The sequence below is a fragment of the Flavivirga aquimarina genome (genome assembly GCF_030540835.1).
GTDB classification, from domain to species: Bacteria; Bacteroidota; Bacteroidia; order Flavobacteriales; family Flavobacteriaceae; genus Flavivirga; species Flavivirga aquimarina.
In genome coordinates this window covers 1-57,671 of sequence record NZ_JAUOEK010000142.1, presented here as the reverse complement: position 1 = coordinate 57,671, position 57,671 = coordinate 1, and the positions used below count along the sequence as shown (strand labels likewise).

Genomic DNA, 57,671 nt, shown 5'->3' with positions numbered 1-57,671 from the left:
GAAGGCCTGATTCGTTCTACAGTATTTGATCATTTTTGTGGTGGTATAAATGAAGAAGATTGCTTACCGGTGATTGATAAAATGTTTTTAAAAGGAGTGAGTTCGGTTTTAGATTATTCTGTAGAAGGAAAAGAGAGTGAAAAAGAATTTGATGCAGCCATGAAAACTGTGCTCAAAATTATTGATTTTGCTAAGGATCTGGATGCTATTCCAATTGCTGTTTTTAAACCAACAGGTTTTGGTAGATTACACTTATATGAAAAAATTGGTGATGGGGAAGAACTTACTCAAAACGAGCAGGAAGAGTGGGCAAATGTTGTAAATAGATTTGATATAGTTTGTAAAAAGGCTAAAGAAAATGATATTGCAGTTTTAATTGATTCTGAAGAAAGTTGGATGCAAGATGCAGCAGATGCTTTAATAACAAGAATGATGCAAAAGTATAATACAGAAAAACCTATTGTATATAATACATTGCAAATGTATAGGCACGATAGATTGGATTTTTTAAAGAGTGAACATCTAAAAGCAAAAAAAGGTCATTATTTTCTTGGCTATAAATTGGTTCGTGGTGCTTACCTAGAAAAAGAAAACGATAGAGCAGAGGAAAAAGGGTATGTATCCCCAATTTGTACAAGCAAATTAGCTACAGATGAAAACTTTGATAAAGGCTTACATTATATAATTGATAATTTAGATGATATATCTTTATTTGCAGGAACACATAATGAGAGCAGTTCCTATTTACTAATGCAATTAATGGCCGATAAAAATTTAAAAAATGATGACAAACGTATTTGGTTTGGTCAACTATATGGTATGAGTGACCATATTAGTTTTAACTTGGCAAATAAAGGTTATAATGTAGCTAAGTATATCCCATTTGGGCCTGTAAAAGATGTTATGCCTTATTTAATTCGAAGAGCAGAAGAAAATACTTCTGTTGCTGGGCAAACTGGTAGAGAGTTAGCACTACTTACTAAAGAAAAGAAACGTAGAAAAACGTTATAATTTAAACGTATGCCTCTAAAACAGACCTCATTTCAGAATTTGATGTGCTAGGTGTGATGAGTTCCAAATTAGAAAAATCAATCTCTTTTGTTTCCAAATTATTTTTTTGCTTAATTAACAAAATGTTTTTATTTTCGGTTGGAATCAATATTTCATTCTTTGAAACGATATCTTCATGAAGTTTTTCTCCTGGGCGTATGCCAATAATTTTGATTTTGATTTTTTTACCAAAAGTTTTGTATAGAGTTGCTAATCTTTCTGCTAGATCAATTATTTTAATAGGTTCACCCATATTAAACGTAAACGAATTACTTTCTTTATTGTTAAAAGTGGCTATTTGTAATATTAAAGTGCAAGCTTTAGTTTTACTAATGAAATAGCGGGAAATACTTTTGTTTGTAACAGTAAGAGGCATGTTTAATTCTATCTGCTTTTTAAAAAGAGGCAAAACAGAACCGTTAGACCCTAATATATTACCAAATCTGGTAATAGCAAATTGTGTTTTTGATTTAGTAGATAAAGAGTTAAGATAATTTTCTGCTATAAGTTTTGACTTTCCCATAACACTAATAGGATTCACCGCTTTGTCTGTAGAAATGAAAATGAATTTTTTAAGTCCGTATTCTATAGATAAATCAGCTAATAATTTCGTGCCCATAATATTGAGCTTAATAGCTTCATATGGATTTTTCTCCATTAAAGGGACATGCTTATATGCTGCAGCATGAAAAACAAGTGTTGGCTTATAAGTTTCAAAGAGGTGTTTTAACGGTTGATTTTCTGTGATATTTAGAATGAGAAAATTAATCTTACTAGTGTCTTCAAATTCTAAATCCTTTATAAGATTATAAAGAGGTGATTCTGCAACATCAACAAGAATAAGCTTTTTATAGTTACATGTTAGCAATTGTTTTGTAAGTTCACTACCTATAGAACCAGCTGCACCCGTAATTAAAATGATTTCATTTGAAAAATCAAAGTTATTTGAAGAAGGGCTTTGTTTTTGTTTTTTTGTAGGAAACAACCCGGAATCAATTAATAATTGATCTATATGATTAGAAGTAGAGGTATTCATTTCAGACTTCACTTGGCTTAAATGCATATTTAAAGGGGTGAATTACACGTCCAAAATATGAATAATAATGTTTAGTGACAAATAGAGCAGAAAAAATACACTTAAACTACTTTGTGATAACTTTAATTATAGTAATCGATATAAGTTTTAAATCAAAAAAGAAATTTCTCTTTTCAATATATTCTTTATTGTATTTTAATTTATCTGGGATAATGGTATTAATAAAAAAATCTTCTGGGTTTTCTGCAGCTTTTAAAAGTTCTACTTCATTTCTGTATTTTAAAGAGGCAAGACCTGTAATACCCGGTCTAACAGAGAAAATTCTCATGTCATCTTTTTTATAAAAATTCACATAATACCTTAATTCTGGTCGTGGCCCTACAAAACTCATATCACCCTTTAAAATATTTATAAGTTGAGGGAGCTCATCAATTTTATAACGTCTTAAAAAATAGCCTACTTTGGTTATCCTTGAATCATCGTTACCTAAGGTGAGCAACCCTTTTTTTTGAGATTGTACACTCATAGTACGGAACTTGAAAATATTGAAATCGATATTATTTTTTCCAACACGCCCTTGAATAAAAAGAACGGGGCCTTTTGAATCTAATTTAATCAAAATAGCAATTAATAGTAAAAATGGAGATAAAATTAGTAATCCTATTATAGACAAAACAATATCGAAAATACGTTTAGGCATAGTAAACTATTCTATTTTTAAGTTGGTTATAGTGGCAATGCTGTCACAATTTTCAACAGTTAGAATAATTTCTTTTTTTTCAAAGTTACCTTCAATCTGATATGTACCGCATGGTTCTTGTCTTGCATTACTTTTAGAAAAGTCAATGTTTCCCTTTCTTAAAATATAATTTACAGCAGTTGAATCAAAATTATTTTGCTGTAAATTAGATTGAACATGGTCATTGTAAATAATTTTTTTTAATCTAATATTTTTTAAAACTCTGGCATCTAGGCCATAGCTACATGATGTTTTTTTGCCATTTAAAAAGAAAGCTAAAAGTATTAATCCGATAGAAAACCCACCAAGATAGTAGCCAACGCGCTGTATAAATTTCATTTAATGTATTTAGTGATGTAAATCGAGGGTAGTAATCAATTAAAAAATAAGCAAATTAACATCGCTAAAATCTAAATCGAACCAATCTCCCACAGATTTACTAGTCAAAATTCCGTGGTAAAAATACAATCCATTTTTTAAACCCTTGTCAAATCTCAAAGAATTTTCTATACCGCCATCTTCGGCAATTTTTAATAGATAAGGTGTAAAAATATTACTTATGGAAACAGATGCTGTACGTGAATATCTAGCAGGAATATTAGGAACACAATAATGAACAACATTGTGTTTAATAAATGTAGGGTTTTTATGGGTTGTTACTTCACTGGTCTCAAAACAACCACCCATATCGATACTTACATCTATGATGATAGACCCTTTTTTCATAGATTGTACCATGGCCTCAGAAACTATTACAGGTGCTCTATTTGCACCCCGTATGGCTCCTATAACTACATCGCATCGTTTCAAAGCTTTTGTTAGGTTTTTTGGTGTTATAGTAGATGTAAATAATGGTCTGCCAAGATTCGTTTGTATTTGTCTCAATTTTGTAATAGAATTGTCAAATACTTTTATATCTGCTCCTAGTCCAATAGAACTTCTTGCTGCAAACTCTCCAACTGTGCCAGCTCCTAAAATAACAACTTTTACAGGTGGTACACCACTAATATTGCCAAACATTAATCCATTACCATCATTAGATGCAGATAATAACTCTGAAGCTATTAATACAGATGCTGTTCCCGCAATTTCACTTAACGACCTAACAGCCGGATATGCACCATCTGCATCACGAATAAACTCAAAAGCTAAGGCCGTAACCCGCTTTGATGCTAATGTCTCAAAATATTTTTTCGACTGTGTTTTTATCTGCAGAGCGGATATTAATATTGTTTGCGGATTAATAAGTTTGATTTGCTCTATACTTGGAGGCTCAACTTTAAGAATCATTGGGCAGGCAAATACTTTGGCTGTATCTTTTGTGATTTCTGCACCAGCTTCACTGTAATCTTTATCGCTAAAACTAGCACCATTTCCTGCACCCGATTCCAGTAGTACTTTATGACCGTTACTCACAAGAGCAAATACAGCATCTGGTGTTAAACACACCCGTTTTTCCTGAAAAGCAGTCTCTTTTGGTATCCCAATAAATAATTTCCCTTTACGCTTAAATACTTCAAGGGTTTCTTCTTGGGGTAAAAGTTGTTGCTTGGTAAAAGGCGAGAGTGATTTCGACATGGTTAGCTTAGTTAATAAAAATCAAATTACAAATAAATTTTATATTGTTAATACAAACTGAAAATAAATCTTTTATTTTTTTAATAATTACTAAAATAATACATAAATTCATTTGTGTAAGAAAAAAACTAAAATCATTATTGTTTTTTCTTAAAATGTTTTAAATTAATTATTTATAAGTTTGCATTTTTACTATAATTTATGATTAAAAATTTATTTTGTCATTTTATACTCCTGTTTTCTTTTGTATCTTTTTCTCAAGAATTCAGAGTAAATGGTAATGTAAAAGATGGAAACAATAAACCAATAGCATATGCTAATGTCGTTGTTACAAGTCTTGGAATTTCAAAAGCCGTGTATGGTACCTCTACAGATGAGGCAGGCTATTTTATAATAGAAAACTTAAACCCCGGCGATTATATTCTAAAGATTAGTTTCTTGGGGTTTAAAGCTTATTCTACAAGAGTGGAACTTGATAGAAATATTCACTTTGATACTATTATACTTGAAGAAAACCTAGAAGAGTTAGACGGAATTACTGTAGTTGCAAAAAGACCTACAGTTAACCGTATGGTAGATCGTGTCGTTTTTAATGTGGAAAACTCCACATTATCAAATGACAATATTTTAGATGTTTTAAAGCATACTCCCGGTGTTTTGGTACATGATGGCACTATAACAATAAAGCAGTCAACACCCACTATATATATAAATGATAGAAAAGTACATTTGTCTTCAAGCGAAATCCAGCAGCTTTTAGAAGGAACCTCTGCTACGAATGTAAAATCTATTGAAGTGATTACAAACCCACCTGCTAAATATGAAGCGGAAGGCGGAGCAGTTTTAAATATTGTAACTAGTAAAAACATTGTTGCCGGTTATCATGGAAGCGTCTTTGGGAATTATAAGCAAGGTTCGGAATTCCCTAAATATTCATTTGGAACGAGTCATTTTTTTAAAGCGAAAAAGCTTAATGCTTATGTAAACTATAGCATTAGTCCTAGAAAAGATTATAGACATAATAATGAATCTATAAATTTTATAGACGGAAGTAATCAAATCACTTCAAGTTGGGAAACAGATTATAAAAGAATACGAAAAACTGAGAATCAAAATATAAATGCCAATATTGATTATGATATCAATGATAATAATAGCTTGGGTTTTTCAACAAGTATGCTTATAGTTCCAAGGGCACTTACTAAAACTTATGTAAATTCCTTAACTGAAGTTTTAGATACAAATAGTCAATTAGATTCAACTTTTAATACTGTTAATCGCAAAGTGGATGAGACCTTTAATTTAGCATTTACACTAGATTATATTCATAAATTTAAAAGGGCAGGAGAGAAGTTGTCTGTTAGTACGCATCATACCAATTATGATGCTTCAAATTTTCAAAATGTTGATACAGATTATCGATTTCCTGATAATGTACTAATAAGGAATAATAGATTTCAAACATTTTCAAGCCAGGTCATAAAATTATATACTGGGCAAGTAGATTATGAATTACCAATAAGCAATTCAGTCCAACTTGAAACAGGCGCTAAGGTGTCTCATATTAACTCTGAGAGTATTTTAAATCAGTTTAATTTTATAAATGATGAAAGAATTGAAGATTTACAAAATTCGGATACTTTTTTATACGATGAAACTAATTATGCATTATACCTAAGTTATGCAAAAGATTGGGAACACTGGAGCTTTAAATCAGGAATACGAACAGAATACACCAATATTAAAGGAAATTCACTGTCAACTAATCTGATGAGTAATAATAATTATCTAAAGCTGTTTCCTTCGTTTTATTTATTGTATAAATTAAACGATAACAATCAAGTATATTTTAATTATAATAAACGTATCTATAGACCAAGGTATAATGAGCTTAACCCGTTTAAATACTTTTTAAATGACAATGCTTATGTAACTGGTGATCCTAATTTAAAACCACAAATTGATGATGTTTTTACATTTGGGTATACATTAAAAAACACATATACTTTTGAGGTTTATTACCGTAATGAAAATAATCCGACATTAGAAATAGTATTTCAAGACAATGATGACACTATCCTAAAATATATAAACACCAATATTGACAGAAGTATTTCTTACGGATTAGATTTCACTACCTACACTAGACTAACTAATCGTTGGAATTTATATGTACTATCATCATTATTTTATTATGAAAATAAATTTTTCGCTTTAGAAAGTAATAATGAAATTGCTACTAATGATAAATGGTCTCTATATGGACAAATAATTAATTATTTATCTTTCCTAAAGGATAAAAGCTTAACAGTTGATGTTTCTTTTCGATATATTTCTCCAATAGCAGATGGGCCTTCTATTATAAGTAATAGATCTGGATTAGATATTAATATAAGAAAAACATTTTGGGATAATAGAGCATCATTAAATGCCGGTGTTACAGATATTTTTAACACACAAAACTTCACAGAAACTACTAAATATTTAAATCAGGACGTGTTTTTAAATTCGAGAATGGAAAATAGATTGCTCATATTCGGATTTAATTATAAGTTTGGAAACTTTAGGTTAAATACCAACAAAAAAGAAATTGAGTTACAAGAAAGAGATAGACTAAATAATAATTAAAAATACTCTTTTATTTTCCCCCAGAAGTTTTTAGGTGATAGTTTGAATTCATCTTCTAATTCTTGCATACTTTTGTTGGCGTCATTAATCTTATTGAATATTCTTGCTCTAAGCAAATATATTGTTGGAATCACTATAGCCATTACAGGTATTAGATATAAAACCTGATTACTATCGACATACTTTAAATCGTCATTCAGTATGATTATAATTTGGTATAAATACATAGCAATTGGTACTAATAATGTATGATACCACCAATGCCGACAAGTGAAAAACCAAATAAATATTAAAACCAAAGGAATTATTTTATTCAACAAAGTCCAAACTAAAACCCTAGCACTTCCATAATATTGGCTATCATAATTAAATAAAAAAGTGTTCCAAACTTTAGTATTTGGAACACTTTCATATAAATCAAAAAAATAAGGCGTAATTGCTATAAATGTAGCAATTACACTACCAAGAACAAGGTTTTTTTTATTGGACTTGACCTGGTATTTTGATTTTATTTCTGTCAATTTTCGCTGTTTGTTCTCCATTTTGGTTATAAGCATCAGCAGCTTGAACCATAAACAACATTCCTCCGAAGATTGCTAGTGCAATCACATACTTTTTAGTTTTCATTTTAAAGGGATTTATTAATTAATATACCCAAATGTAACTAAAGGCTATTTTGAAGTATTTCTTAAAATGTTAAAAAAATGTTAAAAACAGTTGTTTTTTAAATTTACAATGTGGTTTTCCCGTAAAACTTCAAAATAAAGGAGGTTTATTTGTTATTTATTCGTATAATAAGCTGTTATTCGGTTAATTACTTGTCTCTAAATTTAATCTTAAAATTCTATTATTAGCATCTAATTCTAAATCAATTCTATCAAAAGAATCAGCTAAGATTGGTGTTATCTTTTCTGGCCATTCAATTAATTTCCAATTATTAGAATCTATATAATCTTCAATTCCAAAATTAAAGGCCTCTTCTAAATCATTTATTCTATATAAATCAAAATGATATATTCTATCATCATCTAATTGATACTCATTTACAATAGAAAATGTGGGGCTACTAACATCATCCGTACTGCCCAAAATCTTAACGATCGTTTTTATGAGTGTTGTTTTACCAACTCCCATATCTCCATAAAATAATAATGTTTTGGTTTTCACATTACTAATGAGCTGCTTTGCAACACTTTCAACATCATTCAAACAGTAGCTGATCTCCAATTGACTAAATTTTATACACAATTATAATCATTTAAAATTAGAAAAACAATAAAAAACAGCATTTTGACGGTGTTTTTTGCTTTTAATAGATTATTTAGGGTTAAATACTACAAAAGGAATAATCATTTCTTCAAGAGAAACCCCACCATGTTGATAGGTGTTTCTAAAATAGCTTACATAATGATTATAGTTATTTGGGTAGGCAAAAAACAAGTCGCTTTTTGCAAAAATGTAAGAACTACTCATATTAATAGTTGGTAGATGAGCTTCTTTTGGATTTTTAATTACCAATACATCTTTATTATCATAAGTTAAACTTCTTCCAGTTTTATAACGAAGGTTTAAGCTGGTATCTCTATCGCCAATTACTTTTGAAGGGTTTTTAACATTAATAGTTCCGTGATCTGTTGTTAAAATGAGTTTGAATCCTAATTGTTGTGCCTGTTGTATCATTTCCAGAAGCGGTGAGTTTTTAAACCAACTCAGCGCTAAAGACCTGTATGCCTTATCGTTTGAAGCTAATTCCTTAACAACTTCCATTTCTGTTTTGGCATGCGAGAGCATGTCAACAAAATTATATACTATAACTGTTAAATCATTTTTTTTAAGCGATTTAAAATTATCAGCTAGTTTTTTGCCATTTTTTAGATTTGTAATTTTGTGATAATCATAATTTAAATGGGTTAAGCCTAGTCGTTTTATTTGTGTTTCCAAAAAGGCTGCTTCGTGCAGGTTTTTACCACCGTCATCCGTATCGTTTTTCCAATATTCCGGGAATAATTTTTCCATATCACTAGGCATTAACCCAGAGAAAATGGCATTACGGGCGTATTGGGTGGCTGTTGGTAAGATGCTAAAAAAGGCATCTTCTTTAACTTTCTTGTAGTAATTGTTAATTATTGGCTCAAAAACTTTCCATTGGTCATAGCGTAAATTATCTATAACTATTAATAAAGTTGGTTGTTCTTTACTAATCTCCGGAGCAACTTTTTCTTTAAAAAGCATATGAGACATTATTGGAGACTCCGTATTTGGTTGAAACCAATCGGCATAATTTTTTTCTATAAATTTACCAAATTGAATATTAGCTTCATTTTTTTGAGACTCTAAAATCTCGAACATACCTGCGTCTTCAATGTCTTCAAGTTGGATTTCCCAATAAATAAGTTTCTGATATAAATTAACCCATTCCTCATAAGAATTCACCATAGATAAATCCATGGCTATTTTTCGAAACTCTTGCTGGTAATTAGATGTTGTTTTTTCAGAGACTAATCGCGAATGGTCTAAGTTTTTCTTTAAACTTAATAGTATTTGATTTGGATTGACCGGTTTTATAAGATAATCGGCTATTTTATTACCAATGGCTTCCTCCATAATATATTCTTCTTCACTCTTGGTAATCATAACAACTGGAAGGTTGTCTTGCTTTTCCTTTATTTCATTTAAAGTTTCAAGCCCAGTAAGTCCGGGCATATTCTCGTCTAAGAATACAATATCAAAATTTTTCTCATCTATTATATCAATAGCTTCAGAACCACTCCTGCATGTCGTAACATTATAATTGCGTTGTTCTAAAAATAAAATATGTGGTTTTAGTAAATCAATTTCATCATCTACCCAAAGTATTTGTATTGTATTCATTCAAATGTTTTTAGTAATCATTTATTTAATAATTGTGTTTTTGTAATGGCTTTATATAGACTCATATAATTATATTTGTGTCTATAAACATTAACTTTTCAAGTTTGAACAAACTTAAAATATTAAACGACCCAATTTACGGATTTATTACTATTCCAAATTCGCTTATTTTCGATTTAATTCAGCATAAATATTTTCAACGCTTACGTAGAATTACTCAAATGGGAATGTCTTATTTGGTATACCCCGGAGCGCATCACACCAGATTTCATCATGCTATAGGTTGTGTTCATTTAATGCAACAAGCTGTCAATGTACTTCGTTTTAAAGGAGTTACGATTTCTAAAGAAGAAGAAAAAGGGCTTTATGCTGCTATTTTATTGCACGATATTGGTCATGGGCCTTTCTCTCATGCTATGGAGCACAGCATTGTTAATAATGTTTCTCATGAAGATATTTCGTTGCTTTTTATGGAACGATTAAATAAAGAATTTAACGGAAGTTTAACGCTTGCCATTAAAATATTTAAAGGAGAATATCATAGAAAATTTCTGTGCCAGCTTATTTCTGGACAATTGGATATGGACAGAGCCGATTATTTAAAAAGAGATAGTTTCTACACTGGCGTAGCAGAAGGTAATATAAATAGTGAACGATTAATCACTATGCTCCATGTTGTAAATGATGAATTAGTCGTTGAGGAAAAAGGCATTTATAGCGTTGAAAAGTTTATTGTTGCCAGACGTCTTATGTATTGGCAAGTTTATTTACATAAAACAGGATTGGTGGCAGAACAATTGTTAATTAGAGTATTAAAGCGAGCTAAAGAATTACATAATAATGGAGTCGTGTTAGAAGCAAGCCAAGCGTTATTGTTTTTTTTAAAGAATAAAATAACGCTTGATAATTTTAATGACAATACTTTGGATACCTTTTCTCAATTAGATGATTACGATATTATTTCTGCCATGAAACAATGGCAGCATCACGATGACTTTGTACTTAGCAATTTAAGTAAAATGATAATAAACAGAGATTTATTAAAAATTAAATTGAAGAATAAAACCGTTAAAAAACAAAGCCTTGAAAAACATATTCAAAATCTAATTAGCTCACAAAAAGTAAGTAGGGAAGAAGCAGAATATTTTGTGTTTACCGGAAAAATATCCAATCAAGCCTATCAATTAAAACATCAAGGTATAAATATTTTACACAAGTCCGGGAAAATTGAAGATATCGTTAAAGCGTCAGATCAACTTAACCTTAAAGCATTGTCAAAACCAGTAACTAAGCATTATATATGCTATCCTAAGTGAGAAGTATAGTCAAATTTTTCAAAGTATAAATTAAGATTTGAGCTGTATAAAATGTTACGCATGTAAATAGAAAACAATAAGTATCTACTCATGAAAAAACTTTAACACATTTTCCCTATTTTTGCGTCAATCAAACAAAAAACTACAAACTTTTCAGTGTGAAATTTACAGCACAACAAATAGCAGAAATATTAGAAGGTGATATTGTAGGGGATCCGGATGTAGAAGTTTCAAAATTATCTAAAATAGAAGAAGGCACTAACAGTTCCTTAACTTTTCTATCTAATCCTAAATATACACAATACATATATTCTACAAAAGCTTCGGTGACTATAGTTAATAAAAGCTTTGTTCCCGAAAATGACATTACTACCACGTTAATTAAAGTTGAGGACGCCTATGCTTCTTTTACAAAATTACTTGAGTATTACAATATGGCAAAACTTAATAAAGTAGGGATTGAACAACCTTCCTTTATATCAGAATCTGCAAAATATGGCGATAACATTTATATTGGCGCTTTTTCGTATTTAGGCGAAAACGTTAGTATTGGAGATAATGTTAAGATATTTGCAAATACTTATATAGGAGATAATGTCGTAATTGGAGAGAATACCATTATTTTTTCAGGAGCCAAAATTTACTCAGATACAGTTATCGGAAGCACATGCGTTATAAACTCCGGAGTTATTATTGGAGCCGATGGTTTTGGCTTTGCGCCACAACAAGATGGTAGTTATAAAAAAATACCCCAGATAGGAAATGTTATTTTAGAAAACCATGTAGATGTTGGCGCAGGTACTACTATCGATAGAGCCACCATGGGGTCTACCATAATAAGAAAAGGGGTTAAATTAGATAATCAAATTCAAATTGCACATAATGTAGAGATTGGCGAGAATACTGTGATCGCTGCACAAACTGGTATAGCTGGCTCTACTAAAGTTGGCGAAAATTGTATGATAGGAGGACAAGTAGGTATAGCTGGACATATTAATATTGGTAACAATGTTAAAATACAAGCACAATCCGGAATTGCAAGAAATGTGAAAGATGATGAAGTTCTACAAGGATCTCCAGCACTACCAATAACAGATTATAACAAATCTTATGTGCATTTTAAAAACTTGCCTAAAATTGTGAAAAATATTAATGACTTAGAAAAAAATAAATGGGAATAGTTAATACCGAAATAAAACAAAAAACCATTAAAGGAGATATTTCTTTAACGGGTGTTGGATTACATACAGGAAAAGATGTTACGCTTACTTTTAAACCGGCCAGTGCTAACTCTGGATTAGCTTTTAGACGAATTGATTTAGAAGGTGCTCCGATAATCGAAGCAGATGCTAATTATGTTACCAACACACAAAGAGGCACCTGTTTAGAGAAAAATGGCGTAACCATACAAACTTCAGAACATGTGCTTGCAGCTTTAGTGGGTCTGGATATTGATAATGCCATTATTGAATTGGATGCATCAGAACCACCTATTATGGATGGGTCTTCTAAGTTTTTTGTGGATGCTATTGAAAAAGCCGGTATTATAGAACTTGATGCTTTTAGAGAAGAGTTTGTCATAACAAATATTGTTTCATATACAGACGAAGAAACCGGTAGTGAAATTTTAGTAATGCCTTCTAAAGAATACCAAATAACTACTATGGTAGATTTTGGCACTAAAGTTTTAGGTACACAAAATGCCACTTTAAATCGGATTTCAAACTTTAAAAAAGATATTGCAAATTCTCGTACATTTAGTTTCTTACATGAAATTGAAACGCTTTTAGAGCATGGGTTAATTAAAGGCGGAGATTTAAATAATGCCATTGTTTATGTAGATAAGGCATTATCTCCAGAAACCATGGAAAAACTAAGAACGGCCTTTAAAAAAGACTCCATTGCAGTAAAACCTAACGGTATTTTAGATAATTTAACTTTACACCATCCAAATGAAGCGGCACGACATAAACTGCTGGATGTTTTAGGTGATTTAGCTCTTATAGGCACTCGAATTCGCGGGAAAATAATAGCAAATAAACCAGGGCATTTTGTAAACACACAGTTTGCTAAAAAAATGTCTAAAATGATAAAAAACGAACGCCGCAATAATGTGCCAACCATAGACTTGAACCAACCGCCTTTAATGGATATTGTTCAAATTATGGCCATGCTTCCTCATAGACAACCATTTTTATTAATAGATAAAGTCTATGAACTTACAGATAATTACGTTACCGCTATGAAGAATGTGACCATGAATGAGCAGTTTTTTGCCGGTCACTTTCCTGGAGCGCCTGTAATGCCGGGTGTTTTAATTGTAGAGGCTATGGCACAAACGGGTGGTATTTTAGTGCTAAACACTGTTCCAGATCCAGAAAATTATCTGACCTTTTTTATGAAAATGGATAATGTTAAATTTAAACAAAAAGTAGTACCTGGAGATACGTTAATATTTAAATGTTCGTTAATTACTCCTATTCGTCGCGGTATATGCCATATGCAAGGTTATGCCTATTCTAACGGAAAACTTTGTGCAGAAGCAGAACTAATGGCCCAAATATCTAAAGTTAAATAAAATATGAATCAACCACTAGCATACGTTCACCCCGGTGCAAAAATTGCAAAAAATGTAGTCATTGAACCATTCACAACTATTAATAATAATGTAAAAATTGGTGAAGGCACATGGATAGGCAGTAATGTTACCATTATGGAAGGCGCTCGTATAGGTAAAAATTGCAATATTTTCCCAGGTTCAGTTATTTCGGCTGTTCCTCAGGATTTAAAATATAATGATGAAGATACCACTGTTGAAATTGGTAATAATGTAACCATAAGAGAATGTGTTACAATTAATAGAGGTACAACCGATAGGATGAAAACAGTTATAGGAAATAATTGTTTAATCATGGCATATTGCCATATAGCTCACGATTGTGTGGTTGGAGATAATTGTATTTTTTCTAACAATAGCACACTTGCCGGACATATAACCATAGGAGATCATGTTGTTTTAGCAGGAATGACGGCTGTACATCAATTTGTATCTGTAGGTAATCATGCTTTTGTTACCGGTGGGTCTCTAGTTAGAAAAGATGTACCCCCATATGTAAAAGCAGCTCGCGAACCTTTATCGTACGTAGGTATAAATTCAGTCGGACTAAGAAGGCGCGGATTTACAACAGAAAAAATAAGAGAGATTCAAAATATTTTCAGAATACTTTATCAAAAGAATTATAATAACACTCAAGCTTCAGAGATTATTGAAGCTGAAATGGAAGCCACACCAGAGCGTGATGAAATCCTTCAATTTATTAAAAATTCACATCGAGGTATTATGAAAGGATATTTTAAATCAAATTAAAACGAAACTAAAGAATTATATAAGAGAATTATGGCAACTACAAGTGACATTAGAAACGGATTATGTATTAAATACAATCATGATATTTTTAAAATTATTGAATTTTTACACGTTAAACCAGGTAAAGGCCCGGCTTTTGTAAGAACTAAATTAAAAAGTGTTACTACAGGGAAAGTAATAGATAATACTTTTTCAGCAGGTCATAAGTTAGAAGATGTCCGCGTAGAGACTCATAAATTTCAATTTTTATACAATGATGGAGAGACTTTTCATTTTATGAATACAGAAGATTATTCTCAAATAGAACTTCAAAAAAACACTTTAGACAATCCAGGCTTAATGAAAGAAGGAGAAGTCGTAACAGTCCTTATTAATTCTGAAGATAGCATGCCACTTTCAGTTGAAATGCCAGCAAGTGTTATTTTAGAAGTAACTGCAACCGAACCGGGAGTAAAAGGAAATACAGCAACTAATGCAACAAAACCGGCAACTGTCGAAACAGGAGCAACAGTTAATGTACCCTTATTTATTAATGAAGGTGATAAGATAAAAGTTGAAACTGAAAAAGGAACTTATAAAGAACGCGTTAAGGAATAGTTTATAAATGAAATTTCCTCAACCACATACCTTAAAAAATATTGCTGAATTAATAGGATGCACCTTTGTTGGTGATGATGATTTCCCAGTTCTGGGAATGAACGAAATTCATGTTGTAGAGCCAGGAGATATAGTTTTTGTCGATCATCCAAAATACTACGACAAAGCACTTAATTCTGCCGCAACAATTATACTGATTAATAAAGAAGTAGACTGCCCTTTGGGCAAAGCATTATTGATTAGCGACGATCCTTTTAGAGACTTTAATAAACTTACAGATCATTTCAAGCCGTTTCAATCTGCTAATAACCAGATATCCAACACTGCAATTATTGGTAAAAACACCGTTATACAACCCAATAGTTTTATTGGTCATAATGTCGTAATAGGAGACGATTGTATCATCCATTCTAATGTAAGCATATATGATGATGCAGTTATAGGAAACCATGTAACCATACATGCAGGTTCCGTTTTAGGAGCAAATGCCTTTTACTATAAAAATAGACCAGAAGGTTACGATCGTTTAAAATCTGGTGGCCGTGTTGTTTTAGAAGACCATGTAGACATAGGAGCAGGGTGCGCTATAGATAGAGGTGTTACAGGAGATACAACCATTAAAGCAGGAACAAAAATAGACAACTTGGTTCAAATAGGCCATGACACCGTTATTGGAAAAAAATGCCTAATCGCATCCCAAGTAGGAATTGCTGGTTGTGTGATTATTGAAGACGAAGTTACTATTTGGGGGCAAGTTGGTATTACCAGCGGTATAACCATTGGAAAAAAGGCTGTAATATCTGCGAAAGCAGGTGTTAGCAAATCGTTAGAAGGTGGTAAAAGTTATTTTGGGATTCCGGCAGATGATTTTCGTTCAAAATATAAAGAAATAGCATCAATTAAAAAGATTCCAGAAATACTTGAAAAATTTAAAGAACATGACAAAAAATAGCACTTGGGTTCGTTTAAAATAAAAGTGCGTTTTTACTTTAAAATTTTAATACAAAAAATTACATTTGCTCAATAAAATTAATAAAAGACAAAATAATCTCATATGAGTGTTTTAGTAAATAAAAATTCAAAAATTATAGTACAAGGGTTTACAGGTAGTGAAGGGACATTTCACGCAGGTCAAATGATTGAATATGGAACCAATGTTGTAGGAGGTGTTACACCAGGAAAAGGAGGGCAAACACATTTAGATAAACCAGTTTTTAATACTGTTTTAGATGCTGTTAATGAAGTAGGAGCAGATACAACTATAATTTTTGTACCACCAGCTTTTGCAGCCGATGCGATTATGGAAGCTGCCGATGCTGGCATTAAGGTTATTATTACCATTACAGAAGGTATTCCAGTTGCAGATATGATAACTGCATCTAATTATATAAAAGGAAAAAACTGTCGTTTAATTGGACCAAACTGCCCAGGAGTTATCACGCCAGAAGAAGCTAAAGTTGGTATTATGCCAGGCTTTGTTTTCAAAAAAGGAAAAATAGGTATTGTGTCTAAATCTGGAACCCTTACTTATGAAGCTGCCGATCAGGTTGTAAAACAAGGATTGGGAATTACTACAGCTATTGGTATTGGTGGTGACCCAATTATAGGAACAACAACTAAAGAAGCTGTTGAATTACTAATTAATGATCCAGAAACAGAAGCAGTTGTAATGATTGGTGAAATTGGAGGTCAATTAGAGGCAGATGCTGCAAATTGGTATAAAGATAGCGGTAGTAAAAAACCTGTTGTTGGTTTTATAGCCGGAGAAACAGCGCCTGCAGGACGTACCATGGGACATGCTGGTGCTATTGTAGGAGGAAGTGATGATACTGCACAAGCTAAAAAGAAAATCATGAGAGCTTGTGGAATTCACGTGGTAGATTCTCCTGCTGAAATTGGAAAGAAAATAGCGGAAGTATTAGGCTAAACTTAGTAATTCCTTTAAAATATAAAACCGTTGACTTGATAAGTCAGCGGTTTTTTTGTTACTATATCTAGACCTGCTAGGTTTTAAAAACCTGGCAGGTCTTATCGTATCAACAATTTAAGTGTAATAGGGTAACAAAAATGTGTGCAAATTGATATACTAATATAAAGCTAAAAATTAGAGAATCATGAAAACACAAAAAATCATATTAGGTCTATTAATTTTAGGGTTAAACTTTGTTAGTTGCTCTAAAAATGATGATGATGATGTACAAATCGTTGAAAACACACCCGAATATCCAATGAAATCTTTGATAGAAGATGGCGTTATAGAATTAAAAAACACAACATTAAACAGCCCCAATACTTTTGAGCTTGGTTATAAATTTAAATCCTTTAAGAATGGTCAAATAACAGCGTTAGGGATTCGAGTTCCAGATAATGATATTTACAGAGTAACCTTATGGAATGTCGATACCGAAGAAATTTTAAAAACTATAAATATTACATCAAGTTCAGGACTGTTATCATTTGAAGATATCGAGCCTGTAAACATTGAATCCGGAACATTATATTTTATCTCTATCAATACTAATGATTATTATATATTTAACGATGACGGTAATGTCGTATTTCCTGTAGAAACTGACAATATTCTTGTTACTGGTTACGGATCAAAACTAGGGCAAAATCAATCTTTACCAACACAATTTACTAATACAGCATATTTAGGAATGGTCGACATTAAATTCACTGCAAATAATTAAAATTAGCCCATTATAAGTTTATTAAAAACCTCACTAAATCTTGTGAGGTTTTTTTATTTGGTACAACTTGTATTTGTTATATTTGAATTGCAAATTACACTTATATTAAAATAAATATAATTATATGAAATTATTAGAAGGAAAAACGGCTATAGTTACTGGAGCAAGTCGGGGAATAGGTAAAGGCATTGCTAAAGTATTTGCAGAACAAGGTGCTAACGTAGCATTTACGTATAGCTCGTCTGTAGAGGCTGCAAATGCCTTGGAGACAGAGTTGAATGCTCTAGGTATAAAAGCAAAAGGATACCAAAGTAACGCTGCTAGTTTTGATGAAGCTCAAAAACTGGCTGCCGAAGTTGTTTCGGAGTTTGGAAGTATCGATGTTTTAGTAAATAATGCAGGCATTACAAAAGATAATTTATTGATGCGTATTAGCGAAGAAGACTTTGATACCGTTATAGAAGTAAACCTAAAGTCCGTTTTTAATATGACAAAAGCGGTGCAACGTACCATGCTAAAACAACGTAAAGGTTCTATAATAAATATGAGTTCGGTAGTTGGAGTTAAAGGAAATGCCGGACAAACAAATTATGCAGCTTCAAAAGCCGGTATTATAGGATTTTCTAAGTCAGTAGCCTTAGAATTAGGATCTAGAAATATAAGAAGTAATGTTGTAGCTCCTGGGTTTATAGAAACAGAAATGACAGCAAAACTTGATGAAAATATTGTAGAAGGATGGCGTGCCGGAATTCCTTTAAAACGTGGAGGAACACCAGAAGATATAGCCAATGCATGTGTGTTTTTAGCCAGTGATATGAGTGCTTATGTTACAGGGCAAACACTTAATGTTGATGGAGGCATGCTAACTTAATTATAGATTTACGAATTACGATTTTTGAATTTAAAAATCGTCAATCAAAAATTGTCAATCGTAAATGAAAACAGAAACTCTTATCTACATAATACTTGCCGGAATAGTAGCTATTTTATTAGCAATTTTCCAGTATTACAATAAAAAGAAAAGTATATCTAAATTAGATATGCTTTTCTGTTTTTTAAGGTTTCTTAGTATTTTTTCTATTCTGTTACTACTTATAAATCCGAAATTTGAGCAGCTTCGTTTCTCTATTGAAAAACCAAATCTGGTTGTAGCTATAGATAACTCAAGCTCTATAAAACACCTTAATCAAGATACTTCGGTTATTAATTTAATTGAAAAACTATCTCAAGATCAAGATTTAAATAATAAATTTAATATAGATCTGTATACATTTGGAGAATCGTTTAAAGCATCAGATTCAACTACTTTTTCAGAAAACCAAACGAATATCAATAATGCTTTCGGGCAATTATCTCAAATATATAGGGAAACTACAGCACCTACGGTATTAATTTCAGATGGCAATCAAACTTACGGTAACGATTATCAGTTCGCAGCTACAACATACAAACAAAGTATTTATCCGGTAATATTAGGAGATACAGTAACATATACCGATTTAAAAATCCAACAGCTAAACGTAAACAAGTATACTTATTTAAAAAACAGATTTCCAATAGAAACCATTTTGGTTTATAATGGAAATAACACGATAAATTCCCGTTTTCTGGTAACCAAAGGAAATACAACTGTTTATTCTAAATCAATTCGTTTCTCAAAAGAGGATAACTCAAAAGTCATAAATTTCACGTTACCGTCAAATGGAGTAGGCGTAAGTAGTTATAAAGCGACTATAGTTCCAATTGATAACGAAAAAAATAAAGTTAATAACTCTAAAAACTTTGCTGTAGAAACCATCGACCAAAAAACAAAAATAGCAGTTGTTAGCGATTTTATTCATCCAGATTTAGGAGCTTTAAAAAAGAGTATTGAAAGTAACGAACAGCGTTCGGTTGTGTTTTTAGATTCAAAAGAAATTATAAATCAAATAAATGATTTTCAATTAATTATAGTTAACCAACCAAACTATAAGTTTAAAGAATTGTTAGAAATTTTAAAAAAAGAAAATAAAAACCACTTTATCATAGTAGGTACAAAAACCGATTTAGGGTTCTTAAATAACAGTAGGCAAGATTTCTTAAACGAAATAACAAATCAAACCGAAAGTTACCAGGCAGAATTAAACGCCGATTATTCACCATTTCTAGTTGATGATATCAATTTTGAATCGTTTCCTCCACTAAACTCAAATTATGGAAGAGTGTCTTTTACCATACCATTTGACCCCATTTTAAATAAAAGCGTTAATGGAATCTCAACAAACGAGCCCTTATTGGTAACTTATGAAACTAACGGCAGGAGAGAAGGTGTACTGTTTGGAGAAAATATTTGGCAGTGGAGAGCCCAAAGTTATATTAACAGTAAATCATTTAATCAATTTGACGATTTTATAGGGAAGCTTGTACAATATTTAGCTTCAAATAAAAAGAAAAGCAGATTGAATATCGATTATGAATCTTTTTATAATGGCAGTAGTAATATTGTAGTAAAAGCTGAGTTTTTCGATAAAAATTATGTTTTCGATACACGGGAAACGCTCAATATTTCAGTAACAGATACTATTTCAAAAGAAAACAAAACATTTCCTCTTATACTAAAAAACAATAATTTTCAAGTAGATTTAAGTAGTTTGCCGCCTTCATATTATCGCTTTACAGTAAGAGCAACTCGAGAGAATATAGCCAAATCAGGTAGTTTCCAGATTTTAGAATACAATGTTGAGCAACAATTTTTAAATGCCAATGTAACAAAGTTGCAACAGTTAGCTACTAACAGTGAAGGCAAGAGCTATTTTATTGACAATACAACAAGTTTAATAAACGATTTAGTAAATGATAATCGTTTCGTATCTATTCAGAAAAGCCATAAAAATATCATACCTTTGATAGATTGGAAATACCTACTTGCCATCATCGCTTTAAGCTTAAGTTTAGAGTGGTTTATTAGAAAATATAACGGATTAATCTAAATTAAAATAAATAATGGAAAAATTACCAAAAATTGCATTACCAGTAATTATTGCTGCTGTAATACTTGTTATAGTATTAGCAAAATCTGCTGTAACTATAGGTTCTGGTGAGGCAGGCGTTCTATACAAAACATTCGATAATGGAGTTGTTACAGATGCACCCCCTTTAGGAGAAGGGTTTCATATTGTAGCACCATGGAATAAAGTTATAATTTATGAAGTACGTCAACAGGAACTTTTCGAAAAAATGAAAGTACTTTCATCTAATGGCCTTGAAATTCAAATTGATGCTTCAGCATGGTATGAGCCTATTTACAATGATTTAGGAAACTTGCACCAATCATTAGGAGAAAATTATTTACAACGTGTTATTCAACCAGCTATTCGTAGTGCAGCTCGTAGTGTTGTTGGTCGTTATACTCCAGAGCAATTATATTCTAGTAAGCGTGACGCTATTCAAGATGAAATTTTTGCTGAAACGAAAAAGATTCTTGATAAACAATATGTACAATTGAATGAAGTATTAGTAAGAGATGTTACTTTACCAAATACCATAAAAGAAGCTATTGAACGCAAACTAAGGCAAGAACAAGAGTCTTTAGAATACGAGTTTAGATTGGTAACCGCTGCAAAAGAAGCTGAAAAAGTAATTATTGAAGCACAAGGTAAAGCAGATGCAAACAGGATTTTAAGTGCCTCTTTAACGGATAAAATTCTACAAGATAAAGGTATCGAAGCAACCATTAAATTATCAGAATCACCAAATAGTAAAGTTGTAGTTATTGGTTCTGGAGATAGCGGAATGCCTATTATACTTGGAAATCAATAGGACTGAATTAAATAATTTAAAATTTTAGCTGATATTTTGAACATTATTGATTTTTTTTAGCTAAAAACATATAATATTTATTTGAGACAAAAATTGTTACTATAATTTGGAATTATAAATATAAATTATAGATATTTGCATAAATAAAAAAGACATGACTTTTATTCAATTACATCATCATTTTCATATTTGCTCTCAAGCGAACTGAAAATGTATTGAATAAAATCGACATATTTTTAAACCCGTTTGAGACAATCAAGCGGGTTTTTCATTTCTAATTGTTTTAAGACAATTAGAAATAGTCTCCACGAAGGAGGGGATCTCATAAGAAATAAAAACTTAGTAAGTAAGGTAATGAGTAAATTAAGAATTGCAGTACAGAAGTCGGGTCGTTTAAACGAAGATTCGATGAGAATTTTAAAAGACATCGGTATATCTATCGATAACGGAAAAGATCAATTAAAAGCATCAGCCAGAAACTTTCCAGTAGAAGTTTTCTACTTAAGAAACGGGGATATCCCACAATATCTTAAGGATGGCGTAGTAGATGTCGCTATTATTGGAGAAAACGTCCTAATTGAAAAAGGTAATGATATTCGTGTTGCCGAAAAATTAGGGTTTTCCACCTGTAGAGTTTGTATTGCTGTGCCAAAATCGGTTGACTATAAAAGTATAAAAGATTTAGAAGGAAAGCGCATTGCGACCTCTTACCCAAATACAGTTAAAAACTACTTGAAAGAAAACAACATTTCTGCCAACCTACACATTATCAATGGTTCGGTAGAAATTGCTCCTAATATTGGATTAGCAGATGCTATTTGCGATATTGTTTCCAGTGGAAGTACCTTATTTAAAAATAATTTAAAAGAGGTAGAAATGATTTTGAAATCTGAAGCAGTATTAGCCGTTTCACCAGTTCTTAGCAACGACAAACAAGCTATTCTTGATAAGATTCAGTTTAGAATTCAGTCCGTATTAAAAGGAAGACAATCAAAATATATTTTGTTAAATGCACCAAACGATAAAATCCAAGATATTATTAATGTGTTGCCCGGTATGAAAAGCCCAACTGTTTTACCTTTAGCGCAAGAAGGGTGGAGCTCAGTACACTCGGTAATAAGCAAAAATGAGTTTTGGGATGTTATAGATGACTTAAAAGAGAATGGAGCCCAAGGCATTTTAGTTTGTCCTATTGAAAAAATGGTTATTTAGATATTTTTTTTATTTCTTCAAAAGCAGAAATCTAATTGATACTAAGAAAAACACGAATTATGCAAATTGTAGATAATCCAAATAAAGATAGCTGGTTAAAGATATTAAAACGTCCAACACAAACGGTTGATGATATAGAAGGTATCGTGAGCGATGTTTTTAATGATGTTATTAAAAATGGAGACGCCGCTATCAAAAATTATACAACGCGTTTTGATGGAGTAGAACTAGAGTCCAATATAGTCACATCGGAAGCTATTCAACAAGCCATTGAAAATGTTCCTGAAAAGCTTCAAAATGCTATAAAAAAAGCTAAGAAAAATATAGAAGCCTTTCACACAGCACAAAAAACATCAAAAATAGAAATAGAAACCACCAAAGGAGTGCAATGTTGGCAGGAAAAGCGTCCTATCGAAAAAGTCGGTTTGTATATCCCAGGAGGTACAGCACCTTTATTTTCAACAGTTTTAATGTTAGCCGTTCCAGCACAAATAGCGGGATGTAAAGAAATTGTATTATGCTCACCACCCAATAAAGAAGGGACTTTAGCACCAGAAATTCTTTTTGCAGCACAACTTTGCGGTGTTACAAAAATTATAAAAGTTGGAGGAATTCAAGCCATAGCCGGATTAACATTTGGTACAGAAACCATACCGCAAGTTTATAAAATTTTCGGACCGGGAAATCAATTTGTGACCGTTGCAAAACAATTGGCTACAAAATTTGGAGTTGCTATTGATATGCCAGCGGGACCAAGCGAATTATTAGTGGTTGCCGATGCCGATTCAAATGCAGCATATATTGCTTCAGACTTGCTAAGTCAAGCAGAGCACGGCACAGATAGTCAAGTTATTTTAGTGTCAACCTCTAAAACAACAATAGACTTAGTGTCGAAAGAAATCGAAAAACAAATTAAAGAGTTGCCAAGACAAGCTATAGCAGAAAAGGCTATTGCAAACTCAAAACTAATTTATATGGAAACAAATGAATTAGCACTCGATTTAATTAATGAATACGGACCAGAACACTTTATTATCTGTACTAAAAATGATGCTTTCTTTATAAATGGAATAACCAATGCAGGGTCTGTTTTTATAGGTAATTACACCCCTGAAAGCGCAGGCGATTATGCTTCAGGAACAAACCACACGCTCCCAACTAATGGGTTTTCAAAAGCCTATTCTGGAGTTAATCTAGATAGTTTTTTAAAAAGTATGACTTTTCAAAAAATAACAAAAGAAGGCTTATTGAACATAGGAGAAACCATCGAGTTAATGGCAGAAGCAGAAGGTTTACAGGCACATAAAAATGCGGTGTCTATCAGATTAAAAGACATTATTCCTGCGAAGGCCGGAATCTCATAAATACTAGTTCCAGAATTAAAATGAAAACAACAAGTTTCAATATAGACGATTTAATACGTCCAACCATAAAAACATTAAAACCTTATTCGTCTGCAAGAGATGAATTTCAAGGTAACAGCAATGCTATGGTGTTTCTGGATGCTAATGAAAACCCTTTTAATAATGGTGTAAACCGTTATCCAGATCCACAACAAGGAAGTTTAAAGGCGATACTTTCTGAAATTAAAAACATTGATGCCAAAAATATTCTTTTAGGCAATGGAAGTGACGAAGTATTAGACCTTATTTTTAGAGCCTTTTGTGAACCAAACAAAGACAATATCATCATATTGCCTCCCACATATGGCATGTATAGCGTGTTAGCCAATATTAATGCTATAAGTATTAAAGAGGTACAGTTATCAAACAATTTTCAACCACAAGTTGAAACCATATTAAATATTGCTGATAATAATAGTAAAATTCTTTTCCTATGTTCGCCAAATAACCCTACAGGAAACAGTTTTTCAAGTCAATCAATTGAAGAATTGCTTAATAAATTCAAAGGTATTGTAGTTATTGACGAAGCGTATATTGATTTTTCAGAAGAAATAAGTTGGGTTGATAGGCTAGAAGCGTTTCCTAATTTAATAGTTACCCAAACCTTATCTAAAGCATACGGAATGGCAGGGATTAGACTAGGGATTTGTTATGCATCAACTAATATTATTTCAGTTTTAAATAGAATAAAACCGCCATACAATGTTAATGAATTAACACAACAAAGAGCTGTACAACAGTTAAATAAAAAAGATTTAGCAACCAACCAAATAAATGATATTTTAAAAGAACGAGCCTTTTTAATATCAAAATTAGAATCTGTTAGTTTTATTACAAAAATTTACCCGTCTGATGCTAATTTTGTTTTAGTTAAAGTTGATGATGCAACAAAACGTTATGACCAACTTATAGACAAAGGTATCGTAATAAGAAACCGAACCACACAACCCGGTTGCGAAAATTGTTTAAGGTTAACAGTTGGCACAAAAGAGGAGAATGAGATATTGATAAAGGAACTTTTATCAATATCGAAATCCTGAACTTGTTTCAGGAGCTTTTAAATTAAATAAGGAATATTAATTTGAAACAAACACATTATTGCTACATTCTAACTAACAAAAACAAAACCGTATTATATATTGGTTATACAAATGATTTAAATAGAAGAATTAGCGAACACCAAAATGGAAAAGGTGTCGTGTTTACCAAAAAGTATAATGTTTCATATTTACTCTATTATGAGAAATTTGAAAATATAAAAGAAGCCAAATCAAGAGAAAAGCAATTAAAAAATTGGCATAAAGAATGGAAATGGAATCTTATTAAGAATTCAAATCCAAAATTAGAAACATTGAGTGTAAAATAAAAAGATCCTGAAATAAATTCAGGATCATATAATAAAAAAGATGAAAAAAGTATTATTCATAGACCGAGACGGAACCATTATCAGAGAACCAGCTGATGAGCAAATCGATTCGCTTGAAAAATTAGAGTTTTACCCTAAAGTATTTCAATACTTAGGTAAAATAGCTAAAGAATTAGATTATGAAATAGTCATGATTACCAATCAAGATGGTTTGGGAACCGAAGCCTTTCCGGAAAGTGACTTTTGGCCGATTCATAATTTTATTATTAAATGTTTCGAAGATCAAGGTATTGTCTTTAAAGAACAATTTATAGATAGAACTTTTGCAAAAGACAACGCACCGACAAGAAAACCTAATACAGGCTTATTGACTAAGTATTTTTCTGATGATTATGACCTGGAAAACTCTTTTGTAATAGGAGATAGACTTACAGATATCGAGTTAGCAAAAAACCTGGGAGCTAAAGGTGTTTTTATAAATGATGAAACAAACTTAGGAACGGACGAAATCACCGTAAAAAGAGAGCAATTAGACGCTTATATAGCATTAGAAAGTAATGATTGGGAAAAAATCTATACCTTCTTAAAAACCAGTGCTCGTATCGGAGATATTATTAGAAATACCAATGAAACAAAAATTGCCATACAAATTAACCTGGACGGAACAGGGAAAAGCAATATAGATACTGGCTTAGCCTTTTTCGATCACATGCTGGACCAAATAGCGCGCCATGGACAAATAGATTTAAACATAAAAGTAGATGGCGACTTAGAAGTTGATGAGCACCATACCATTGAAGATACTGCTATTGCATTAGGAGAGTTATTTAATACCGCTTTAGGTAATAAATTGGGCATAGAGCGCTATGGATTTTGTTTACCTATGGACGACTGCTATGCACAAGCAGCTATCGATTTTGGTGGAAGAAACTGGTTGGTTTGGGAAGCGGATTTTAAGCGGGAAATGATTGGAAAAATGCCAACAGAAATGTTTTACCATTTCTTTAAATCGTTTACAGATGGTGCTAAATGCAACCTGAATATAAAAGCCGAAGGACAAAACGAGCATCATAAAATTGAAGCTATTTTTAAAGCCTTTGCCAAAGCTATTAAAATGGCAGTAAAACGAGATGTTGAGAAAATGATTTTGCCATCAACCAAAGGAATGTTATAAAAGCCCATCCCAACCTTCCCAAAAGGAAGGAGTTATAACCGAATAAAAATATAAAATGAGTAAAAAAGCAGAACAGAGTAACAATTCTTCCCCTTCGGGGAAGTTAGATGGGGCTTCTGTTGTTATTATAAATTACGGAGCTGGTAATATTAAAAGTATTCAATTTGCTTTTAAACGCTTAGGGGTTGATGCTGTTTTATCAAATAACCCAGAAGAAATATTAACGGCCGATAAAGTGATCTTTCCCGGTGTAGGTGAGGCGAGTACTGCCATGAATATGCTTCAAGAAAGTGGATTGGACAAGCTTATTCCAAATTTAAAACAACCTGTTTTAGGAATTTGTTTAGGAATGCAATTACTTTGTGAATCGACAGAAGAAGGAAATACTAAAGGCATCGGTATATTCAAAACAAAAGTAAAACGCTTTAACAGTGGTGTAAAAGTACCGCAAATGGGTTGGAATGTTATAAAAGATTTGAAGTCAGATTTATTTTCTGGAATTAAAGAAAATGAATATATGTATTTAGTACATAGTTACTATGCAGAGCACTGTGATGAAACCATAGCAAAGACAGACTATGGTATTAATTACGCTTCAGCATTACAGCATAATAATTTTTATGGCGTTCAATTTCATCCAGAAAAGAGTAGCTTAGCAGGGGCAAAAATTTTGAAGAATTTTTTAAAATTATAAATTAAAGTAATTTTCTGATGAATAGCCATGATAAAAAATTAATACTCGAAACTTATAAATGGATTAAAGTTAAGAGATATAAAGACGACGAAAGTTTATCTTGGGAAGAAAGATATAAAAACCTAGAAAAGCATCATATAGAAGAAACCTCGTTTTTGATTGATAAGATAAGAGAAATAGTCAAAAATGTTTAATTTGTCACACTGAGCACAGTCGAAGTGCTTCAATAAAGAATAAGAATTAATTAAAAAGATTCCTGCCTACGCAGGGAAAATTATGAGAATAATACCAGCCATAGATATCATAGACGGAAAATGTGTACGATTAACCAAAGGTGATTACGACACTAAAAAAGTATATAACGAAAACCCTTTAGAGGTTGCTAAGATGTTTGAGGCTTCCGGTATCGAATATTTGCATTTGGTTGATCTAGATGGTGCAAAAGCGAAGCATATCGTAAACTATAAAGTACTGGAACAAATCGCTTCAAAAACAAGTCTTAAAATAGATTTTGGTGGTGGACTAAAAACAAATGAAGATTTACATATAGCTTTCAATTCAGGCGCAAGACAAATCACCGGAGGGAGTATTGCGGTTAAAGATTCCGAAACTTTTGAAGGTTGGATTAATAAATATGGTCCCGAAAAAATTATTTTGGGAGCCGATAGCAACGATGGAAAGGTGTCTATTAGTGGTTGGATGGAGCAAAGTAAAGAAGAGGTCATTCCGTTTATTAAATCGTATCAAAAGAAAAGTATTAAGTATGTTATTTGTACAGATATTTCAAAAGACGGGATGCTGGAAGGACCATCGGTAGAATTATATAAACAAATCATTTCAGAATGTTCCAATAGCAGTACCGATCAATCAATTAAATTAATAGCTTCTGGGGGTATTTCATCCATTGAAGAATTGCCTGTTTTAAAAGAGATTGGTTGCGAAGGTGTCATTATTGGCAAAGCCATCTACGAAAACAGAATAAGTCTGTTTGAATTAGAAAAATTTATATAATACATGTTAACAAAAAGAATCATACCCTGTTTAGATATAAAAAATGGCAGAACCGTTAAAGGTGTCAATTTTGTTGATTTACGTGATGCTGGCGATCCAGTTGAACTAGCTAAACAATATGCAGATGTTGGGGCAGACGAACTGGTATTTTTGGATATTTCTGCTACACTAGAAGCCCGGGCAACCACTTTAGATATGGTGCTCCATGTAGCAGAACAAGTAAATATTCCATTTACAGTTGGTGGTGGTATCTCTTCTATTGAAGATGTAGATGCCTTGTTAAAATGTGGAGCAGATAAAGTATCTATAAACTCATCTGCAGTTAAAAGACCTGAGTTGGTTAATGAATTGTCGGATAAATTTGGAAGTCAGTGTGTCGTAGTTGCCATAGACGCAAAAGAAGTAGACGGACAATGGAAAGTACATTTAGCAGGTGGTAGCATTCCGACTGAAATTGATTTGTTTGAATGGGCTAAAGAAGTTGAAAAACGTGGCGCAGGGGAAATTTTATTTACATCAATGAATCATGACGGTACAAAAAACGGGTTTGCTAATAAAGCATTGGCCAGATTATCTAAAGAATTAAACATTCCAATTATTGCTTCTGGAGGCGCTGGAAATGTGCAGCATTTTATCGATACCTTTAAAGAAGGGAAATCTGATGCCGCTTTGGCAGCTAGCGTGTTTCATTTTGGGGAAATTCCAATTCCTGACTTAAAAAAAGAACTGAAAGAAAATAACATAGAAGTACGATTATAATCCCCATATCTCAAAATGGGATTTATTTCGAGTAAAAGTTAAGTTATGATGAATAGTAAAAATTCAGATATTATTTCTCCCCCTTGGGGGGAGTTAGAGGGGGCTCTTATACCAGCCATCATCCAAGATGCTACAACAAAAAGCGTACTAATGCTGGGGTATATGAATGAAGAAGCTTACCAAAAAACAATGGAAACCAAGCAGGTAACCTTTTTTAGTAGAAGTAAGCAACGTTTATGGACTAAAGGTGAAGAAAGTGGCAACTTTCTAAACTTGATTGATATAAAAAATGATTGCGATAATGATACGCTTTTAATTACGGTAAATCCTGTTGGGCCAACATGTCACAAAGGAACAGATACCTGTTGGGCAGATGAGAATAAATCGACCTATGGTTTTTTCTCTACGTTAGAAGATGTTATTGCAGAACGTGTTTCAAATAAAGATACTAAAAAATCGTATGTCGCGAGTTTATTTGAAAAAGGCATCAATAAAATAGCCCAGAAAGTAGGAGAGGAGGCTGTAGAAACCGTTATTGAAGCTATGGATAACAATGATGAGTTGTTTTTGTACGAGTCTGCAGACTTATTATTTCACTATTTAATGCTATTAAAAGCCAAAGGGTTTTCTCTTAAAGACATTGAAGAAGAATTAAGAGGTAGACACAAATAACTAAAATTCATTATATTTACGGTGTAATTTAAATAATTAACCCCATGAATCTACAAAAAACCATACTGTCATTGTTATTTCTTATAATGACTTCAGCTACCGTATTTGCTCAAAAACACATCGATACTCAGGTAAATAATTTTATCCAGGAGTATAATGATATGTTAACAGAAAAAGATAAAAGTTTAAAACTTTCAGAAGCACAAGAAGCTAAAGCCAGAGAACTTTACAAATCACTCGCGATTTTAGAATCTAAAGCTCCAAAATCAGAGAAAAAGAAACAAGCATTTGTAGAGGAGATGAAACCTAAACGTAGAGAAATAATGAGGTCAATCTGGGGTTTATTTACTCCAGAACAAACGAAAGCTTTTAAGTCTCATAAGAATAATGAGAATCACTAGTATTAATCTCTGATAATACAAAGAAGGCTAAAAGGATTACTACATATAATTTTTGTCATAAACATAAAAGGGCGTATTTTTCGTTGCTTTAAAAATAAGTAATGAAAAAGTATTTCTATGTTTTTACCATTCAATATCTTGGATATCGCTTCCACGGTTGGCAAAAGCAACCCAATGTGAAGACCTTACATTTAATGGTAGACAGAACGTTAAACTTTATTCTTGAAGGAAAACGGTTTAAAAGTTTAAGCTCAGGGAGAACCGATGCTATGGTCTCTGCCGAAAATGCTGCTTTTGAATTGTTTTTATTTGAACCCATTGAAGATAAAAATGCTTTTTTAGAGCTCTTTAACCACAACCTGCCACAAGACATTAGAGCAACTAGTATACGAGAAGTTGATGCTGCATTCAACATCATAAATCATTCAAAAATTAAAGAATATCTTTATTTATTTACTTATGGTGAAAAATGCCATCCCTTTTGTGCACCAATAATGACGACTATTCTTGATGATTTAGATATCGATACTATGAAACTAGGTGCTAAACTTTTTGAAGGTGAGCACTATTTTAAATCCTACTGTTATAAACCTACAGAGAATGGTATTTACGATCGAGAAATCCTGTTATGCGAATTAGTAAAAAACACAATTTATTCTGCTAATTATTTCCCGAAAAACACCTATTTATTGAGGGTAAAAGGAAAAGGGTTTATGCGAAATCAAATTAGGTTGATGATGGGAACATTAATCGATTTAGGAAAAGGAAAATTATCTATAGAAGATATTAAAAACAGCTTACTTCCTAGTAGTAACACAAGAATGGAATACATAGCTCCGGCATCAGGACTCATTCTTAACAATATTCAGTTTGAATAATACCGCGATTTTTGTAATTTCCTCGCATTATTTAGACTAAAAGTCTTTATATACTAACCATCAATATCAAAAAACATAATAATATGGGAGTAACAGTTCCAAAAGAGGCATTAGATTTTTTTAAAAAATTAGAGAAAAATAATAACAGAGACTGGTTTAATGAGCGAAAAAAAGCGTTTAAAAGTATAGAAGCTGAAGTAAAACAGGTCTATAATAGCATTTTCGAAACACTTAACACGCATGATGAAATAGATAAACTTAAAATGTTTAGAATTTATAGAGATGTACGTTTTTCAAAAAACAAAGATCCGTATAAAACACATTTTGGAGGCTCATTCCATAGAGCAAAGCCCAAATTAAGAGGTGGATATTATCTTCATATTCAGCCAAATAATGAAAGCTTTATTGCAACTGGTTTTTGGGAACCTGCACCAGCCGATTTATTACGCATTAGAAAAGAGTTTGAAATGGACGACAGCGAAATTCGTGAGATATTAGCAAATAAAAAGTTTAATAGTATTTGGGGTGACACTTTTATCGGAGACGAAGTAAAAACAGCACCAAAAGGCTTTAGTAAAGAACATAAAGCTATTGATCTTATAAAGAAGAAGCAATACATATTTACTAAAAAGTATACAGATAAAGAGGTTTTAGATACTAACTTTTTAAAAGATGTAAATGATTCTTTTAAAGCCATTAGACCATACTTTAACTATATGAGTGATGTGCTTACTACAGATTTAAATGGTGTGTCCTTGATTTAGGAGGTATACGGCATTTTTTTAAAGATTAAACAGCTTCAAGTAATTCTGGTTTTTCAAAAAGTTGAATATTACTTAGTAAACGCTCTTTAACGATGCGCATCATCCGTTTATTCAAAGCAGATGAATTCTGTATGTATATTTGATATTCTTCGACAGTAAATTGTCCGATAATCATGCCCTTTAAAGCATTTCTAAATTTCATGTCTTTTTGAATGGCATTTTCAATATAGATCATGCGTTTCTCTACAGACAAATCATAAAAAACCGATTTATGCTTAACAATGTAATTTTTAAAAACAGCAATTAACAAGTCATTTTGCAACGTAGCTATAGGTCGCAAAACTAAGTTTTGAAAACGCTCATCACTACTCATAGTATCATTAATCGTAGTTGCTAGGACTTCCGGACGAATACTTTTAAGGTTAAATTGTCTTGTGTTCATAATACGATGTTTTTTATAAAAGTATAGATTTTATAAACCGAAAAAATGAAACTTAACCCGTAATTGTTAACGATCTTATTAACAAAATGACTGAAAACATTCATTTTCAGTCATTTACATAAAAAGATCTATATTTGACTTAAACCGCCATCAACCACTAACTCAACACCGTTTATATATGAAGCATCATCAGAAGCCAAGAATAAAGCCGTTTTTGCGATTTCTTCAGAAGCTCCAAAACGCCCCAGAGGTACCATCCCTGCAAAACCTTTTGCCGTTTCTTCCAGAACTTCCTCAGGCAACCCTAATTTTCCGTAAATAGGCGTGTCAATTGGTCCTGGAGCAATTGTGTTTACACGTATCCCTCTAGATTTCACTTCAGAAGTCAATACTTTCGAGAAAGAACGCAAAGCGCCTTTACTAGCAGAATACACACCAAAACCATCAAATGCTTTTTGATTTACAATAGAACTGGTAAACAACACCGTACCACCATCATTTAGATGTGGCAAGGCTTCTTTAGTAGCCAAAATAGGACCTTTAACATTCGTGTTAAAAACAGCATCATAATGGTCTTTATCAACCGTTTCAACAGGAGAAACAGGGGCAATTCCTGCATTAAGAAATAAGATATCAATAGTTCCAAATGCATTTGTAGCTTCATTTATTAGCTTTACATTGTCTTCTGGTACAGATACATCTGCCAAAACCGTAATAAAATCACCTTCTAGGTTTTCTGCAGCCTCGTTCAATGCTTCTTGTCTTCTTCCAGAAATAACAACTTTAGCACCTTCTTCTAAAAATAGTTTGGCTGTTGCTAAGCCAATACCGCTATTTGCGCCAGTTATAACAGCGACTTTGTTTTTCAATTTATTCATGATTTACATTTTTTATTTGAAACAATCGTTCCAAATAGGATTAAAAAAAATTAAATTAACGTTTGTATTATAGTTTTTGCAATTGTTTGCAAGTCTTTCTTATTAGATATTAAAATCCCAGTAGTTCTTAAGCCTCGTATAGAGGATAATAAATAAAAAGCATATTCTTTAGAAGTTCTTTTGAGATTAATAGTAGACTCTTCCTGGCCTTTTAAGACTAATCCTTCCAATAATTCTATAAAAGAATCCTGATTTGAACATAAAAAATTTGTAAGCGATTGTTCTTGATTTGCCATTTCTGAGGCACAATTAACAACTAAACATCCCTTACCATCTTTATCATTGATAATTTCATTTATATAAAATTCAAAAAGAAGTTCTATAGCATGTAATGAATTATCTGCTTTATGTAAAGTTTCACAAATTTTTATGGTATATATATTTTCATAAGATTTCAAGCATTCTAAAAATAAATCTAGTTTGCTTCCAAAAGAGTTGTATATACTCGATCTGTTAAGAGCTGTAGCATCTACTAAGTCTTGCATAGATGTAGCATTAAACCCCTTGTTATGAAAGACATAGGTGGCTTTTTTTAAAACTAACTCTTTATCAAATGTTTCTACTTTTGGCATTTTTATTTGAAATGAACGTTCCAAATATATAAAATTTTCTAAACATAGTATGTTAAATTTTTTGTTAATACTTTAAAAACACAAAAATGATTTACAAAATATTTACTTTTGACGTATGAAATTTGGAAGTGTAAATAACCCGGAAATAATTGATTTTACTTTACCCAAAGACCATTTAGATACCAATCGGGTATTAAGCCATGTGAAAGATGATAATGTTCCCGAAATTTATGTGGGTTGTGCTAAATGGAATAGGGCAGACCTCAAAGGATTTTATCCAAGAGGAACCAAAGACGAATTAGGTTATTATTCGAGTCAATTCAATGCCATAGAATTAAACGCCACGTTTTATAGAATTTTTCCAGCTGAACAATTTGCCACCTGGTACGATAAAACCCCCAAAGGGTTTAAATTCTTCCCTAAATTAAATCAGGAAATAAGTCATTGGAAACGATTAAATGAAACTCAGGCGATTGTTGAAAATTATTTATACAATGCTTCCAATTTAAAAGAAAAACTAGGCACCATCTTTTTGCAAATGCATAGTAATTTTGCTCCCAAAGATTTTAATAAAGTAATCTCTTTTGTAGAAAATTGGCCAAAAGAAGTTCCATTAGCTGTTGAATTTAGGCATACAAACTGGTATAACGATGCCACGGTATCCCAAGAGTTATACCAATTATTAGAAGAAAACAATATATCCAATGTTATAGTAGATACAGCAGGTCGGCGAGATTTAATGCATATGCGTTTAACCAACGCTACAGCCTTTGTTAGATACGTAGGTGCTAACCATGAAACGGACTATTCTCGTTTAGATGATTGGGTAAAGCGATTAAAACTTTGGAAAGATTCAGGAATCAAGGAAATTGATTTCTTTATTCACCAAAATATAGAAAAAGAATCACCATTATTATCGGCATATTTCATAAAAAAACTAAATAAAGAACTAAACTATTCATTAATAATTCCGAACGAAAACACACAACAAAAATTATTTTAACCAAATTATTAAGAATAAAATGAAATTTCACACACGCAAATGGGTAAAACCCGAAGATTTAAATCCAAACGGAACATTATTTGGAGGTCGTCTTTTAGAATGGATAGATGAAGAAGCCGCTTTATACACAATTATACAACTGGAAAATCAAAAAGTGGTTACCAAATACATGAGCGAAATAGATTTTAAATCCTCTGCAAAGCAAGGTGATATTGTAGAAATAGGGATTGAAGTCGTTAAATTTGGTAGCGCTTCCATTACGTTAAGTAGTGAAGTTAGAAACAAAATGACGCATGAAACAATTATTACCATTTCCAACATTGTTATGGTTAATTTAGGAGGCGATGGAAGAGCAAAACCACATGGAAAAACACAAGTAGAATACGTTGTAGACAGATTAAGATAGTTTAACAAAATGCATGGTTTTAAAATTTGTAGCAAACATGCAGTTCTATTGAAATAAAATCGATTTTTTACAATTCCATTAATAATCCTGTAAAAATATAGGGCAAAGCGCCTTAATTTTTATTATATGATGATTAAAAAGTCGGTTTTTTATAAATTTGTTTTCTTATAGTTTCCTGAGTTTTTTATATAAAAACAGGGAGTTTCAAAATTAAATTTAAGATATTTATGAGTAAATCGTTATTTGATAAAGTGTGGGATTCGCATGTTGTAAGAAAAATTGAAGATGGACCGGATGTATTCTTTATAGACCGCCATTTTATACACGAAGTAACAAGTCCTGTAGCATTTTTAGGGTTAAAAAATAGAGGGTTAAGCGTTTTGTATCCAGAGCGTACATTTGCTACTGCCGATCATAATACACCAACTATTAATCAACATTTACCAGTTGAAGACCCATTATCTGCAAATCAACTAAAAGCTTTAGAAGATAATTCTAACGAATATGGGATTAGCCATTGGGGATTAGGCCATAAAAAAAATGGTATTGTTCACGTTGTAGGCCCAGAAAACGGCATTACATTTCCTGGAGCAACTATTGTTTGTGGAGACTCACATACCTCTACACATGGCGCTTTTGGCGCCATAGCCTTTGGTATTGGAACCTCTGAAGTTGAAATGGTGCTATCTACGCAATGTATCATGCAGCCAAAACCTAAAAAAATGCGCATTAACGTAAATGGGCAATTAGGAAAAGGAGTGACCCCTAAAGATGTAGCACTTTATATCATTTCAAAATTAACAACTTCTGGTGCTACTGGATATTTTGTAGAATATGCCGGTGATGTTTTTGAAAACATGACTATGGAAGGTCGTATGACCGTTTGTAACCTTTCTATAGAAATGGGTGCTCGTGGTGGAATGATTGCTCCAGACGAAACAACTTTCGAATATTTAAAAGATAAACCATTATCGCCAAAAGGTGAAGATTGGGATAAGGCTGTAGCTTATTGGAAAACCTTAAAAACCGATAACGACGCAACTTTCGATAAAGAGTTAACATTTCCTGCCAGCGACATAGAACCTATGATTACCTACGGTACTAATCCGGGTATGGGAATTGGTATTTCTAATAATATCCCTAATGCCGATGCTATTGAAGGTGGTGTTGCGACTTACAAAAAGTCTTTAGACTATATGGGGTACGAAGAAAATGACTCTATGATTGGTAAAAAGATCGATTATGTTTTCTTAGGAAGTTGTACAAATGGTAGAATTGAAGACTTTAGAGCTTTTGCATCTATAGTTAAAGGAAAACAAAAAGCAGATCATGTAACTGCTTGGTTAGTTCCTGGTTCACACGAAGTAGAAGATAAAATTAAGGAAGAAGGAATCTTAGATGTTATTACAGAAGCTGGATTTGTATTAAGACAACCGGGTTGTTCGGCATGTTTGGCAATGAATGATGATAAAGTTCCTGCTGGAAAATATGCAGTAAGTACCTCTAACAGAAATTTTGAAGGACGTCAAGGACCTGGTTCCAGAACATTACTTGCTAGTCCATTAGTTGCAGCAGCAGCTGCAGTTACAGGCGTAGTAACCGATCCTAGAGACTTAATATAAAAGAATAATATATAATACTGCCAGCTGAACACTGGCAACTGAATACTAAAATATGGCTTACGATAAATTTAATATACTAACAAGTACAGCAGTTCCATTACCGCTAGAAAATGTTGATACCGATCAAATTATACCTGCAAGATTCTTAAAAGCTACAGAGCGTAAAGGGTTTGGAGATAATTTATTTAGAGATTGGAGATATAATAGCGATAATACCCCTAAAGAAAACTTTGTATTAAACAATCCAGTATACAGTGGTAAGATATTAGTAGGAGGTAAGAATTTTGGTTCTGGGTCTTCTAGAGAACATGCTGCCTGGGCGGTTTACGACTATGGATTTCGTTGTGTAGTATCCAGTTTTTTTGCAGATATTTTTAAAAATAACTGTTTAAACATAGGGGTTTTGCCTGTACAAGTAAGTCCTGAATTTTCTGAGAAAATTTTCAATGCCATATACGAAGATGCCAATACAGAAATAGAGGTGAGTTTACCAGAACAAACCATCACTATAAAGGCTACGGGTGACCAAGAATCTTTTGAGATTAACAGTTACAAAAAAGAAAATATGCTTAATGGTTTTGATGATATTGATTATTTGCAAAACATTAAGGGAGACATAGAAACATTTGCAAATGGGCTTATGTTATAAAAATGGCAACTAGGAAAATAGAAATAATGGACACGACATTGCGCGATGGTGAACAAACCTCGAGCGTGTCGTTTTCTGCTTCAGAGAAACTTACCATTGCAAAGCTATTATTAGAAGAGTTAAAAGCCGACCGCATAGAAATCGCATCTGCCAGAGTATCTGAAGGAGAACTTCAAGCTGTAAAAGATGTAACTGTCTGGGCCAAAGAAAATGGGTATTTAAATACTGTTGAAGTACTTACTTTTGTTGATAAAGGAGTTTCAATAGATTGGATGATTGAAGCAGGAGCTAAAGTGCAAAATTTATTAGCAAAAGGCTCATTAAACCATTTAACTCATCAACTCAAAAAGACTTCTAGTCAGCATTTTAAAGAAATATCAGAAGTTATTTCATTAGCTCAAGAAAAAGGTATTGAAACCAATATTTATTTAGAAGATTGGAGTAATGGTATGCGCAATTCTAAAGACTATGTTTTTGAGTTTTTAGAATTCCTTTCAACACAACCGATAAAGCGTATTATGCTTCCAGATACATTAGGTGTTATTACACCTAAAGAGTCTTACGATTTTGTAAAAGAAATTAAAGATAAATATCCGAGTTTGCATTTCGATTTTCATGCACACAACGATTACGATTTAGGAGTTGCCAATGTCATGGAAGCACTTAAGGCAGGTGCAGATGGACTTCATTTAACCGTTAATGGCATGGGTGAACGAGCCGGTAATGCGCCTATGTCTAGTGCAATTGCTGTAATTAATGACTTTATGCCAGGCATAGAAGTTGGTGTAAATGAAAAGGTTTTATATACTGTTAGCAAATTGGTAGAAACGTTTTCTGGGGTTATGATTCCAGCCAATAAACCTGTAATTGGAGCGAATGTATTTACGCAAACTGCTGGTATACATGCCGATGGCGACAATAAAAAGAACCTGTATTTTAGTGATTTATTACCAGAACGTTTTGGAAGAACCCGTAAGTATGCTTTAGGAAAGTCGTCTGGTAAAGCTAATATTCAGAAAAATTTACAAGAATTAGGACTTCAACTCGATGATGATGATTTAAGACAGGTAACACAGCGTATTATAGAATTAGGTGATAAAAAACAGGTGGTTACAAAAGAAGACCTGCCTTATATTATTTCTGATGTCTTAGACCAAAGCTATGAAGAAAAGGTAAAAGTTAACTCTTATGTGCTAACACACTCAAAAGGGTTAAAGCCATCGACAACCGTTTCTATTACTATACACCATGATACTTTTGAAGAAAATGCACAAGGAGATGGGCAATTTGATGCTTTTATGAATGCAGTTAGAAACATTTTTAAAAAGAAAAAAATGGTATTACCAGATTTAATAGATTATGTAGTGAGAATCCCACCGGGAAGTCATTCGGACGCGTTGTGTGAAACCGTTATTACCTGGAAAAATACGGAGAAAGAGTTTAAAACACGTGGTCTGGATTCAGATCAAGCAGTGTCTGCTATTAAAGCGACCGAAAAAATGCTAAACATTATTATTAACTAAGATTACAATAAAATAAATGAAATTTAATATTGCGCTTTTAGCCGGAGACGGTATAGGACCAGAAGTAATAGATCAAGCTGTAAAGGTAAGTGATGCTGTTGCTAAAAAATTCGGACACGAAATAACTTGGAAACCAGCATTGACAGGTGCTGCGGCAATTGATGCCGTTGGAGAACCTTATCCGGATGAAACACATGATGTTTGTGCTGCTTCAGATGCGGTTTTGTTTGGTGCTATTGGTCACCCACGTTTCGATAACGATCCTTCTGCGAAGGTGCGTCCGGAGCAAGGATTATTAAAAATGCGTAAAAAATTAGGTCTGTTCGCTAATGTAAGACCAACTTTTACATTTCCTTCATTAATAGAAAAGTCTCCTTTGAAAAAAGAACGTATAGAAGGTACCGATTTAGTGTTTTTACGCGAATTAACCGGAGGTATTTACTTTGGAGAAAAGGGTAGAAGGGATGAAGGTGAAACTGCTTACGATAACTGTGTATATACCAGAGCAGAAGTACAACGATTAGCTAAAAAAGGTTTTGAATTAGCTATGACTCGTTCTAAAAAACTATGTTGTGTTGATAAAGCTAATGTATTGGAAACATCACGTTTATGGAGAGAAACAGTTCAAGCTATGGAGAAAGATTATCCAGAAGTAGAGGTGTCTTACGAATTTGTTGATGCTGTAGCCATGCGTTTAGTACAATGGCCAAATAGTTATGATGTATTGATTACCGAAAATTTATTTGGAGATATTTTAACAGATGAAGCCTCTGTTATTTCAGGATCGATGGGACTGATGCCTTCTGCATCTATGGGAAGTGATATCGCTTTGTTTGAGCCTATTCACGGTTCGTATCCGCAAGCAACAGGATTAAACATAGCAAACCCTTTAGCAACAGTGTTATCTGCTGCTATGATGTTTGAAACAGCATTTAACTTACCTGAAGAAGGTGCTGCTATTAGAGACGTTGTTAACAAATCGCTTGCTGAAGGTGTTGTAACTGAAGATTTAGCTAACGGTGGAAAAGCTTACGGAACCAAAGAAGTAGGAGACTGGTTGGCTGCTAATATTTAGAATATATACTACTCTAACATATATAAAAAGACCTGTAAAGTATTATTTCTTAACAGGTCTTTTGCTTTTTTAATAAAGCAGCTCTTTAGCATTCTCTATTTTAATATATTTTTATAGTTTAAAATTAAAGAGTCTAATTCTTTATCTATATGATTAATATATTCTTTTTCAGACAGATCAATTTTACCTTGATATTGTTTTTGATTTGCTATTTTATTAATTGGGTATTTTTCTAAAAAAGAAGGATAAACCATATATATAACATTTGTTTCTATATTTTGTATAACTTCAAAAATATCATCAAACAGAAAATGTTCTTTTGTTAATTTATTTTCTTTTGCGTCGGCAACAGAAATTAAGCTTCTTTCGCTATAACCATTGATCCCTTTTGCTACATAATATGAACCTAGACTTTTATATTCACCAATTATAATATGCTGTGGCTTAAAAATATTTCTTCGAATTTTTAATTCATTAGAAGTTTTAATTATAACTTCACTAGGTATTATATCATATTTCTTAGTCGTTTTTAAACTCCTTCTAGCTATCTTTAATCTGCTGTTCACATCTGCCTCATTGAGTTCTTTTGCAATTTCAGGTGTAAATTTTGATTCCTTTTTTAGCTGAGCAATTTTTGTACTATCGCTTTTAGCTTTTTCTGCAAATGCTAAAGTTCGTTTATAAAACTTAGATATACGAGTCGTGGTAGGTTTTTTAATGGTAGTAGTACGTTCTTCAGATAATATTTCAAAGGCATAAGGGGATTTGCCTTCTTTTAATGCAATTAAATCGTTAAATTCTTTACTAAAAACAAAATCTACGTTTTGCCCTTCTAATTGAAAACATAGAAAAAACAATACAAACATAAAGCACAAAAATTTCATAACTATGAATTACAAATATTTACTTTGGGGAGAAATACAAATATATATAATTATAGTATATCTGATAAGAGTGGATGATGTAAACCAATAAATTATTATTAACTATGTTTTCCTTCGAAACTGGAGCCACTGGGTAGCTCAAATACTTCCAAATCGAAATAGGGAAGGGCTGCTATAAGATGATCGAATATGTCGGACATAATATATTCATAATTTTCCCAGCGCTTATCACTGCTAAACGCATAGATTTCCATAGGAATACCTTGTGTAGTCGGTGCTAACTGACGTGCCATAATCATCATATCTTTATTGATTGCAGAATGCTGTTTTAGATACACATCAATATACTTTCGAAAGACTCCGATATTAGTGAGATTCCTACCGTTTAGTAGTAATTCTTTATTAATAGTATTAGAACTATTATATGAATTTATATCTTCTTGTCGGCTCTCTAAATATAACGTAATCAATTGAATATCTTTAAGTTTATTCACTTCATTCTCATTCAAATATTTAACACCTTCTTGTTTAATAAATAAAGCTCTTTTAATACGTCTGCCTTCCGAACTAGTCATACCTCTCCAATTTTTAAAAGAATCTGATATAAGGGCATAGGTAGGAATGGTAGTAATTGTTTTGTCGAAGTTTTGAACTTTAACCGTTGCTAAATTAATTTCAATCACATCACCATCGGCACCATATTTTTCAAAAGTAATCCAGTCGCCAATACGTACCATATCGTTTATTGATACTTGGATACTGGCTACAAAACCAAGAATAGTATCTTTAAAAACTAAAATAATAACTGCAGATGCGGCTCCTAAAGCTGTTAAAAAAGACAGGAGGGAAGTACCTGTAATAATGGCTATTGCTGACATAAAACCAGCTACCCATGCAAAAATCATGAATACCTGTATATAACTGTCTATAGGCTTATCTTTTAATCTAGGCAGTGTTTTTAAATAATCTTTTACTGTATTTAACAAGCTCCGTACAATCCAAAGCGTTAAAACAATAGCGAAGACTTGTAATCCTTTTTCAAAAACACCATCAAAATTCGGAAAATCTCCAAAAACAACAGGTGTAAATTTCATAGCGATTAACAGCGGAATGATATGCGCTATATTTCTGGGTGTCTTATTGGCTACCAATAAATCATCAAAATTGGTTTTTGACACCGAAGTGAATTTATTAAAGGCCTTTACTAATAATTTTCTGGTAATAAAGTCTATGATAAAAACAATGATTAATAGTGCCAAAAGAAGTCCGAACATATTTATGTATTCGGCAGTAGTTTCGGGTACATTTAACGCTATTAAACGATCATATATTAAATGCTTAAATTGTGTTTCCATCACTTTGTTTGTTTTAAATATTTTCTATCAATATAAAAAGTGCCAAACGGAATAATTGATGCTATAAGCACAGTAGCAAATTGTTTTGTATTCCAATTGAAGTCCTTTTTTAGCATAAAAGCCAAAGCCACATAGGCCACAAATAATAAACCATGAGGCATTCCTAATAGTTTAACATATTGCGGATCGTGCATCAGGTATTTTATGGGTGTTGCTATAAATAATAGTAAAATATAGGATATTCCTTCTAAAAAAGCTACAATTCTGAATATCATAGGAAATGAAAACATATATCAGGTTTTCATACAAAAATAAGGCAGAATAAGAGAATAACCTTCAATAAACACCGCTTATTTATAACGCATTAAAAATAATAAGACCATAGATAAAAAAACGTACCAATCGCAACGATCCATATAAAATAACATTTTTAAATGGAAATCTAATTATACCAGCTGCTATGCAGGATATTGAGAATGGAAGTGGAAGAAGTGCTCCAACTATAATTAAAAAACCGCCCCATTTTTTCGAGTTTTTTAACTGGGTTTCCATTTTTAATTGCATATAATTATGGATCCTTGGTATCTTGGTAATGGCAACTCCTAACCAATAGGATATTAAACCACCAACATAAGAAAGCACGGCTAAAAATGATAAATAAAACCATGGACTAGGCATTTTACCAGACCAAGCTATAAATATTTCTGGAGGAATAATTCCTAATAAAGTTTCTGAAGCAAAAAAGAATGCTAATACACCATAAGCTGGAAGTGTTTCTGTTAAATGTATTAGAGCATCATTAATACTGAAATATTTATTAACTATATAAATACCTGCTACAACAATAATAATATATGGCAACGCTTTTTTAACGGCATTACCAACAAAACTGTAAAATCCAGTATAGTTATAATATTGATGTAATAACTGAAATCGAGTTTTCTCTGACTTCGATTTAGGTTTGGGTTTCATAGCTCTAACAATTTAAGGGCATACAAATATAAGGGTAAACTTTTTAAACGAAAAGAGGTTACTTATAATAAATTGTTAACGTTTTTATGTTTTTTATGTCGTCCCCGCCAAATTAAAAAACCTGTTATTGGTAAAGAGGCGACTATTAAACTCATTAAAAAATTCAAAATTTTTGTTGGCCAACCCCCAATAGTTCCTACATGGATGTCGTAATTTAATGCTTGAATTTTATCGCCATTATTTTTATCAGAAAAATAGTGTTTACTTAATAACTCAGCCGAATTTCTATCATAATACATTTCAATTCGTTTATAATTAATGGTTTCACTAACATAAGATCTTACAATATAAGGGATGTCATTTTTGGGATGTTTTCGAATTAAAATATATTTAGATTCGGGAATTTCTGCAAGTGTATTAGTAAGAATATCATCTAAAAGGGACAGAGATGATTCATGAATTTTTGGTTTAGGAATCTCAGTTCTTGCAATGGTTTTACCTCCGTTAGCAACCCATTTCACGGTTTTATTAAAACTCCCAGATGCCCACATTAACCCTGTTAAAGCTGATATTAATGCCAATAACAAGACATAAAATCCAAGAATTTTATGTAAATCGTAGTTTTTTCGCTTCCACCGTGTATTTGTCTTCCATTTGAAAGAAAAGCTAATTTTACGTTGATTTTTTTTAGGCCACCATAAAATTAATCCACTAATCAACATAAATACAAAAATCCACATAGAAATTTCTATAATCGCACTACTTACTGTGTTATACCCAAGAAACAAAGTCATATGAATCCAGAAAACAACATTAAAAAACTCCCATTTGGTGTTTTCTATCTTTACAATTTCGCCTGTGTAAGGGTTTATATAAACTGTTTTATTAAATTCCATGTAATTCTTATACCAAAACTTGTTTTCATCTGTTTTTTGAAAAATGAAACTGATTGTTTTGTCTGGAAAATTTGGAATTACAATGTTTTGAAAGGAATATTCATTATCAAATGCACCTTCGGCAACTTTAAGTAATTTACTTATTGGTAATTTTTTGGTATTTAGAGGTATTTCTATATTTCGTCTATCTTTATAAATAACATGTTTAATATCTTCTGAAAACACATAAATAGCACCTGTTAGAGCAATTATAAAAACGATGACACCGGAAATCATCCCAAACCAAAGATGCACTTTTCTAATATAATTTTTTGCCTTTTTTTTCATGTTGAAAAGCCCTATTTATAAAGTTTACTTAAATACTTAAAGTATATTCTTAAAACTGGTTTTATATTAAAAATGTCTTAGCGTTTGATAAAAACGCTAAGACATTAATTCAATAAAAGTACTAGACTTTTAGAAGTTTCTATGTAATGAATTTACAAATACATTACTTCCATCAAGAACAGCTCCTTTTTGGAAACCATTTGCACCACCATTAATATCAATTTGATAAATATTGGCTTCACCACCACTAATACTTACGGGTAAATAGAACTTACCATTTTCTACACAATTTAAATTAAATATGTCTACATAAGATGCTTTAGGTATATTTAATTCTGTTACTGTTTTTGTTGCAAGATTAACTTCTACCAATGTATTTGTATTTATTTTTAAATCACCCCATACTGTAATATCAGCTTCTTTTACAACACTTGCATATACTATGTCATTACCAGCATACCAAGCATTCCAAATAGCGATTGGTTCAGAAAAACTAGCAGAAACGTCTAATACATAATCATCATAATCCCCATCTTTAATTCTTGTAAAAACAGTTGGTTTTCCTACCAATTCATCATGACCATACCAATGCGAACTCGTAAGGTTATATTGGTAAATATCTCCATTTTCTGTTTTAAATGTACCGTTATTCCTATAACCAGCTGTTTGTCCTGTAGATGCTGTAGAAACTAGTATCTCTGGATTCGTTAATGATGGATAATCGAACTTAACTGTAATTAAAGAATCTTCAATTTGAGTCCAAGTTGCCCAATCACCATATACAGAACCAAAATAGATTTCGTTATCTTTTACAAGTCCATTTACCCAAAGCGCATCTTTACCATTTACATCAGGTATATTAACTAACCCATGGCCTTCGACTGTAAATGTTTCAAGGTCTATAATTGCATAAGGGGCATCGCCATCTTCATTTGGGAAATTTGATAAAAATAAATCTCCACTACCTGTATCTTGAATATAACGAAAGAAACTTCCTGGAAGTAGTGCTGTGGTTGAAATAGCATCTCTTTTTACAAGCCCACTATCTGTAAATTCATATTTATCTAATGTACCTTCATCTCCATTAAGGTTATATAAAAACCCTTCTACACTAACAGATAGGTTTGCCCATCCTTCATAACCGTTTCCAACTATAGAAATAGTACCTGACGAAATATTATCGGTTGTAACGAAATACCCCTCACCATCTACAGCTGCTCCAACTGTAAATTTAGAATTTAATGGCCCAAGAGCATCACTGTCATCATCCGAGTTGGAAACATATCCCTCAGGTTGTTCACAAGTACTTAATGTCGAATTTGGGTCTCCTAATCCATCATTATCTGTATCGGCATACCAGATAGATGATTCGCACGTTGGTTCATCGCCACTACAAGCTACAAAGGTTATAGATAAAGCTAAAAAGAAACAGTTAAGCGCTCTTTTTAATAATTTATTTGTTTTCATGATCTTAAATTTAATGTCCATTTTATTTTGTAATTCTCTATTTTTCATTATTCTATTTAATTATTGTTGTGTTATTTTATAATTTATTTTTAAGAAAATTGCTCTACCAGGTTTTTGAAGTAAATAGTTGTCATAAACTTGCTCATTAAACATGTTAAATATATCTACTGCCAAAATGAATTTCTTAGAAGGGAAGGTGTAGCCTATTCCTGCATCGAATACTAATTGGGAAGGTACTATGCTCTTATTTTCTTCACTTCCAAGACTTGGCCATCGTAGAAAAAATTCGTGTGTATAACTAGATTGTAGGTAGGCGAAAATTTTAGAATTCTTTTGTATATAATCTGACACATTATAATCTAACCCTGCATTAGCCATAAAGTATGGCTCATTTCTCATTCTATCTCTATAAACAATATTCTCTCTTCCATCTTCGTCAAATTCGAGATTGTTTCTTAGGTCTTGGTATGTTCCGTTTAGCTTAAATTTGAAATTGTAATCAAAATCATAAATAAAATCTAGTTCTATTCCTGTTCCTGATATCCTATCAATATTTCTAAATTCACCATTACCTTGGCCATCAATTACGGTAAATAGTAATTTATCTGTAACATCTCTATAAAAAGTATTTACAGCAATTTTGATTCCATGGCGAGAGGAACCTAATTTATACCTTCCTAAAATGGTTCCTAAATTGACATTAAAACTTTGTTCCGGATTAATAAAAGGGTTATTATTAACAGTAACTCCATCTCCAAGAGCTTCTGTAGGACTTGGCATTCTAGTGGCTTGCTCCAAAGAAGTTTTAATTAATAACTCTGGTGAAAATCTATAAGATGCAGCAAATCCACCTCCCCAATTGTTTAATTTGTTTTTATATTCAATAATTTCCCACTCATCTGTGTATTCTAAATCATTGATACTCGCATTGTAACCGTAGTATTTAACGAAAGCATTAGCACGTAGTTTATTATTAAATTTTACTGTTTCTAGTGATAAACCTGCAAATTGTGACCTTATATTTTGTGGTTCTAAATAAGGTATTCTATATTCTGGAGTAAATGGGTCTTCACCTGTAATTCTAGTAGTTGAATAAAGGTAGTTGAACCCTAATTTAAAATCTGAAGGCAGTTGATACGTTGTATTTAATCTGTAAATTTGTGATTGGTTTTTCTGGGTATATTCAGATTTACCATCATATCCCATCTCTCCACCAGATTCTCTAACACCTATTTCCATTCCTCTCCAATCATATTGAACGTGTGAAGTATCAATTAAGACACCTTCTGTATATGTATAACCTGCAAAAGCATTTACATCCAACCCTTTAGTTATTAAATTCGTTTTCTTATAACTTATACTAGGCATAATTACTTGCTCGTTGTTTCTTACTTTACCGAAAACACGTGCCATGGTTTGTGCCGTTTGGATGCCTTTTTTAGTATCTGATGCCAACAGGGTAAGGAAAAATTGATCTGCCCATTTTTTTTGAGTAAACCCTATATCAAGCTTAGCACTAGTCGTTTGAAAATCGTCATTGAATCTTTCAGCTGGATTATCTCTGGTAAATTCTACAGCCTTAAAACCTGTAGATTCATCAGCATAATGAACACCTTTGCCCCAAACTTTGTAATTATTGTCTGAGTAGGTATAAAATGTGGATAACTTAGTAGTTAGGCCAGATTTAAGCTGCCATTGTCCGTGTAAAGCTATCTTGTGGGTATTAAAAGAACCAAAAGAATACGAAGCTTCTAAAAAATTCGATATTTTTTGATTTGTTACGAGATTAATGGCACCGCCTAAGGCATCAGATCCTAAGCTAACCGGTACAACTCCTTTATATATATCAATACGGTCAATAAGTGATACTGGCAAATTGTTGATAGAATATGATGAACCAAAATAATCCATTGGAATACCATCAATAAAAAAACGTATGGCATTGCCCGACATGCCATTTAAAGAATAGTTATAATCTGAACCAACTCCTCCAGATGTTCTAACATTTATACCTGTAGTTCTAGTTAAAATGCTATTTAAACCAAGGTTTTGAGATTTAAGCTTCTGAGTTTCTATGGCAGTTACACTAAATCCTTTTTCTTCAATTTTTGCGGCTTTTGTTTTTCCTTTTATGACAACTTCACTAAGTTCCGACCTATCTTCAATTAAAATAATATCTCTATTTGTAATCTCATCCGGATTTATACGTATAGATAACTTCTCTGTTTTAAAGCCTATTCCAGAAACGATAAGGGTATAATTACCCGATACAATGCTCTTTAAATTATATATACCGTCAAAATTAGTTGCTGCTCCCTTTTTTGTACCATCTATAAGAACTGATATTCCTGGAAGAGGTCGCCCCATTTTGTCAATAATGGTTCCTTGTAATTCTCCTGTCCTTGTTTGTGCCTCTAACGACATACAACAAACTACAAGAATAGATATGAAAAAATATTTCATTTTATTTAGACTGAATAAAAATAATGTGCAAAAATGAAAAATTTAAGTAGTTTTTGAAAGAATAAATCTGTAAACGACATATATAATACTATGAACGTCAAGTGACAATTTTAATATCTAGAATCTTTATAAATAACTAAAAGAATATTATATTTTTGACTTTCATCTACGCTTAAAATGATACTAAAAGCCGTGTTTTTTTTTAAAAAGAATTATGAAGAAATTATTTTTCAAATTATAGTTTCTATTTCTTTATTTTTATTTTATTCTTATAATCAAGGTGTTTCTCTTTACAACGAACCAGGTACTGAAAAGATCATCCCTTATGAACTGTCTTTTTTTTGTAATTATATGGTAGCTGCTATGCTTATTAACTATGTATTATTACCAAAAATATATTCTAAAAAGAGGTTTACTTTATTTTTTGTTGCTTTAGCTTTATTAATTTCTATTGTTATTTTGATAGATGAATTTGTATTAGAAAAAATATATTTTCCAGATACAAGAGGAGTTTATTTTCCAGGAATATTATTTACACTTATAGAAACGCTTCCTACAATTGTTGTTTTTGTTGGGTTTAAGTTTGCTTGGGACTATAATAAGAAACAAAGCGAAATTGAAACATTGAAAACTTTAGTTCAAGAAAGTGAACTCCAATTTTTAAAGTCTCAAATAAATCCGCACTTTTTATTTAATAATTTAAATAATCTGTATGCTTATGCTATTGAAAAATCTCCTAAAACACCATCCATAATTTTAGAACTTGCTTCTGTTCTACGCTATATGCTTTATGATTGTAAAGAGGATTATGTGTCTCTTTCTAAAGAAATTATGCATTTAAAAAACTTTACAGCGCTTTATAAATTACAAATAGAACATCGTGGAGACATACAATTTAATTCTGGAGTTAAAAGACCGCATTTTACTATAGCACCTCTAATATTAATGGTATTTATTGAGAATGCTTTTAAACATAGTACAGCTAGTCAATCTGAAAATATTGTAATCCATATTAATATAGATGTTTCTGAAGTAGGGGAGTTGCTCTTTACATGCAAAAATGGATTTTCTCCAATTGCAAATACAAACAATTTATCAAAAGGTATTGGTTTAATTAATGTTAAAAAGCGTTTACATTTATTATACCCTAATGCTCATGATTTAAAAATTACAGATTCTAATAATATTTTTAATGTTGAATTAATTTTACAGTTAAAACCTATTGAAACATGCTAAATTGTATCATTATAGAAGATCAACCGCCAGCGCAACGTATATTACAAAAATATATTTCTGAAGTAGAGATATTGTCTCTTAAAGGAACGTTTCCTGATGCCATAAAAGCCAAATATTTTATGGATATGGAGCCTGTAGATATAATTTTCTTAGATATTCATTTGCCAAAAATGTCTGGGATAGATTTTTTAAAATCTGTCCCAAATCATCCCAAAGTTATTCTTACTACAGCATTTTCTGAGTATGCTTTAGAAAGTTATGCCTTTAATGTTGTCGATTATTTATTAAAACCAATTTCTTATGAACGGTTTTTACAAGCCATTTCTAAGCTGAAATTAAATATTAATGAAACCCCAGAAGGATCTGAAACTATAATTTTAAAATCTGGTTATGAACATATTAGACTATTAACGTCTGAGGTTATTTATATTAAATCTGATTCTTATTATACAGAGGTTACTACATTGGAAAAGACTTATATAAGTAATGATTCTTTAAAACAATGGTTAGAAAAATTAGATAACAATTATTTTTGTCAGGTTCATAAATCGTATTTAATTAATATCCAGCATTTAATTAAAGTTTCAGGTAATATAATTCACTTAACCAATACGTCTTTGCCATTAGGAAGAGCTTTTAAAAAATATTTTATGGATACTTATTTAAAGTAGGCATGTGGATTTTGAATGATATTATATTTTTAAGTTTGTTTACAATTCTATTTTACATAATATTAATTATAGTACAAATGTATTTCATAGCATTAGATAGCTATAATTCAATATTATATAAAATATCCCAGAGTGTTCACGTTTCTATTTGGTGTTTAGTGCTTGGATCATTAAACATTCGTGTTTGGCTTCTCGTATAATTTTAATATTCTGTACAATCGTTCAACATTTTTTAAATAAGCGATTCTCAAGAAGCTTCACGTTTACACATTTGTAGCTATAATTAGCCATTATGTAAAATTGCCGCTGCCAAGCGCTCGATTGCTTTTTAAAAATAATTATGCTATCGCAATAATTTTTTTAAACACAATTATCCATCGCTTGCCAACGCCAAAAAAAAGCTAGCTTTTAGATCCGTTTTGAGCTTTACGTTGGCGAGGATATTCTCGTTATATTTTTTTCACGAGCTTTTCGTTAAGTTGCCACAAGAGTATAAAATTTTCCCTAGCTCAAATCCACACTTTAAAATTTCTATACACTTGTTATATGTATAGCTCCGATTAAACTTCTTTTGTTTGGTGTTTCTAACATTATGTCAAATAGAATCATAATTTAGTGATCAAACCAAATACAACATCCGTATCTTCCTTATTTGTAATTTGAGCTTTATATAAATACGTTCTATCGTCCAGAACTTCTATTATTTCAACAGATATATAGTTGCCTTCTTTGTGCTTATCTTTTTCTAAAGGCATTTTTATAGTTTCTAAATCGTATTTGTGATCATCAATCCATTTAATCTTATAAACCTGTCGCCCACCTAAACCACCTTTTTCTATTTGTCTATTCTTTCTTCGTTTCATTATAGTTTCACTATACGCTGGGCTTTCATATTTAAACTTGCCTCGATGAAACATTTTACATTTTGAACGATCTTCTTTTGATAGTTGGTGCTTTTTATATTTTGAATTTACAAAGTAGTAAACAGATTGCCAGCATTCATTTATCATCTTCATTGGGTAAATTAACTTACCCTTTTTAAAATGTTCTATACAGCCTTCTCTCCATCCTTCATGCTTATATGTGCTTTTTTCTTGGTTTATTTTTATATCATAACGTTTGCCATTCTCATCTACGCAGTAGTCAATTACAACTATGGCTACCTTATCAATATCATTAACAAAGGTTTGCGAATACGAACAAAAGGAAACAATAATAAATACAGGAAAAAGAAGTTGCTTCATATTATTGGTTTTTAGCTAAAGTACTTTTTCTTTTTTTCTTGATAAAAAAAGAAACAAAAAATTCAAGACTGCATATAATTTTGGAAACAATGTACGGCTCGTTACGCTATATTTTAGGAAACAGGCTAACTTTTTAAGACTGCTTTTAGAAGCATTTAAAATTAGAACTCTTAAGGTTATATATTACTAGACCCCTAAAATATGGACGCTCCACTCACCTATTGTTTTAGCCAAAATTAGTATGAGGTCGTTTTAACATCCTGCTTCTATTGAACATTTCGTTAAATATTGAGTTTTGATACGCATACAAGTCGCACCAAAGTTATGTTTTTCGGTTCGTGAAATGCAAGGGTAAAATGAAGTAAAGCTATTTAGCCAACACTCAATCCAACGCACCGTAAACCGCTTTACCCCTTGCATTTGACTCATTCAAAACAAAGTGAACGGCTTTCCTTGGTAAAGTGCTAAGGTTTTAACTTTAAATATTTTTATTATGCAAGTTCGTTATCTTTTCTATTTCAGGCTAAAGTTTAATCGTAATCGCAATTATTTATTCTTAGCTGTAAATCCTAAATGTAGTTTTAAAATAATTTATATGCCTAAACATAAAATCTATGTACATTCTATTAGGTTATTTAGGCTAGAACTGGGTATTACAAATTTTCCTCCTCCTTCGTAGGGGGATTTTTTTGCTTTCAAAACTTTAGTTTAGCTTTTCTATTTGATTAGGAATAGTATATATTTCAAATTGACTTAAGCCTTTGGAAAATATTTTAATCTCCCAATTTGATAAACTTGGCATTAGACTGACTTCGTTCTCTTTAAAGATATTACTATCTGGCTGTGATAAGTCTTTTGAAGGTATTAAAAAAGAAACCTTAGGTTGTTTATCTATTATCAAAATTAAAGCGATAAATAGATTATCTCTTAATTGTCCTAATTCTTGCTTAGATATTTTAATGCTACGTTGTGCTGTATCTAAATCAATGGATTGTAAATAAATTTGATTGTTTCCGATTAAAAAATCTACTCCTTCCCTCCCATTGATTTTTTTAGTTAATTCTAGGTCAAAAGTTTTGAGTTCCGATTTTAGGAAATTTAGAATTAAAGAAGACATTAGTTATCTTCTTTTAATCTAAGGTCTTTACAAATCTCTTTGAATATGTCGCAAGGATCCACATCTATAGCTAAAGCAATTAGGTACAATTCATCTACTCTAAGCTTAGTTCGTTCATTATTTGCCAATTCACTAAGTCTTGTTTTACTAATTCCTGTTTTTCTTGAAACATCGGAACGATTAACAGATTTTCTTGATAAGAATAGCCCTAATTCGGTCATTATTGTCTGATTTTAAGAACATAAATTTACATAATAAGATAATTTATTCCGATTTTTTAAACTTTCATTTTGTATTTTATCCATATTTAGGTGTATTTGTTCTGATAATCGGAATACTTAATCCTAAAACAAGAATAATGCCAAGAACGAGATATACAAAAGCACAACTAGAACAGATAGTTTATACACAATTAGAGAACTTAAACGCCATTCATGATCTTTTACGTATTATGAAAGTGCAGAACGAACTTATAGATAATGCTAATAAGAAATTAAAGGATGAAGTGATTGATTTTAAGAAACGGGTTAATTATGGGACGGGGAAGTTTGAGTGATATTAAAATTTATAACTTCAATTGTGTACTAAGCTTTTTCTTTTATCATTGACTTATTGAACTATTCATGATTTATAAAAATTAATTATTTAAAAACTCTTCGATTGTATCAGTCATCTCTACTAATGTCTTATCAACCTCAGAATCTGACAATATGCTTAAAGGCATACCTGGATCATTAAGAGCTTGAAATTTACATAAATCTTTATTCCTATTGAATCTACAATATCCAAGAATAATCGGTAGGACTTTGGTTCCATGTTTTTCAGCATTAAGTAATAATTTTGGTAGTTCACTATTCATTATAAAATCTGAAGCCAAGAAGTTCGATGAAATCAGTAATATTGAGATTTTAGCACTTTCCAACGCATGTTCTATTTCTTTTTCCCATTTTTTGCCAGGCAAAATCTTAGTATCATCCCATACTTCAATTGATTTATTTTCTAATTGAAGTACTTTAATATCTCTTAGGACTAAATCTAACCACTTTTTATCTTTATGTGAATAGCTGATAAATATTTTAGTTTTATTTGTATTTCTTATTGGAAGTTCAATAATGTTAAAAATTAATTTTAGGGTTTCATCTGAAGGTTTATTGTCATTGTAATGGAGCAGTATTTCATTTTTGTAATCTTGAGAAAACTTTATAAAATCTTTAATACTTTTTTCAAAATAATAGCTTGTTAGTAAATTAAGAATCTTTCTAGATGGAATCTTATAGTCTACAGCTACTATCTTTCTAAATTTTAAATTTTCTCGCAAATTGAAAGCTCTTACAATTGTCCTATAGTTAATATAGAATTTTTCTTCTTCTTCAATTATTTTCGAAATTTTATTAGCTATAGCATAGTAACTCAAGTTTTCGATTTCCTCTTTAAGGATTAAATCAATCAAATAAATATAGCTTGGTAATTCTTCTATAGAAAGACAATTTTTGTTTGTAATGGTTATTTTCATTGGTTTATTGAAATTTTTTATTTGGTCTAAACAGTCATCTAAATCTTTTTTAGATGTCATTTCCCATTTTCTCTTCCAGATGAAAAATATCGCCAGAATGACATCTTTTACCTTGGTGAGATTTATTTATTTCCTAATATAATAGTCACTTTACCCAATCCTTCAGTATGCATTTTGTTAGATTCATTATAAGGAGGAGCACTAAGTTTTTTACTAAGTCCTCTAAAAAAAATTCTAGCATCTAAAGATCTTCCGTTTGTATCGAATAATGGTATCCTAATCTGTTCGAAAAGCCCATAAGTATCCGTTACATCCGTAGTCGAAAAACGTCCTTCAACTGTATTTAAGTTCAACCAATCTTCAATTTCAAAAGAAAGCTCTTCCAAATCTCCATGCCAATCATCCCAGGTCAAAATCTGCAAAGTAACCTCCCGTCCATTTCTAAACATATCATTAAAATGTTCTTGTAAAGTAGACGTTAAACTTTCCATACTTCCTAACATTGCTTCTTTAATTAGAGCCGGTAAATCTGCGGTAAAAGAAGGCGCTCCTGCCATAGTAGCTGTTGCTATTTGTTTATAGGTATAAGAATCCAAGCCTTGTAAATTACAAATAATTGAGGTTTTTGGCCCCATTTTATTTACCATCCAAGTTAATTGTATCACAATATCAGCTTTAGCTCTTTTTACTATTCGATCTATTGGGGATTCGTTTAAAGAAGCACCCGTTTTCCTTGAAACAAAAGCTTCATTTTTCTTATTGGAAATATCTAAGCCCTTTAATACTGTTTCCAAATCTTTTAAGGGAAACCCTCTGTCAGCCATTAGACCATTTAAGGAGCTTATTACTAATAGTAAGTTAGGGTCTTCTTTAAAAGCTTTTCGATAGTCTGGCATTATTGTTTTTACCCCTTGATTGTCGATAACCTTCACATAACCATTTTTGGTACACCAAACATCACTAGGAACGATCATTATCGTAGGTTTTTTTACCAGTAAAACAACAGGTTTGGAATTATTCGATATAGATTCAATTTGTGCTTGTTCTTTATAGTGTTTTTCTCTAATCGAATTATTGACTATCGTCTTAACTGTTTTGGATTCTAACCTATTTTCCATCGAAAATTGTTCTTCGTCATGCTTTTCTCCAACTGAATAACTATCTATTGGTTCAGGTATTTTAAGCCCTGACATAGTTTTGACTGGCAACGTTTTATAATCTAGAAATTGATTGTTTTTCACCGATTCTTCAACGACCGAATCCGATATTTTTTTCTCTGGATTTTCGATTATTGTAGTGATCTTATTTCCACTTTCATTATTAGGAAAAAAACCAAAATACAATCTAATAGCAATTCCAAAGATTGCTAAAATTAATCCAAATATGGCTATTCGATAAGTAACAGAGTTTTTATGATACATCTGGTATATCATTTTACTTGGTGTAGACCATTTTTTATACTGCTGTTTAGTGGGCTTTAAGCTCTCTTTCCTTTGTGATACCAATTTCTAAAATATTGTACGTTAAAGCATATAAGAATATTACTTCAAAAATAGAATAAATAATTAACTGTTCATAATCCTATTATATAAAATAAATGAATTGAAATTGAATCAATTAAAGCTAATTATTTTCCAAGTAAATCAGCCTCATTTCATACACATTTTGCCACCACTCCTCTGCCCTTTCAGCAAAAAGAGTATTCCATTACATTTTTAAAAGAAACTTTTGGGAGTAAATTTTTTCAAGAAACAGTAGAAAGGATTTGAGCTTTTATCCAAAGCTCAAGTTACATAACGAGAGAACATATAGTACAAATGCATTCAACCTGAATTAGGCTAATAGGTGATGAAAATATTTCGTACACCAATCAATTACTTTTTTGCGTTCTACTATGTCAAGTTCTAGAGGAATGGTTCTTTGAAATTCTTTTTTTGCATATGCAGAAACATAAGAACTTGTAACTAACAACGCTTTATCTGCGTTGAGAAGTTTTTTCACACCATATAGTTCTCTTATTACACCAACACCAACTGATCGATTCGGAGCAAAATGCTTAACCTCAATAATAGTAATTTCATTTTTTAATGAAGCATTACTTAAGGCCATAATATCATAACCACCATCCCGAGTTTTTGCTGTCAATTCAGTATAAAACCCATTATTTTTAAATATGCTATTTATCACTTCTTCGAATTGTCTAGAAGTCAAATTATTTAAATAATCGGGCTTATACCCACAAATACTTATTAATTCCTCTGACACCGGAGCCAGAATTCGATTTTCTTCACTAATACCTTTGAAGGTTTTATTCCAAACATCAAAAGCTTGATTAAATGCTTCGTTAAATTCACTTACCGATGCTGGCTTAGTTAAAGGAATCATTCTCTTATCCTTATTAGCCCATTCATTAAATAAATTATCTAAATACGTATAAGCAGAATGATAAATACAAATTGCGTGAGGTATATATGAATCTATTATATAATTATAAAAATCTCGTGGTGGTTCAAATTTATATAAGTTAGAAGCTACATTAATTTTGGGGTTAGATTTTTTCCAAGCTTTTATTATTTTACTTTCAGTTCTACAGGTGTCATGAATAATTAGAAATATATCATGATAATTTTCAATAACAAACAAAATAGCATCATCTTCATATTCAAAAGATTCAATCCTAATTAATTCATTAAAATTAAAATAAGATAGCATTATTTTAATTCGTTTATGTACTTGAATTTCATTATCAAGTATAACTGCAATCGGCTTTTTATTATAACCCATAAATAGTTAAGATAATATTTACTAATATAACCCATTCCATACACATTTTGCCTCCCCCCTTCTACCTTTCAGCAAAAAGAGTATTCCATTACATTTAAAAGAAACTTTTAAGAAGAAAAAAATCAAAGAAAATTAATACTAGTAAAAGCTTTTTACCAAAGCAAAGTTACATAACGCAGAACATTATAGTACAAATGTATTTCATTTCATAATCCGACATTATGTAAAATTGCTTTATTAACTAATACCAGCTTACTTTTATTGTAAATAACAAAATAAATGATTATATTTATAGATGTCATAAACATTGGACACATATTTTTTTCTTTGAACAATAAAAAGAACAAATTGCTGTTAATACATTGTTAATCTAAAGAATTCCTCGACGCTCTGCGTCGGGGTTTAGCTGAAAAGTTTGAAAAACGGAGAGTTTTTCATAACACTTTGAAAAAGTGTACTTTCGAAAAATGGGAGAACATATTTTTAAAAGGCATAATAAGACGTT

Annotated in this window: 58 protein-coding genes (1 of these 58 running past the window's edge); 34 read left to right on the top strand and 24 right to left on the bottom strand. The window is 31.7% G+C overall.

Translation table 11 applies throughout. The features are described 5' to 3' along the window. Positions 1–1,011: the 3' portion of a proline dehydrogenase family protein gene (locus tag Q4Q35_RS14960; protein ID WP_303278807.1), read on the top strand. It extends 159 nt beyond the left edge of the window; 1,011 of the gene's 1,170 nt are visible here — the last part of the coding sequence; the start codon falls outside the window, past its left edge; the stop codon is at positions 1,009–1,011. A gap of 1 nt (position 1,012) precedes the next feature. Here Q4Q35_RS14960 and Q4Q35_RS14955 read toward each other — a convergent pair whose 3' ends face one another. From Q4Q35_RS14955 to Q4Q35_RS14940, 4 genes are all read right to left on the bottom strand, one after another. Then, entirely contained in the window at positions 1,013–2,113 is a 1,101-nt protein-coding gene (locus tag Q4Q35_RS14955) for a polysaccharide biosynthesis protein (protein WP_303278806.1), read from the bottom strand. Positions 2,114–2,192: 79 nt separating this feature from the next. Next, complete coding sequence (locus Q4Q35_RS14950) at positions 2,193–2,786, bottom strand: sugar transferase (RefSeq protein ID WP_303278805.1); 594 nt, start codon at positions 2,784–2,786, stop codon at positions 2,193–2,195. 6 nt (positions 2,787–2,792) lie between these two features. After that, positions 2,793–3,164, bottom strand: coding sequence for a hypothetical protein (locus Q4Q35_RS14945; RefSeq protein WP_303278804.1), 372 nt, complete (start codon positions 3,162–3,164; stop codon positions 2,793–2,795). A 39-nt stretch (positions 3,165–3,203) separates the two neighbouring features. Then, positions 3,204–4,403 carry an alanine dehydrogenase gene (locus tag Q4Q35_RS14940; RefSeq protein WP_303278803.1) on the bottom strand — a complete coding sequence of 400 codons (1,200 nt, stop codon included), beginning with the start codon at positions 4,401–4,403 and terminating at the stop codon, positions 3,204–3,206. A 201-nt stretch (positions 4,404–4,604) separates the two neighbouring features. Between Q4Q35_RS14940 and Q4Q35_RS14935 the strand changes: the two genes are divergently transcribed. Then, positions 4,605–7,031, top strand: coding sequence for a TonB-dependent receptor domain-containing protein (locus tag Q4Q35_RS14935; protein ID WP_303278802.1), 2,427 nt, complete (start codon positions 4,605–4,607; stop codon positions 7,029–7,031). Here the strand turns inward: Q4Q35_RS14935 and Q4Q35_RS14930 are convergent. The 4 genes from Q4Q35_RS14930 to porX all read right to left on the bottom strand — a co-directional run bounded on the left by Q4Q35_RS14930 (position 7,028) and on the right by porX (position 9,902). Continuing rightward, positions 7,028–7,552, bottom strand: coding sequence for a hypothetical protein (locus tag Q4Q35_RS14930; RefSeq protein WP_303278801.1), 525 nt, complete (start codon positions 7,550–7,552; stop codon positions 7,028–7,030). The two genes, Q4Q35_RS14935 and Q4Q35_RS14930, sit on opposite strands and share 4 nt — an antisense overlap. Continuing rightward, positions 7,512–7,658 carry a hypothetical protein gene (locus Q4Q35_RS14925; RefSeq protein WP_303278800.1) on the bottom strand — a complete coding sequence of 49 codons (147 nt, stop codon included), beginning with the start codon at positions 7,656–7,658 and terminating at the stop codon, positions 7,512–7,514. The genes Q4Q35_RS14930 and Q4Q35_RS14925 overlap by 41 nt, the downstream gene beginning before the upstream one ends. 183 nt (positions 7,659–7,841) lie before the next feature. Continuing rightward, positions 7,842–8,279: a tRNA (adenosine(37)-N6)-threonylcarbamoyltransferase complex ATPase subunit type 1 TsaE gene (tsaE, locus tag Q4Q35_RS14920; RefSeq protein WP_303278799.1), complete on the bottom strand. Its 438-nt coding sequence runs from the start codon at positions 8,277–8,279 to the stop codon at positions 7,842–7,844. Positions 8,280–8,348: 69 nt separating this feature from the next. Further along, entirely contained in the window at positions 8,349–9,902 is a 1,554-nt protein-coding gene (porX, locus tag Q4Q35_RS14915; protein WP_303278798.1) for a T9SS response regulator signal transducer PorX, read from the bottom strand. A gap of 104 nt (positions 9,903–10,006) precedes the next feature. On the opposite strand from porX, the gene Q4Q35_RS14910 reads away from it, so the two are divergent. The 23 genes from Q4Q35_RS14910 to Q4Q35_RS14800 all read left to right on the top strand — a co-directional run bounded on the left by Q4Q35_RS14910 (position 10,007) and on the right by Q4Q35_RS14800 (position 32,007). Then, positions 10,007–11,218 (top strand): HD domain-containing protein, encoded by a 1,212-nt coding sequence (locus tag Q4Q35_RS14910; RefSeq protein WP_303278797.1) that lies wholly within the window; start codon positions 10,007–10,009, stop codon positions 11,216–11,218. A gap of 158 nt (positions 11,219–11,376) precedes the next feature. Continuing rightward, on the top strand, positions 11,377–12,399 hold the full coding sequence (lpxD, locus tag Q4Q35_RS14905; protein ID WP_303278796.1) for a UDP-3-O-(3-hydroxymyristoyl)glucosamine N-acyltransferase: 1,023 nt from the start codon (positions 11,377–11,379) through the stop codon (positions 12,397–12,399). After that, positions 12,390–13,796 (top strand): bifunctional UDP-3-O-[3-hydroxymyristoyl] N-acetylglucosamine deacetylase/3-hydroxyacyl-ACP dehydratase, encoded by a 1,407-nt coding sequence (locus Q4Q35_RS14900; RefSeq protein ID WP_303278795.1) that lies wholly within the window; start codon positions 12,390–12,392, stop codon positions 13,794–13,796. The genes lpxD and Q4Q35_RS14900 overlap by 10 nt, the downstream gene beginning before the upstream one ends. Positions 13,797–13,799: 3 nt before the next feature. Next, positions 13,800–14,585 carry an acyl-ACP--UDP-N-acetylglucosamine O-acyltransferase gene (lpxA, locus tag Q4Q35_RS14895; protein WP_303278794.1) on the top strand — a complete coding sequence of 262 codons (786 nt, stop codon included), beginning with the start codon at positions 13,800–13,802 and terminating at the stop codon, positions 14,583–14,585. 30 nt (positions 14,586–14,615) lie between these two features. After that, the gene (gene efp, locus Q4Q35_RS14890) at positions 14,616–15,182 is read left to right on the top strand and encodes an elongation factor P (RefSeq protein WP_303278793.1); all 567 of its coding nucleotides are present in this window, start codon (positions 14,616–14,618) and stop codon (positions 15,180–15,182) included. A gap of 7 nt (positions 15,183–15,189) precedes the next feature. Then, positions 15,190–16,134: a UDP-3-O-(3-hydroxymyristoyl)glucosamine N-acyltransferase gene (locus Q4Q35_RS14885; protein WP_303278792.1), complete on the top strand. Its 945-nt coding sequence runs from the start codon at positions 15,190–15,192 to the stop codon at positions 16,132–16,134. Between the two features lie 102 nt (positions 16,135–16,236). Next, the gene (gene sucD / locus Q4Q35_RS14880; protein ID WP_303278791.1) at positions 16,237–17,109 is read left to right on the top strand and encodes a succinate--CoA ligase subunit alpha; all 873 of its coding nucleotides are present in this window, start codon (positions 16,237–16,239) and stop codon (positions 17,107–17,109) included. A 187-nt stretch (positions 17,110–17,296) separates the two neighbouring features. Then, positions 17,297–17,875, top strand: a complete 579-nt coding sequence (locus Q4Q35_RS14875) for a DUF4082 domain-containing protein (protein WP_303278790.1) — start codon at positions 17,297–17,299, stop codon at positions 17,873–17,875. A 124-nt stretch (positions 17,876–17,999) separates the two neighbouring features. Beyond that, positions 18,000–18,746 (top strand): 3-oxoacyl-[acyl-carrier-protein] reductase, encoded by a 747-nt coding sequence (fabG, locus tag Q4Q35_RS14870; protein ID WP_303278789.1) that lies wholly within the window; start codon positions 18,000–18,002, stop codon positions 18,744–18,746. Between the two features lie 64 nt (positions 18,747–18,810). Continuing rightward, a complete protein-coding gene (locus Q4Q35_RS14865; protein WP_303278788.1) occupies positions 18,811–20,844 on the top strand; it encodes a VWA domain-containing protein in 2,034 nt (677 codons plus the stop codon). Between the two features lie 13 nt (positions 20,845–20,857). Then, positions 20,858–21,673 (top strand): prohibitin family protein, encoded by an 816-nt coding sequence (locus Q4Q35_RS14860; protein WP_303278787.1) that lies wholly within the window; start codon positions 20,858–20,860, stop codon positions 21,671–21,673. A gap of 354 nt (positions 21,674–22,027) precedes the next feature. Beyond that, positions 22,028–22,885 carry an ATP phosphoribosyltransferase gene (gene hisG, locus Q4Q35_RS14855; protein ID WP_303278786.1) on the top strand — a complete coding sequence of 286 codons (858 nt, stop codon included), beginning with the start codon at positions 22,028–22,030 and terminating at the stop codon, positions 22,883–22,885. Between the two features lie 59 nt (positions 22,886–22,944). Beyond that, positions 22,945–24,249 carry a histidinol dehydrogenase gene (hisD, locus tag Q4Q35_RS14850; protein WP_303278785.1) on the top strand — a complete coding sequence of 435 codons (1,305 nt, stop codon included), beginning with the start codon at positions 22,945–22,947 and terminating at the stop codon, positions 24,247–24,249. A gap of 20 nt (positions 24,250–24,269) precedes the next feature. After that, on the top strand, positions 24,270–25,328 hold the full coding sequence (gene hisC / locus Q4Q35_RS14845; RefSeq protein ID WP_303278784.1) for a histidinol-phosphate transaminase: 1,059 nt from the start codon (positions 24,270–24,272) through the stop codon (positions 25,326–25,328). Between the two features lie 41 nt (positions 25,329–25,369). Beyond that, complete coding sequence (locus Q4Q35_RS14840) at positions 25,370–25,654, top strand: GIY-YIG nuclease family protein (protein WP_303278783.1); 285 nt, start codon at positions 25,370–25,372, stop codon at positions 25,652–25,654. A gap of 40 nt (positions 25,655–25,694) precedes the next feature. Next, on the top strand, positions 25,695–26,828 hold the full coding sequence (hisB, locus tag Q4Q35_RS14835) for a bifunctional histidinol-phosphatase/imidazoleglycerol-phosphate dehydratase HisB (protein WP_303278782.1): 1,134 nt from the start codon (positions 25,695–25,697) through the stop codon (positions 26,826–26,828). A 55-nt stretch (positions 26,829–26,883) separates the two neighbouring features. Then, on the top strand, positions 26,884–27,522 hold the full coding sequence (gene hisH / locus Q4Q35_RS14830) for an imidazole glycerol phosphate synthase subunit HisH (protein ID WP_303278781.1): 639 nt from the start codon (positions 26,884–26,886) through the stop codon (positions 27,520–27,522). Positions 27,523–27,798: 276 nt separating this feature from the next. After that, entirely contained in the window at positions 27,799–28,533 is a 735-nt protein-coding gene (gene hisA, locus Q4Q35_RS14825; RefSeq protein ID WP_303278780.1) for a 1-(5-phosphoribosyl)-5-[(5-phosphoribosylamino)methylideneamino]imidazole-4-carboxamide isomerase, read from the top strand. A gap of 3 nt (positions 28,534–28,536) precedes the next feature. After that, positions 28,537–29,292 carry an imidazole glycerol phosphate synthase subunit HisF gene (gene hisF / locus Q4Q35_RS14820; protein WP_303278779.1) on the top strand — a complete coding sequence of 252 codons (756 nt, stop codon included), beginning with the start codon at positions 28,537–28,539 and terminating at the stop codon, positions 29,290–29,292. Between the two features lie 45 nt (positions 29,293–29,337). Next, positions 29,338–29,964: a bifunctional phosphoribosyl-AMP cyclohydrolase/phosphoribosyl-ATP diphosphatase HisIE gene (hisIE, locus tag Q4Q35_RS14815; protein WP_303278778.1), complete on the top strand. Its 627-nt coding sequence runs from the start codon at positions 29,338–29,340 to the stop codon at positions 29,962–29,964. 44 nt (positions 29,965–30,008) lie between these two features. Then, positions 30,009–30,365, top strand: coding sequence for a hypothetical protein (locus Q4Q35_RS14810; protein WP_303278777.1), 357 nt, complete (start codon positions 30,009–30,011; stop codon positions 30,363–30,365). A gap of 101 nt (positions 30,366–30,466) precedes the next feature. Then, entirely contained in the window at positions 30,467–31,243 is a 777-nt protein-coding gene (locus Q4Q35_RS14805) for a tRNA pseudouridine synthase A (protein ID WP_303278776.1), read from the top strand. Positions 31,244–31,326: 83 nt separating this feature from the next. Next, the gene (locus Q4Q35_RS14800; protein ID WP_303278775.1) at positions 31,327–32,007 is read left to right on the top strand and encodes a DUF2461 domain-containing protein; all 681 of its coding nucleotides are present in this window, start codon (positions 31,327–31,329) and stop codon (positions 32,005–32,007) included. 25 nt (positions 32,008–32,032) lie between these two features. Here Q4Q35_RS14800 and Q4Q35_RS14795 read toward each other — a convergent pair whose 3' ends face one another. The 3 genes from Q4Q35_RS14795 to Q4Q35_RS14785 all read right to left on the bottom strand — a co-directional run bounded on the left by Q4Q35_RS14795 (position 32,033) and on the right by Q4Q35_RS14785 (position 33,959). Further along, positions 32,033–32,449, bottom strand: coding sequence for a glyoxalase (locus Q4Q35_RS14795; protein WP_303278774.1), 417 nt, complete (start codon positions 32,447–32,449; stop codon positions 32,033–32,035). A 128-nt stretch (positions 32,450–32,577) separates the two neighbouring features. Continuing rightward, positions 32,578–33,327, bottom strand: coding sequence for an SDR family NAD(P)-dependent oxidoreductase (locus Q4Q35_RS14790; RefSeq protein WP_303278773.1), 750 nt, complete (start codon positions 33,325–33,327; stop codon positions 32,578–32,580). A gap of 50 nt (positions 33,328–33,377) precedes the next feature. Next, positions 33,378–33,959, bottom strand: a complete 582-nt coding sequence (locus Q4Q35_RS14785; RefSeq protein ID WP_303278772.1) for a TetR/AcrR family transcriptional regulator — start codon at positions 33,957–33,959, stop codon at positions 33,378–33,380. 115 nt (positions 33,960–34,074) lie between these two features. Between Q4Q35_RS14785 and Q4Q35_RS14780 the strand changes: the two genes are divergently transcribed. From Q4Q35_RS14780 to leuB, 6 genes are all read left to right on the top strand, one after another. Continuing rightward, positions 34,075–34,962: a DUF72 domain-containing protein gene (locus Q4Q35_RS14780; protein ID WP_303278771.1), complete on the top strand. Its 888-nt coding sequence runs from the start codon at positions 34,075–34,077 to the stop codon at positions 34,960–34,962. A gap of 19 nt (positions 34,963–34,981) precedes the next feature. Then, positions 34,982–35,368 carry an acyl-CoA thioesterase gene (locus Q4Q35_RS14775; protein WP_303278770.1) on the top strand — a complete coding sequence of 129 codons (387 nt, stop codon included), beginning with the start codon at positions 34,982–34,984 and terminating at the stop codon, positions 35,366–35,368. A 227-nt stretch (positions 35,369–35,595) separates the two neighbouring features. After that, a complete protein-coding gene (gene leuC / locus Q4Q35_RS14770) occupies positions 35,596–36,990 on the top strand; it encodes a 3-isopropylmalate dehydratase large subunit (RefSeq protein ID WP_303278769.1) in 1,395 nt (464 codons plus the stop codon). Between the two features lie 52 nt (positions 36,991–37,042). Further along, positions 37,043–37,639: a 3-isopropylmalate dehydratase small subunit gene (gene leuD, locus Q4Q35_RS14765; protein WP_303278768.1), complete on the top strand. Its 597-nt coding sequence runs from the start codon at positions 37,043–37,045 to the stop codon at positions 37,637–37,639. Between the two features lie 2 nt (positions 37,640–37,641). After that, on the top strand, positions 37,642–39,162 hold the full coding sequence (locus tag Q4Q35_RS14760; RefSeq protein WP_303278767.1) for a hydroxymethylglutaryl-CoA lyase-like TIM-barrel protein: 1,521 nt from the start codon (positions 37,642–37,644) through the stop codon (positions 39,160–39,162). Between the two features lie 16 nt (positions 39,163–39,178). Then, positions 39,179–40,237: a 3-isopropylmalate dehydrogenase gene (gene leuB / locus Q4Q35_RS14755; RefSeq protein WP_303278766.1), complete on the top strand. Its 1,059-nt coding sequence runs from the start codon at positions 39,179–39,181 to the stop codon at positions 40,235–40,237. A gap of 95 nt (positions 40,238–40,332) precedes the next feature. On the opposite strand, the gene Q4Q35_RS14750 is transcribed toward leuB, so the two are convergent. From Q4Q35_RS14750 to Q4Q35_RS14720, 7 genes are all read right to left on the bottom strand, one after another. Continuing rightward, a complete protein-coding gene (locus tag Q4Q35_RS14750; RefSeq protein ID WP_303278765.1) occupies positions 40,333–41,103 on the bottom strand; it encodes a hypothetical protein in 771 nt (256 codons plus the stop codon). A 116-nt stretch (positions 41,104–41,219) separates the two neighbouring features. Further along, positions 41,220–42,476, bottom strand: a complete 1,257-nt coding sequence (locus Q4Q35_RS14745; protein WP_303278763.1) for a mechanosensitive ion channel family protein — start codon at positions 42,474–42,476, stop codon at positions 41,220–41,222. Further along, positions 42,476–42,766, bottom strand: a complete 291-nt coding sequence (locus tag Q4Q35_RS14740; protein WP_303278762.1) for a DUF3817 domain-containing protein — start codon at positions 42,764–42,766, stop codon at positions 42,476–42,478. The genes Q4Q35_RS14745 and Q4Q35_RS14740 overlap by 1 nt, the downstream gene beginning before the upstream one ends. A 64-nt stretch (positions 42,767–42,830) precedes the next feature. Next, complete coding sequence (locus Q4Q35_RS14735; protein ID WP_303278761.1) at positions 42,831–43,448, bottom strand: YqaA family protein; 618 nt, start codon at positions 43,446–43,448, stop codon at positions 42,831–42,833. Between the two features lie 62 nt (positions 43,449–43,510). Continuing rightward, on the bottom strand, positions 43,511–44,671 hold the full coding sequence (locus tag Q4Q35_RS14730; protein WP_303278760.1) for a PepSY-associated TM helix domain-containing protein: 1,161 nt from the start codon (positions 44,669–44,671) through the stop codon (positions 43,511–43,513). Positions 44,672–44,800: 129 nt separating this feature from the next. Then, positions 44,801–46,138 carry a DUF4374 domain-containing protein gene (locus Q4Q35_RS14725; protein WP_303278759.1) on the bottom strand — a complete coding sequence of 446 codons (1,338 nt, stop codon included), beginning with the start codon at positions 46,136–46,138 and terminating at the stop codon, positions 44,801–44,803. 60 nt (positions 46,139–46,198) lie between these two features. Then, entirely contained in the window at positions 46,199–48,601 is a 2,403-nt protein-coding gene (locus Q4Q35_RS14720) for a TonB-dependent receptor (protein ID WP_303278758.1), read from the bottom strand. Positions 48,602–48,778: 177 nt separating this feature from the next. Here Q4Q35_RS14720 and Q4Q35_RS14715 point away from each other — a divergent pair, with 177 nt between their 5' ends. Beyond that, entirely contained in the window at positions 48,779–49,837 is a 1,059-nt protein-coding gene (locus Q4Q35_RS14715) for a sensor histidine kinase (RefSeq protein ID WP_303278757.1), read from the top strand. Beyond that, a complete protein-coding gene (locus Q4Q35_RS14710) occupies positions 49,831–50,508 on the top strand; it encodes a LytR/AlgR family response regulator transcription factor (RefSeq protein ID WP_303278756.1) in 678 nt (225 codons plus the stop codon). The genes Q4Q35_RS14715 and Q4Q35_RS14710 overlap by 7 nt, the downstream gene beginning before the upstream one ends. 605 nt (positions 50,509–51,113) lie before the next feature. Here the strand turns inward: Q4Q35_RS14710 and Q4Q35_RS14705 are convergent. The 3 genes from Q4Q35_RS14705 to Q4Q35_RS14695 form a co-directional block, all read right to left on the bottom strand. Continuing rightward, positions 51,114–51,752, bottom strand: a complete 639-nt coding sequence (locus tag Q4Q35_RS14705; protein ID WP_303278755.1) for a hypothetical protein — start codon at positions 51,750–51,752, stop codon at positions 51,114–51,116. Between the two features lie 703 nt (positions 51,753–52,455). Further along, the gene (locus tag Q4Q35_RS14700) at positions 52,456–52,869 is read right to left on the bottom strand and encodes a hypothetical protein (protein ID WP_303278754.1); all 414 of its coding nucleotides are present in this window, start codon (positions 52,867–52,869) and stop codon (positions 52,456–52,458) included. Then, a complete protein-coding gene (locus tag Q4Q35_RS14695; protein ID WP_303278753.1) occupies positions 52,869–53,090 on the bottom strand; it encodes a helix-turn-helix domain-containing protein in 222 nt (73 codons plus the stop codon). Before Q4Q35_RS14695 ends, Q4Q35_RS14700 begins: the two co-directional genes overlap by 1 nt. A gap of 137 nt (positions 53,091–53,227) precedes the next feature. On the opposite strand from Q4Q35_RS14695, the gene Q4Q35_RS14690 reads away from it, so the two are divergent. Next, a complete protein-coding gene (locus Q4Q35_RS14690) occupies positions 53,228–53,425 on the top strand; it encodes a hypothetical protein (RefSeq protein WP_303278752.1) in 198 nt (65 codons plus the stop codon). A gap of 81 nt (positions 53,426–53,506) precedes the next feature. Here the strand turns inward: Q4Q35_RS14690 and Q4Q35_RS14685 are convergent, their stop codons facing one another. From Q4Q35_RS14685 to Q4Q35_RS14675, 3 genes are all read right to left on the bottom strand, one after another. Further along, positions 53,507–54,442 carry a toll/interleukin-1 receptor domain-containing protein gene (locus Q4Q35_RS14685; RefSeq protein WP_303278751.1) on the bottom strand — a complete coding sequence of 312 codons (936 nt, stop codon included), beginning with the start codon at positions 54,440–54,442 and terminating at the stop codon, positions 53,507–53,509. A gap of 62 nt (positions 54,443–54,504) precedes the next feature. After that, a complete protein-coding gene (locus tag Q4Q35_RS14680; protein WP_303278750.1) occupies positions 54,505–55,803 on the bottom strand; it encodes a DUF6175 family protein in 1,299 nt (432 codons plus the stop codon). Between the two features lie 412 nt (positions 55,804–56,215). Then, positions 56,216–57,166 (bottom strand): restriction endonuclease, encoded by a 951-nt coding sequence (locus Q4Q35_RS14675; RefSeq protein WP_303278749.1) that lies wholly within the window; start codon positions 57,164–57,166, stop codon positions 56,216–56,218. Positions 57,167–57,671 lie beyond the last annotated feature (505 nt).

What these genes read in the sequence shown, in the direction of transcription:
- Q4Q35_RS14775 (WP_303278770.1), top strand. Translation starts at nt 34,982, where the DNA reads ATGAAATTTCACACACGCAAATGGGTAAAACCCGAAGATTTAAATCCA.
- hisA (WP_303278780.1), top strand. Translation starts at nt 27,799, where the DNA reads ATGAGAATAATACCAGCCATAGATATCATAGACGGAAAATGTGTACGA.
- leuD (WP_303278768.1), top strand. Translation starts at nt 37,043, where the DNA reads ATGGCTTACGATAAATTTAATATACTAACAAGTACAGCAGTTCCATTA.
- lpxA (WP_303278794.1), top strand. Translation starts at nt 13,800, where the DNA reads ATGAATCAACCACTAGCATACGTTCACCCCGGTGCAAAAATTGCAAAA.
- leuC (WP_303278769.1), top strand. Translation starts at nt 35,596, where the DNA reads ATGAGTAAATCGTTATTTGATAAAGTGTGGGATTCGCATGTTGTAAGA.
- Q4Q35_RS14720 (WP_303278758.1), bottom strand. Translation starts at nt 48,601, where the DNA reads ATGAAATATTTTTTCATATCTATTCTTGTAGTTTGTTGTATGTCGTTA.
- Q4Q35_RS14795 (WP_303278774.1), bottom strand. Translation starts at nt 32,449, where the DNA reads ATGAACACAAGACAATTTAACCTTAAAAGTATTCGTCCGGAAGTCCTA.
- Q4Q35_RS14710 (WP_303278756.1), top strand. Translation starts at nt 49,831, where the DNA reads ATGCTAAATTGTATCATTATAGAAGATCAACCGCCAGCGCAACGTATA.
- Q4Q35_RS14715 (WP_303278757.1), top strand. Translation starts at nt 48,779, where the DNA reads ATGATACTAAAAGCCGTGTTTTTTTTTAAAAAGAATTATGAAGAAATT.
- Q4Q35_RS14875 (WP_303278790.1), top strand. Translation starts at nt 17,297, where the DNA reads ATGAAAACACAAAAAATCATATTAGGTCTATTAATTTTAGGGTTAAAC.
- Q4Q35_RS14785 (WP_303278772.1), bottom strand. Translation starts at nt 33,959, where the DNA reads ATGCCAAAAGTAGAAACATTTGATAAAGAGTTAGTTTTAAAAAAAGCC.
- fabG (WP_303278789.1), top strand. Translation starts at nt 18,000, where the DNA reads ATGAAATTATTAGAAGGAAAAACGGCTATAGTTACTGGAGCAAGTCGG.
- Q4Q35_RS14695 (WP_303278753.1), bottom strand. Translation starts at nt 53,090, where the DNA reads ATGACCGAATTAGGGCTATTCTTATCAAGAAAATCTGTTAATCGTTCC.
- Q4Q35_RS14950 (WP_303278805.1), bottom strand. Translation starts at nt 2,786, where the DNA reads ATGCCTAAACGTATTTTCGATATTGTTTTGTCTATAATAGGATTACTA.
- Q4Q35_RS14725 (WP_303278759.1), bottom strand. Translation starts at nt 46,138, where the DNA reads ATGAAAACAAATAAATTATTAAAAAGAGCGCTTAACTGTTTCTTTTTA.
- Q4Q35_RS14760 (WP_303278767.1), top strand. Translation starts at nt 37,642, where the DNA reads ATGGCAACTAGGAAAATAGAAATAATGGACACGACATTGCGCGATGGT.
- Q4Q35_RS14690 (WP_303278752.1), top strand. Translation starts at nt 53,228, where the DNA reads ATGCCAAGAACGAGATATACAAAAGCACAACTAGAACAGATAGTTTAT.
- hisD (WP_303278785.1), top strand. Translation starts at nt 22,945, where the DNA reads ATGCAAATTGTAGATAATCCAAATAAAGATAGCTGGTTAAAGATATTA.
- Q4Q35_RS14955 (WP_303278806.1), bottom strand. Translation starts at nt 2,113, where the DNA reads ATGCATTTAAGCCAAGTGAAGTCTGAAATGAATACCTCTACTTCTAAT.
- Q4Q35_RS14680 (WP_303278750.1), bottom strand. Translation starts at nt 55,803, where the DNA reads ATGTATCATAAAAACTCTGTTACTTATCGAATAGCCATATTTGGATTA.
- Q4Q35_RS14810 (WP_303278777.1), top strand. Translation starts at nt 30,009, where the DNA reads ATGAATCTACAAAAAACCATACTGTCATTGTTATTTCTTATAATGACT.
- Q4Q35_RS14945 (WP_303278804.1), bottom strand. Translation starts at nt 3,164, where the DNA reads ATGAAATTTATACAGCGCGTTGGCTACTATCTTGGTGGGTTTTCTATC.
- hisIE (WP_303278778.1), top strand. Translation starts at nt 29,338, where the DNA reads ATGATGAATAGTAAAAATTCAGATATTATTTCTCCCCCTTGGGGGGAG.
- Q4Q35_RS14735 (WP_303278761.1), bottom strand. Translation starts at nt 43,448, where the DNA reads ATGAAACCCAAACCTAAATCGAAGTCAGAGAAAACTCGATTTCAGTTA.
- Q4Q35_RS14865 (WP_303278788.1), top strand. Translation starts at nt 18,811, where the DNA reads ATGAAAACAGAAACTCTTATCTACATAATACTTGCCGGAATAGTAGCT.
- Q4Q35_RS14780 (WP_303278771.1), top strand. Translation starts at nt 34,075, where the DNA reads ATGAAATTTGGAAGTGTAAATAACCCGGAAATAATTGATTTTACTTTA.
- hisB (WP_303278782.1), top strand. Translation starts at nt 25,695, where the DNA reads ATGAAAAAAGTATTATTCATAGACCGAGACGGAACCATTATCAGAGAA.
- Q4Q35_RS14885 (WP_303278792.1), top strand. Translation starts at nt 15,190, where the DNA reads ATGAAATTTCCTCAACCACATACCTTAAAAAATATTGCTGAATTAATA.
- Q4Q35_RS14860 (WP_303278787.1), top strand. Translation starts at nt 20,858, where the DNA reads ATGGAAAAATTACCAAAAATTGCATTACCAGTAATTATTGCTGCTGTA.
- Q4Q35_RS14790 (WP_303278773.1), bottom strand. Translation starts at nt 33,327, where the DNA reads ATGAATAAATTGAAAAACAAAGTCGCTGTTATAACTGGCGCAAATAGC.
- Q4Q35_RS14745 (WP_303278763.1), bottom strand. Translation starts at nt 42,476, where the DNA reads ATGGAAACACAATTTAAGCATTTAATATATGATCGTTTAATAGCGTTA.
- hisH (WP_303278781.1), top strand. Translation starts at nt 26,884, where the DNA reads ATGAGTAAAAAAGCAGAACAGAGTAACAATTCTTCCCCTTCGGGGAAG.
- Q4Q35_RS14800 (WP_303278775.1), top strand. Translation starts at nt 31,327, where the DNA reads ATGGGAGTAACAGTTCCAAAAGAGGCATTAGATTTTTTTAAAAAATTA.
- hisG (WP_303278786.1), top strand. Translation starts at nt 22,028, where the DNA reads ATGAGTAAATTAAGAATTGCAGTACAGAAGTCGGGTCGTTTAAACGAA.
- Q4Q35_RS14805 (WP_303278776.1), top strand. Translation starts at nt 30,467, where the DNA reads ATGAAAAAGTATTTCTATGTTTTTACCATTCAATATCTTGGATATCGC.
- porX (WP_303278798.1), bottom strand. Translation starts at nt 9,902, where the DNA reads ATGAATACAATACAAATACTTTGGGTAGATGATGAAATTGATTTACTA.
- Q4Q35_RS14700 (WP_303278754.1), bottom strand. Translation starts at nt 52,869, where the DNA reads ATGTCTTCTTTAATTCTAAATTTCCTAAAATCGGAACTCAAAACTTTT.
- sucD (WP_303278791.1), top strand. Translation starts at nt 16,237, where the DNA reads ATGAGTGTTTTAGTAAATAAAAATTCAAAAATTATAGTACAAGGGTTT.
- hisC (WP_303278784.1), top strand. Translation starts at nt 24,270, where the DNA reads ATGAAAACAACAAGTTTCAATATAGACGATTTAATACGTCCAACCATA.
- Q4Q35_RS14935 (WP_303278802.1), top strand. Translation starts at nt 4,605, where the DNA reads ATGATTAAAAATTTATTTTGTCATTTTATACTCCTGTTTTCTTTTGTA.
- Q4Q35_RS14675 (WP_303278749.1), bottom strand. Translation starts at nt 57,166, where the DNA reads ATGGGTTATAATAAAAAGCCGATTGCAGTTATACTTGATAATGAAATT.
- Q4Q35_RS14940 (WP_303278803.1), bottom strand. Translation starts at nt 4,403, where the DNA reads ATGTCGAAATCACTCTCGCCTTTTACCAAGCAACAACTTTTACCCCAA.
- leuB (WP_303278766.1), top strand. Translation starts at nt 39,179, where the DNA reads ATGAAATTTAATATTGCGCTTTTAGCCGGAGACGGTATAGGACCAGAA.
- efp (WP_303278793.1), top strand. Translation starts at nt 14,616, where the DNA reads ATGGCAACTACAAGTGACATTAGAAACGGATTATGTATTAAATACAAT.
- hisF (WP_303278779.1), top strand. Translation starts at nt 28,537, where the DNA reads ATGTTAACAAAAAGAATCATACCCTGTTTAGATATAAAAAATGGCAGA.
- Q4Q35_RS14750 (WP_303278765.1), bottom strand. Translation starts at nt 41,103, where the DNA reads ATGTTTGTATTGTTTTTTCTATGTTTTCAATTAGAAGGGCAAAACGTA.
- Q4Q35_RS14730 (WP_303278760.1), bottom strand. Translation starts at nt 44,671, where the DNA reads ATGAAAAAAAAGGCAAAAAATTATATTAGAAAAGTGCATCTTTGGTTT.
- Q4Q35_RS14900 (WP_303278795.1), top strand. Translation starts at nt 12,390, where the DNA reads ATGGGAATAGTTAATACCGAAATAAAACAAAAAACCATTAAAGGAGAT.
- Q4Q35_RS14685 (WP_303278751.1), bottom strand. Translation starts at nt 54,442, where the DNA reads ATGACATCTAAAAAAGATTTAGATGACTGTTTAGACCAAATAAAAAAT.
- Q4Q35_RS14740 (WP_303278762.1), bottom strand. Translation starts at nt 42,766, where the DNA reads ATGTTTTCATTTCCTATGATATTCAGAATTGTAGCTTTTTTAGAAGGA.
- Q4Q35_RS14705 (WP_303278755.1), bottom strand. Translation starts at nt 51,752, where the DNA reads ATGAAGCAACTTCTTTTTCCTGTATTTATTATTGTTTCCTTTTGTTCG.
- Q4Q35_RS14925 (WP_303278800.1), bottom strand. Translation starts at nt 7,658, where the DNA reads ATGAAAACTAAAAAGTATGTGATTGCACTAGCAATCTTCGGAGGAATG.